Genomic DNA, 54977 nt, shown 5'->3' on the forward strand with positions numbered 1-54977 from the left:
AGCCCAGCACCGTCGGCGGCAGCACGATCGGCAGCGCGACGACGGTGGCGACGACCTCTTTCCAGAGCCCGCCGCCCTGCGCCAGCCACCAGGCCAGCGGCGTCCCCACCAGCAGCAACACGACCGTTGTGATGCCTGCCAGCTTCAGGGTCAGCAGGATCGTCTCGATCATCGCCGCGTCGAAGAGGGGGGACGCCGTCATCGCTCAGTCCTCGGTGCCGTAGCCGTATTTCCCAATGATCGCGAGCGCCTCGGGGCTTTTGAGGAAGTCGAGATAGGCCCGGGCGGTCTCGCTGTCGGCGCCCCTGGTCAGCAGCACCGCATCCTGACGGATCGGGGTATAGATCTCCTGCGGGACGATCCATTGCGATCCGCCTTCCTCGGCGATGACCTGCGACAGCGCGACGAAGCCCAGCTCGGCATTGCCGGTGGCCACGAATTGATGGGTCTGGCTGATGCTCTTGCCCTGCACGATCTTCGGCTCCAGCGTCTCGTAGAGGCCGAGCGCCTTCATCGCCTCGACGGCCGCGGCGCCATAGGGGGCGGTCACCGGGTTGGCGATGGCGATATGGGTGATGCCGGGCCGGGCGAGTGCGTCCGAGCCATCGTCGAGGGCCCCGGCCTCGCTGCTGTAAAGCACGAGCTTGCCGACCGCATAGGTGAAGCGGCTGCCATCCACGGCATGGCCCTCGGCCTCGGCCTTTTCGGGGCGGGCCTGATCGGCGGCGAGGAACACCTCGAAGGGGGCGTCCTGGGTGATCTGGGTGTAAAGCTGTCCGGTCGAGCCGAAGCTGTAGGTGACGCGATCGCCGGTGGCTTTCTCGAAGGCCGCGCCGATTTCGGTCGCGGCATCGGTGAAGTTCGCGGCGACGGCGACCACGGTTTCGGCGGCCCGGGCCGGAGCGCTCAGCGCCAGCGTGGCAAGGAGGGCGGCAATGCCGCTGCGCAGCGCGGTCGGACGGAATGTCATGGAGGAACCTTTCCCCTTCAGGTCGGTGAGGTGGTGAGACGATGGGACCGGGGGCGCGCGCTCAGGGCATCGCCACGATGACGTGGCTGGCCTTGAACAGCGCGGTCGCGGTGCTGCCGGTCTTCAGGCCGAGCGCCTCGGCGCTCTTGCGGGTGACGATGGCGGTGATGGTCTTGCCCTCGCCCAGATCGAGCGTCACCTCGCTGTTGACCGGGCCGTCCTCGCGGGCCGAGACGGTGCCGGTCAACCGGTTGCAGGCCGAGATCGCCACGGGCGCCTCGCCGGCGGCCAGCATCACGAAGGTCGCCTTGATCAGCGCGAAGACCTCGGCGCCCTCAGCAAGCCCCATATCCGTAGCGCTGCGTTCGGTGATGATGGCGGACAGGCGATGGCCGTCGGTCAGCGCCATGTCGATCTCGGTGCTGACCGCGCCCGGGGTGACGCGGGTCACGGTGCAACGGAACGTGTTGCGGGTACTCGTTTGCATCATGAGGCTCCAAAGCGTGTTCACCGCGCCGGCCGGCGCGGTCTTCAATCCGGTGTCGATGGCGGCAAAGGTCTTTCCCAGCGCGCTTTCCAGCATCGAGAAACACTCGATCACGGCATGCCCGGTGCGCGTCACCCGGGCGCCGCCGCCCGCCCGACCGCCCGGCGCCGCTTCGACCAGCGGATGGGCGAAGAGGTTGTTCATCGAGCCGACCGCATCCCAGGCGGCCTTGTAGGACAACCCGATCTCGCGCGCGGCGCCGGCGATCGAGCCCTGCGCCTCGATGGCCTGCAGCAGCCGGATGCGGTCTCCGCCGACCCGCGGGGCGCCCTCGCGCTGAAGGGTGAGGGCGGCTTTGAGCGATGGGGTCGACATCGGGCGGGGTCCTGTGAACATATTCAGCGCTATATATTTTTACGACATAACGAGCCGCGCCGGATTGGCGCAAGCCTGAACATTAAGAAGGCCGACTTTATAGCGGTTTTGAAGAAGCTGTCCCCGCGCTGGCGCGATCCGTCGCAGGGCGGGGATAAAGCGGGTGGCGAAACTCTGGGCAACCGGCGCGAATATGCCTTCAAACAAGGCAATTTCACAAGAAATCCAACATGCGATCACCCGACTCGACAGGTTTCAGCCCGAAGCGGGCCGTGCCCCGCGCCCCGGCCTCTGGCGGCGCAAAGACGTGCTGCATGCCCAATTCCCGGGCATGGCGTGCCTTGCGGCGGAGACGGGACGGCGCGCGGGATGGTTGAGGCAGGGATTTCGATATATAGTCTGACTTTATAATGATGGATTGGCGCATGATCGACCGACCCCGCCCGGAGGCCCCAATGATCCCGACCAGATGCCTGCTTGACGATGCCGATGGCGATGTCGCGGCCCTGACCTTTGCGGCGGGCGAGGCCCCCGGCCCGCTGATCGCGGCCTTTCTGGCGCGGCTTCGCAGGCGAGGCCGCCGGGTGCTGAGGCTGCCGCAGAGCCGTGGAGCCTGCCCGACGGCCGGGGCGGAGGTGCCGGATCTGCTGGCGATCACCCTTTGCGGCGGGGCTTCGGCCGAACGGCACTGGCGACCGGCGCTGATCCTGGCCGCTGCGGCCCGGCGGCCGGTTCTGGTGCCGGTGCCCGCGGCGCGGTTCGGGGCCTGGCTCGATCTGACCGGCGGCTGTGCCGTGCGGCTGGCCTGCCATCCGGCCGCGCTCGATGATTGGTGGCGAACGCTCTATCCCCCGCTTCCGCCTGAACGGGGCCTGACCGGCGGGGCCTGCGCGCTCTGGAAATGACCGCAGGCCTGACCGGTGGATCAGAGCCGGACGACGCAATCCCTCCCGACCGGATCGGCGGCGTTCCCCTTGGGAGGGCGCCCTCCGGGACAGGGGCCGCCCGGTCGGTCCCGGTCATGCCCGTCGCGGCCTGACGGCTGTGCGCCGAGGCCGCCTTGGCAAGTGGGCGACCGCAGCGCGACGCCCGGCCGCGATCCCTGACAAGGCGGCGCGATCATCGCCAAGTTCCCGTCGCGCGGGGGGGGGGCGCCTCCCCGGTCTCCGCCCGCTCGGGCTTTCGGCGGTGCCCGGCAGATCCTTCATCGCAAGGCCGTCACGATGGGGCGGCGGGTGTCGAGACCTGTGGGGCGGTGGTCCGTCCGGCCAGGCGCGGCCTCGTTCCGCCCTGGTCCGGGGCGCGTGGCAGGCAGAACGGAGGCCCGGTGAAATGCCGGTGGCGGCCGCGGCAAGGTGGGCTGATGCCGGGATGCGGGCCGCGGCCTTGCATCCCGGCAGGCGAGGGCCGCGATATCTTCCGCTATCGACGGAGGCGGTTTCATTTCTCATCAATTTCGGAATTTGCGCGCAAACCGGATCTTGCGGGCCTGCGCATGCGGGCTAGAACCGGAGCATGGACAGTTCCTCTTCCTCCGCTCTCTGGACCGCCCGCGCCCAACGTCTGCGCGCCGACGAGCCCGTGCCCGTTGTCATGGCCGAACCGGGTATCGCGCCGCGCGGCACCGTGCTTCTGGTTCATGGCCGGAACGGTGCGCCCGATCAGGTACAGATCGCGGTCATCGCCGAGGCCTATCTCGCGCGCGGCTGGCGCGTCGTGGCGCCGGAACTCCCCAATTCCATCGCGCTGCCCGCTTCCGGGCCGGCCGACCGGCTGACCATGGACGGGCTGCGCCGGGCCGCGGCCGAGGTCATGGTCTGGACCCGCGCGCGCTGGCCGGACGCGCCGCTGGCACTGGCGGGCCACAGTCTGGGCGGCTTTGCCATCGGCCATCTGGGGGCCGAGCTCGGCACGCCGCATCACCTGCTGGCGGCCTCGCCCGTGCTGTCGGGCGCGCGGCTTCTGGCGGCGCGCGTGGCCATGGGGCCGCCTGCCGTCGCCGCGCTGGAGCGCGAGGTGCCTCTGATGCGCGCGGGCATGGAGGCCGAGGATGCCGCGCCCGCGCTGGCCCGGGTCGCGGCGCCGCTGGGCGTGATCACCGGGGCCGAGGACGGGATCGTGCCGCTGGCCGATGCGCGCGCCTATTTCAACGCGGCGCCGAACGGGCGGTTCTTCGGGGCGCTGCCGGGGCAGAACCATTGCCCGGCAGGGCCCGACGTGGCCGCGATGCTGGGCGTCGCGCTGGCCGCGCTGGGCGCGTGAGCGCGGGGCCGGACCCGGGTTGGGTCGCGGCCCGGCGCGAGGGCGCGGCGCGGGCGCTGCGCCGCGCGGTGTCGGCCACCGGGCTGTCCCGCCACCGCGCGGGCTTCGGCTGGACGGTGGTGCCCGCGCCGGGCTCGATCCTCGCCTCGGCGCGGGTGGCCTCATGGGACCCCGAGCCCGATTATTTCCACCACTGGACCCGTGATGCGGCCATTGCGCTCGCTGCCATTCCGGAGGCTATAGCCGCCGAGCCCTCTGCGGCCGCCTTCTGGCGGCAGGCAATTGCCGACCATATCGGCTTTTCGCTGGCGATCTCTGATCCTGCCCGGCGCGGGCCTTGCGTCAATCCTCTGAAAGACAGCGCGACCGAGGCCTTCCGGCCCTATCTGCGCCCCGATGCCGAACTTGCCGCCCTGACCGGCGCCGCCTGGTTGGCCGAGCCGCGTTGTGCCGCCGATGGCGGCCCCGATCTCGAACGCTGGGGGCGGCCGCAATTCGACGGGCCTGCGCTGCGGGCCGCGGCGCTGATGCGGCTGGGCGCGGAGATGCCCGAGGCGCGTGGTCCGGAGGCCGCCCGGCTGATCGCGCGCGATCTCGACTTCACGCTGGCCATGGCCGGGGCGCCCTGCCTCGGCCCCTGGGAGGAAGAGCCCGCCCGGCGCAGCAGCTTCACGCTGATCGCGCAGTGGGATGCGCTCGATCTCGGGGCGCGGCGTCTCGGGCGGGCGGATCTGGCCGAGGCGGCCGAAAGGCTGGCCGATCTGATCGCAGGCGCCGCCGATCCGGTCTCGGGCGGCTGGCGCGAAAGCCTCGAGGCGGCGCCGGGCGCGCTCGATGCCGCGACGGTGCTGGCGCTGGTGCAGGCCGGGCGGAGCGATGGCCCCTTCGCCCTGACCGCGCTCCGGAGCCGGGCCACCATGGCGGCGCTCGAGGCGCTGTTTGCCGGGCTCTATCCCCTGAACCACGGCCGCGCCGCACCCGCGCTGGGGCGCTGGGCGGGGGATGTCTTCTTCGGCGGCAATCCGTGGTTTCCGGTCACGCTGGGCTTTGCCGAGGCCTATTACCGGATCGCAGCGGCAACCGGCGCGGCGGCCGAGTTCGAGCGGGCCGAGGCGTTGATGGCGGTGGTGGAGGACCTTGCGCCCGAGGGCGACGACCTGCCCGAACAGGCCGACCGCGAGACCGGCGCGCCTGCCTCCTGCCTTGGGCTGACCTGGTCATCTGCCGCCTTCCTAATGGCCGCGGCCGCCCGCGATCAGGCGCTGGCCGCCAGATAGGGCGCGGAAAAGCCCAGCCGCAAAAGCCCCCGCCGGATCTCGGGCCGGTTTGAGACCAGCCGCCAGATCAGCCCCGAGCGGTGGTTCTCGAGCCCCACCACGATCGGCCCCTGATCGATGGCCAGGCGGCTTTTCGCGACCCAGTCCCCATTCGGGCAGAAGGCATCGACAAAGCCCGCCTCGCCCCAGATCCGCTCGCCCAGATCGTCATGCAGATGGCGCAGCACCGGCATCGCCTCGGCGGGTGCGTAGGGAAAGGACGAGAGCGCCGCCGTGGGCGTGATGACGCCGGTATCATGGGTGGGCGAATGGGCGGCATAGCCCTTCGGGTCGTCGCTGGCCGTGAGGCCCCAGCAGTCGGGGCCGTAGCCCGCATGGCCCTTCGGGTTCGCCAGGCAATGGGCGCGGTTGACCAGCGCATGGGCGCGGGCCTGGGCGCCGTAATCGGCATAGGCATCCTTCAGCCCGCGCGGGTCGATCCCGAGGAAGGGATACTGCGACAGGAACAGCGGCCCGCCCCAGTCGGGGCCGAGCGGCAGGACCGTGCCGGCATAGCTGCGGCCGTTCACGAAGCTCGGCGTCTTGACCCAGCTTTCGTGATAGCTGGCGGGCGGGATGGGAAAGGTCTCGGACCCGGCGCCCAGGACGAAGACCGGCATCGCCTCGTTCCAGCCCCGGATCGGCAGCGCGGTCGCCCCCCAGGGCCGCTTGGGATGGCGGTGCCACATCACTGCGCCATCCGCGCGCAGATGCGCAGCCCAGTTCACCGCGTCGTAAAGCGTCTCGATCCTGGCGCCGATCCCGGGGGCCTCGGTGAAGAAGGCGGCGGCACCCAGAAGGCCCGTCATCAGGAAGGCGGTCTCGACCAGATCGCCGCCATCGTCGCCCGCCATGAAGGGCAGGACGCGCCCGGTCGCGCCATGCAGGAAATGCGGAAAGACGCCCTCGAAGCGGTCGGCGCTTTCCAGAAACCCCACCAGCCGTTCCACCCGGTCGAGGATCTCGCGCCGGGGCCGCCAGCCGCGCTCGGCCGCGACGATCTGGGCCAGAAGCCCGAAGCCGGTGCCGCCGGTGCAGACCGTGTCCTCGATGTCATAGCCGAAGGCCCCGGCGCTGCGCTCGCGCGCCATGCCGCTGACCGGATGGCTCCAGTCGAGGAAATACCCCGCCGTCGCCTGGGCGATGCGGTCGCGCAACAGGGCATCGTCAAGGCCCCGGATCACGCCAGCCATGTCAGTGTCTCCGATTGGGTGTCGCGGCTGTTCGGGCCGACATGCAGCAGGATCCGGCCCGGATCGCGGACCCATTCCGCGGCGTCCAGCGCGGGCGCCAGCGGGTATTGCGCCATCTCGGCGCCGATCTCGAAGGCGACCTCGCGTTCCTCGCCGGACGCCAGCTCGATCTGGCGGAACGCCACCAGCCGGCGCGCGGGCCGGGTGATGCGGGCCTCGGGGTCAGAGAGGTAAAGCTGCACCGTCTCGATCGCGGGCCGTGTGCCGGTATTGGTCAGTGTCACGCTCAGGCTGACGCGGTCGCCCGGCCGGGCCTCGCGGGCCGAAAGCCGGGGCGGGCCGTAACCGACCTCGGTATAGGACAGCCCGAAGCCGAACGGGTAGGGCCGGCTGTCATCCGCGAGGTCGAGCCAGCCGGTGCGGAACTTGGCGAAATGCCCGGTCCAGGGACGGCCGGTCGGGTCCTCGGCATGGCTGAGCGGGGTCTGTCCGGGCGTGGCGGGCAGGGTGACGGGCAGCCGCCCCGAGGGCTCGGCCCGGCCGAAGACCAGATCGGCCACGCCCTCGGGCCCGGCAATGCCGCCATGCCAGGCGTATAGCAGCGCGCCGCATTGCCGTTCGATGCCGCCGAGCGCCAGAGCGCGGCCCGCGAAGACCGCGACGACCAGGGGCGTGCCGGTCGCGGCCAGCGCATCCAGCAGGCGGCGCTGCGGCGCGGGCAGGTCGGGACAGAGCCGCGACGAGGATTCGCCTGCATGTTCCTTGGCCTCGCCCAGCGCGACCAGCACCACATCGGCCGCCTTTGCCGCCGCGACCGCCTCGGCCAGCATGTTGGCCTCGCTTCTGGGATCGCGGGTGACGGTCGTGCCATGGACGTTCAACCGCTCGATCAGCCAGTCTTCCTCGACCAGATTGCAGCCCGGGGCATGGTCGGGCGGATGCCCGGCCAGCGCCGTGATCGCGGCCAGAAGCGGCGTCACATCCTCGGCCCGGCCCGAGACCGACCAGGTGCCCAGCATGTTGGCGCTGTCATCGGCCAGCGGCCCGATCAGGGCCAGCCTCGTGCCCGGCGAAAGCGGCAGGAGGCCGTCATTTTTCAGCAGGACGGCGGATTGCGCGGCGGCCTTGCGGGCCAGCCTGCGGCCCTCGGCCCGGTCGGGGGCGGCGGGCGTGCCGGTCAGCCCGCGCCAGGGATCGTCGAGCAGCCCGAGCCGCGCCTTGAAGCCCAGCACCCGGGCACAGGCCCGCTCGATCAGCGCGCGCACCCGCTCTGCGGACAGGCTCAGCCCCGCCTCGGGCGCCTCGAGCCCGGTTTCGGCCAGGACGGGCAGATGGGTCAGGTAATCCTCGCCCACCATGTCCATGTCGATGCCCGCGGCCAGCGCCCGCAGCACCACGGCGGCGGGGGTGCCCAGCCCATGCGCGACCAGCTCGCGGATGCCGGTATAGTCCGAGACCACAAGCCCGTCGAAGCCCGCCTGACCGCGCAGCCAGCCCTCGATCAGCGGGCCATGGGCATGCATCGGCAGCTTGTTGACGGCGTTGAAGGCGGCCATGACCGAGGCTGCGCCCGCCGCCACACCTTCGGCGAAGGGCGGCAGGTAGATCTCCAGCAGATCCTCCCAGGCCAGCGAGGCATTGTCGTAGTCGCGCCCCGAAAGCGGCGCGCCATAGGCCACGAAATGCTTGAGGCAGGCCGCGACCCGGCCGGGGGCGGCCGGGTCCGGGCCCTGAAGGCCCCGGGTCATGGCGGCGGCGATGGCGCCCGCGAGATGCGGATCCTCGCCGGGGCTCTCGGCCATCCGGCCCCAGCGCGCATCGCGGCAGACGTCGATCATCGGCGCATAGACCTGATGCAGCCCTTCGGCCGAGGCCTCGGCGGCGGCGAAAGCGGCGGTTGCCTCGATCAGCGCCATGTCCCAGCTCGCGGCCAGCGCGATCGGCAGCGGAAAGACGGTGCGATGGCCGTGGATCACGTCCTCGGCAAAGAACAGCGGGATCCCGAGGCGCGAGCCAGCCAGCGCGCGCTCCTGCAGCGCCCGGGCCGAGGCCAGCGACTTGGTGCCGAAGATCGCGCCGACCGCGCCCGCATCGAGCCGTTTGGCCAAAGGCGTTTCGGTCGCTTCGCCGGTGGTCAGCCCTTCGCCCGCAGCCAGCAGGTTCAGCTGGCCGATCTTCTCGGCCAGCGTCATCTCGGTCATCAGCCGGGCGACGGCTTCTTCGGTGCCTGTGCTGGCCATGCGGGCCTCCCTTCGCCGCGCCTGCCGGACCGTCGCGCGCCTATTCCGCGGCGTGGCGGGCGGCGGCAAGGCTCGGCGGCATCACCGGTCGGACCCGGCCCACGCCATGCGCAATGTCGAGCATCGCGGTATAGAAGGGGCGCCCGTCGGGGTCGTAGGGCAGGGTTTCGCCATGCAGAACCGCGATCACCGCGGCCTTCGGCAATTCCTCGCATAATGCGTCATGGAAATCTACCGAGGCGTTCACGTCAAGCGCCGAGGTGGCCTCGTCCAGCAGCAGGATGTCGGGCCGCATCAGCAGGATGCGCGCCAGCACCAGGCGCTGTTTCTGACCGCCCGAGAACACCGTGCGCCAGGTCTTGCCGTGATAGAGATCGCTGTGCATCTCGGTGACGAAGTCCTGAAGTCCGGCGCGGAACAGCACCCGCGCGACCACCAGATCGGCATGCTTCTCGGCCGGGTCCGGGTAGCAGACCAGCGATTTTAGGCTCATCCGCTCGGGCAGGTCGGGCTCCTGTCCGGCAAAGAACAGCCGCGCGCCCCCGGCCAGGGCGACGCGCCCCTCGCCATAGGGCCAGAGCCCGGCCACGGCCTTGAGGATGCTGCTTTTGCCCGAGCCATTGGCGCCGCGCAGGTAGATCCGGTCGCCGCGCCCGAGCCGCAGGCGCGGCAGCTCGACGAAGGGCGTGGCATCGTGACCGCGATGGCAGAGCGCAAGCCCGGAGATCTCGACCAGCGCGCCTTTCGCGTCGCGGCTGCGCTCGAAGCGGCTGATCCCGGTCTCGGCATAGAACTCCTGCCGCGCCCGGACCCGCTCGATCGCGGCGGCAAGCTCGGTCAGCCGGCCGGCATTGGCGCGCAGCGTCGCGATCTCGGGCATCACGTTGATGAACCAGGACAGATCGCCGATCAGCCCGGCGGTCAGCTCGCTGCTGGCGGCGAAGGTCTTGAAGCTCATGTGCCCGGCCATGAAGGCGGGCAGGGCGGGCAGATAGGCCAGCATCCTGTGCGACAGGAAGTTGTAGAGATCGGTGAACAGCATCATCCCGGCGCCAAGCCCGTTCTGCCGACCCCAGGTGCGGTCGAGTGCGGCGTAAAGCCGGGTGTTGATCCGGCGCTGGGCGCGTTCCCCGCGCGAGGCGGCGATCTGGCCGACCCGGTGCAGAAGCCCGCCCAGCTCGCCCCGCCAGGCGCCGTCGCGGCGCTGGCGCTGCAGCTTGAGCCGTTCGATGATGCGCCCGAGCCGCCAGGCGACCCAGGTGATGGCCGGTACGTAAAGCAGGATCAGCCCCGCCACCAGCAGCGCCGTGCCGTATTCGCCCGGCACCAGATCGACGCGCGCGGCGAGGCCGGGGCCGAATTCGGCCTCGATCCAGGCATTGGCCGCAGCGCCCCAATGGTCGAGCTGCGGCACCGGCTGGCTGCGTTCGAGGATCGCGGCCGAGACGAACCAGACCGAGGTCACTGCGCCCCAGAGCCCCATGGTCAGCCCGATCAGCCCGCCGTAAAGCCCGATCGAGCATTCGTCGATGCGTTGATCGATGGCGTCGGGCATGCGCGCGCCGCGCGCGGTCTCGCTGCGGTCGCTCATCAGATCGAGGGCGATGCGTTCATCGGCGAGCATCGCGGCATCGAAGCGGCCGATCAGCCAGGCCCGGGCGCGGCGGTGCAGGGTCGAGGACAGGAAATGGCGTAGCGCCACGCCGCAGGCGCGGGCGGCATAGATCCCGACCAGGGCGGCGGCGGCCATCAGCAGCAGCTCGGCCGGATCGACGCCCGCTTCGGGGCGGTGGAAATTGGCCAGTGCCGCGAGGAAATCGGCGCTCGAGGTCGCGACCCAGACGCTGGCCTTGCTCAGAAGCGTCGTCAGTCCGAAGACCACGATCGTCAATGTCCAGGCCTCCGCCCAGCGGGGGGAGACCCAGTAGGCTGTCACCAGCCCCCAAAATCCCGACAATTTACGCACAACCGCTCTCGCCTCGTTCGCGCGCACCTGTCCTGTGACGTGCCAGCCGTTTCCGGCGGCCGCCCGGGCAAGGCGCCTCTTATGGTTTGTGTCGCGCCCCGCGAGCCGGAGACCCGGCTCTCTTTGTAGCGCTGCACCGATTATCGGCGAAAAATGGCCGAAAGTCCAAAAAAATCCTCCCCTGAAAACCTTCACAAAAGGCTATCGGAGCGGCTGGAGGGGGCGGAGGGGCCCGATGCTGGGCCTTTCTGCCAGAGCGGATGGAGCGGGATTTGCAGAGAAAAATATAATTTGTCAGAGATTTGCAGAGGTCTTTCCTTCCGTCGCCGGAACGATTCTGAAATCCTGTGGATGTTGCGGAATTATCGCTCTCAGGTTGTCAATACCGATCGGTGCCGCGTCTTTGTTCTTGACTGCGCTCGGTCAAGGCCCTCTCCGCCAGGACAAGATCCGCATTCGGCGGGCCGCGCGGGCGGAAATGACGGCGCCGCCGGGGGCATCCCGGCGGCGTGTCGGAAGGCAGAGGCCGCGGCCCGAGCGGCCGGGCAACTCAGATCGACTTGAGGTATTCGAGCAGGGCGCGCTTGTCCTCCGCGCTCAGCGTGGTGCCGTAATCATGGCCGCAGCGGCTGTTGCCGGAACTGAGATCGTCGCAGCCGGTGGTCTCGATCACATGGTCGAAGGCGGTCTGCTCGACCGCCATGCCGACCGCCTCGAGATCATAGGCCGGGCCCGGCGTGAAGGCGGCGATGCGTTCGGCGGGCGGGGTCAGGAGCTCGCGCAGGGTCGGGACCGAGCCGTTATGCAGATAGGGCGCCGCAGCCCAGATCCCGTCAAGCACCCGGGCCTCATAGGCACAGGGCGCGGCCGCGCTTTCCAGCATGCCGTCATCGCCGCTTTGCGGGAAGGCGCCGCGCAGATCGTCGAATTCGGCCATGAATTTCTCATCGTTCTGGAGCGCGGAGACGGCGGCGCTGGCCTCGAGCCCGCCCGAGAGGCGAAAGCCGACGGCATGCTGGATGATGGCGCCTGTCACCGAGGCGCTGAGCAGGTCGAAGGCGGGCGCCTCGGCGCCGATCGGCTTGCTCGACAGCGGGACTTTGGCGCCTTCCAGCACGCCGGTCCTGGCGGTCCGGGTCAGGATCTCGCATTCGCGTTCGTCGGTGCCTGCGGGCAGGATCGGCGTGGCCCAGGTCGAGTGGAAGATCGAGCGGAACGCGCCCTGGCGCTTGCCGTGGCACTCGACGCAGCCGCCCTGATCGGTCGGGCGGGCGAAGACCGCGCCGCCCTGTTCGACCAGACCGGCATCGAGCTCCCAGGGCCAGCGCGGTGCGCCGATATCCCAGATCCATTCCTCCAGCGCCTTCAGCCCCTCCCAGTTGGCCGAGTTGTTGGTGACATAGTCGCGGTTGAACAGAAGCCCCTGCTTCTCGATCGGATGGAATTCGCCGAAGACGCCGTAGACCTCGCCCAGATTGCGCGCGAGCCCCAGCAGGTCGTTGCCGTTCGCGGCAAAGCCCGGCCATTGCGTCATGTCCTGGCGCGCCGCGTTCCACAGGAACGGATAGCGCGTCGGCGCATCGGCCAGCATGACATTCTCGGGTATCAGATAGGCGTCTTCCGGCGCGCCGAGATCGAGCCCGGTCAGCCGGTTGAAGATCATCGAGACCGCGTCGAGCCGGACCGGCCCCCAGCCCGGATCGGGCAGCGAGCGGCTGATGAGGGTATGGAAGCGCAGGCTCCAGGTCTCGAGCTCGTCGCGCAGCCCGGCGCGGTCGTCCTGATCTTCGGCCACCTTGTCGGCGAAGGCCTCGAATGCGGCCTCATCCTCCAGCATGGCCCGCACCGCGGCGTCGAGATCTGCGAGGAAGCTCTGGAAATCGACGATGGCCGGGCCACCATCGATCCGGTAGGCGGTGCCGCTCACCTCGATCTGGCGGGTGTGGCAGGCGGCGCAGGTCATCCCGATGGCGGTGTCGCCCATGCCCTCATTGGTGGTGAAGCCGACCGGCAGGGCCGTGCCGTCGTCGCGGTCGGGCATCGGCAGATAGCCATAGCGCGCCAGCCCGTCGGCCAGAAACGGCGTCCCGTCGGGCTGCATCAGCGCCTCCATCCAGGCCAGCGGCATGATCCGCGAGCCCTGATCCTGGGTGTAGAAGGCGGCGCGGAGCGAGGGGCTCCAGCTGTCGCCCTGATCGACAAAGACGGTCTGTGCGGCGGCGGGGGCGGCAAGGCCGGACAGGAAAAGCACGTAAGAAAGCGATTTCGTAAACATTGATTCCTCCCAGAATTGAATGTTTGGAACTCTCTCATTCCTTGCGTGTATTTTCCACGATTTTCCGTAGCGTCAACCTTGACGGCCCTGGCGTGCCCCCAGACGTGCCCCTGGCCGGGCCGCCCTTTCAGCGTGCCGGCGACCCGGTCTGGCCGCTGCCCGGTTCGGCCACGATCCTCACGATCCGGCCGAAGACCGGCGAGGGTGCTGTGCCGTCGCCGATGCCCAGGACCCCGATCCGGGCCATCCGCCCCTGCAGAAGGGTCTCGATCCGGTTCCGCGCCTCGGGGTCGAGCTGGTCCAGAACGTCGTCCATCACCAGCCAGTCGGGACCGCGCAGCAGCGCTCTTGCAAAGACCAGGCATTGCTTGTCGCTCTCGCTCAGCAACTGGTCCCAGCGCCCCTCTTCGGCCAGCGCCCCGGTCAGATGCCCGAGCCCGGTCGCGCTCAGCGCCGCAGCCATCTCGTCGCGGCCGTGACGGCGGGCCGGTTCGGGATAGCAAAGCGCCAGATCGAGCCGTCCCGGCGGCACATAGGCCCTGCTCGGCATGTACATCACCCGGTCGGAGGCGGGCATCGAAAGGCGGCCCTCGGCCCGGGTCCAGAGCCCGGCCAGCGTCTCGAAGAGAAGCGTCTTGCCCGAGCCCGATCCGCCCTGCAGCAGGACCCTTTCGCCCGGGGCGAGGGATATCTCGGGCGGGTCGAGCCTGACGCCCACATGCGGGGTGACGACATGCAGCCCGGAAATCTCGATCCGCGGGGCGCCCTCGCGCCGGTCGATCCGCGGGGCGGCGTCATCGGCTTCGGCCCGGTCGACCGCCCGGACCGCGCGATGAAAGCTCGCGACCCGGAACAGCGTCGCGCGCCAGGTCGCGATCACCGCGAAATTGCTGACGAACCAGCGCAGCGAGCCCTGAACCTGGGTGAAGGCGCCGGCCACCAGCATCAGCTCGCCGATGCTCATGTCCGAGGTGAAATAGAAGGGCGCGGCCACCAGGATCGGCGCGACCAGCGTGAACCAGCCATAGCCCGCCGTCACCCAGGTCAGGTTCGCGGTGGCCAGGATCACCGCCTCGACGATGCCCACGACCCCGGCGAAGCTGGTCTCGATCCGGGCGGTCTCGGCGCGTTCGCCGCGTTCGAGCGCGATCCGTCCCGCAGCCTCGCTGACCCGGACCAGATCGAAGCGCAGCGTGGCCTCGCGCGCGGATTCCTCGGCCCTAAGCGCGACCAGCGGGCGGCCGACGCGCCAGCTGAGCCAGGAGGCGGCAGAGGCATAGAACAGCGCGCACCAGACCATGAAGCCCGGGATCTCGTGGCTCTGCCCGGCGAAGGTCAGGCTGAAGCCCTCGGATTTGTGCCACAGCACGCCGATGAAGGACCCCAGAAGCAACGTCGCCTGGAACAGCCCGATCCCCAGCGCCGCGCTCAGATCCGCGAGCTGGTCGATATCGGCCTGCAGCCGCTGGTCGGGATTCTCGCCGATCTTGCCCGCCCGCGACAGCCGGAGCGCACGCCCCGGCGCCATCCAGTCGCGCACCAGCGCCCGGAACAGCCCGCGCCTGAGCGTCAGCTTCATGGTCTGGTCGAGCCAGAGCTGGCTGACATTCAGGACCAGCAGGATGCCCGCCAGCACCGCGAAGACGCCAAGCTGGGTCACGAAGGCCGCCATGTCTTTGCGGGTGAGGGCGTCGTAGAAGGGCTCGTTCCAGGCGTTCAGCCGGATCTGCATATAGGCGGTCAGCCCGATCACCGCGACCAGGGCCGCCACCAGCAGCGCCGCCCGGCGCCCGAAGCCCGAGCTGCGGAAAAGGCCCAGCGTGTCGCGGATCTGGCTTCCGAGCCGGTTTTCCGCCGCGATGTCCCCGCTTCTAGCCAAGGCGCGCCGATCCCTGTTGCGCGGTTCCGCTCACATTCGATCTCCTCCGGCCCGGACCGTGTCCTCGCCTGTCTCCGATAGCGGGGCCGGGGACCGGTTCGCAAGCGCAGGACGGCCGGTCCGGGCAGGACCTTGCGTCCCGACCGGCGAGATCCCGCCTCAGCGCGCCAGCGTCAGCAGCGTATCGAGATCGAGATCGGCCTCGATCTCGTCGGCCAGACGGTCGAGCGCGGCCTCGACCGGGTCCTCCGCCGCCCGGCCGGGGGCGGCATGGCCGCCGATCGAGGCAAGCCAGTGATGGCGGAACGCCCCGGTCCCGAACAGCCCGTGCACATGGCTGCCCATCACCCTTCCATCCTCCGAGACCGCGCCCTCGGGCGTGCCGTCGAGATCGAGCCAGGGCCGTGCGGTCGCCGGACCCGCGACCCGGCCCATATGGATCTCATAGCCCGAGACGGGCTGGCCGCTGATCCGGTCCGTGGCCGCGATCCGGACCAGCCGCTTGTCGCCGGTCATCACCGTCTCGATATCGAGCAGCCCGAGCCCCGGCGTCTCGCCCGGGGGCCCCTCGATGCCCTTGGGGTCGCGCACGACGCGGCCCAGCATCTGATAGCCCGCGCAAAGTCCGATCACCCGGCCGCCCCGGCGCAGAAGGGCGCGCAGGTCGATATCCCAGCCCTCGGCGCGGATCGCGTCAAGCGCGGCGCGGGTGGTCTTCGAGCCCAGCAGGATCGCCGCATCGGCATCTCCCGGCACCGGCTGGCCGGGCTTCAGCCAGCGCAGATCGATGCCCGGTTCGGCCGCCAGCGGATCGAGATCGTCGAAATTGGCGATCCGGGGCAGTTCGGGCACCGCGATCACCAGCTGCCCGCCCGCGCCCTTGCGCCGCCCGAGCCCCAGCGAATCCTCCTCGGGCAGGGCGCGCGCGGCCTCGGACCAGCGCAAGAGCCCCAGCACCGGCCAGCCGGTCTCGGCCCGGATCTCGGCGGCGGCGGGGGCGAAGACGGCCGGGTCGCCACGGAACTTGGTCACGATCACGCCGCCCACGCGGGCCCGCTCGGCCCCGGTCCAGAGCCGGTGATGGCCGATGGCGGCCGCGGTCACGCCGCCGCGCGACTCGTCGCCCAGCAGGACCACCGGCAGATCGGCGGCCTCGGCCAGCCCCATGTTCGAGATGTCCTGCGGGCGCAGATAGCGCTCGGCGCCGCTGCCCGCGCCCTCGATCAGCACCAGGTCATGGTCCGCCGACAGCCGGTCGAGGCTTTCCACGACCCCGGCCCGCAGCCCGGGCTTGAGCGCCTGATAGGCCGAGGCCGAATAGCGGCCCAGCACGCGGCCCCGCAGCACGACCTGGCAGTCGATATCGGTCTCGGGCTTCAGCAGCACCGGGTTCATGTCGACCGTCAGGGCCGCGCCCGCGGCGCGCGCCTGCAGCGCCTGGGCCCGGCCGATCTCGCCGCCATCGGCGGTGACGGCGGCATTGTTCGACATGTTCTGCGCCTTGAAGGGCGCCACTTTCAGCCCCCGGCGGGCATAGGCACGCGCGAGCCCCGCGACGAGCAGGCTCTTGCCCACATCCGAGCCGGTGCCCAGCACCATCAGCCGCCGCGCGCTCATCGCGCCAGCGCCAGCAGCGCGTCGAGATCGAGATCGCGTTCCAGCTGGTCGGCCAGCGCATCCAGCGCCGCCTCGACCCGGGCGGCATGGTCGAGCCCCGAGGCCCGCCCGCCCATCGCCGTCAGCCAGTGGCGCCGGAACCCGTCGGCGCCGAACAGCCCGTGCAGATAGCCGCCCATCACCCGGCCATCGGCCGAGACCGCGCCCTCGGCCCGGCCGTCGAGCCGCAACCAGGGCCTCTCGAGCCCGGGTCCCCGGGTCACGCCCATATGCATCTCGTAGCCGGTGACGCGGGTGCCGCTGATGGCATCCTCGGCCGCGATCTCGACCAGCCGCTTCTCGCCGCCGATGGTGGTCTCGATGTCCAGAAGCCCCAGCCCCTCGGTCTCGCCCGGCGGGCCCTCGATGCCGTCGGGGTCGCGCACCTTCCGGCCCAGCATCTGGAACCCGGCGCAGATGCCGACGACCCGCCCGCCCCGGCGCAGATGGCCGAAGATGTCGATGTCCCAGCCATTGGCGCGGATCGAGTCGAGCGCGGGTCGGGTGGTCTTCGAGCCCGGCAGCAGCACCAGATCGGCCTCGGCGGGGATCGGCTCGCCCGGTCGGACCCAGCGCAGATCGACGCCCGGCTCGGCCGACAGCGGATCGAGATCGTCGAAATTGGCCATCCGGGCGATATGGGGCACCGCGATCACCAGTCCGGTACCGCCCCCCGAGGCCGGCCGCTCGAGCGCCAGCGCATCCTCGGCCGGAAGCCGCGCGGCGCCCTCGAACCAGTGGGCGACGCCCAGGAAGGGCCAGCCGGTGCGTTCGGTGATCGTCGCGCAGGCCGGTTCGTAAAGCGAGAAATAGCCGCGGAACTTGTTGACCAGATAGCCCGCGATGCGGGCGCGCTCGGCCTCCGTATGCAGGCACCACGAGCCCACCACGGCCGCCATCGCGCCGCCCCGGTCATTGTCGGTGACGAGGATCACCGGCAGATCGGCGGCCTCGGCAAAGCGCATGTTGGCGATGTCGCTCTTGCGCAGATAGGTCTCGGTGCCCGCGCCCGCGCCCTCGACCAGCACCAGATCGGCCCCGGCCGCGACGCGGTTGAAACTGTCCATGACCGCGGGCAGGAGCTTGGGCTTGAGCTTGTGGTAATGCCGCGCGGGCCAGTTGCCCAGCGGACGGCCCCGCAGCACCACCTGCGAGCCGACCATGGCCTGCGGCTTCAGCAGCACCGGGTTCATGTGGATCGAGGGGGGCAGCCCCGCGGCCTGCGCCTGCAGCGCCTGGGCGCGGCCGATCTCGCCCCTGGGGGCGGTGCCGTCGGGGCCGGGAGGCAGGTCGCTGTCGGCGGCGACGGCGGCATTGTTCGACATGTTCTGCGCCTTGAAGGGCGCGACCTTCAGGCCGCGCCGCGCATAGGCGCGGGCGAGCCCCGCGACAAGGAGGCTCTTGCCGACATCCGAACTCGTGCCCTGCAGCATCAGGGCCTTCGCGCGGCGCGGCGGCACCGGGTCGAGCATCGGTACCGAGATTTCGGGCATCGGCGGGGCCGCATCGCCGGGGGGCAGGTCGGGATAGCGGCTCCGGGTCCGGTCAAGGGTCATGGCGGCTCCTGCGACATTCGGCAGGGGGTGTCGGACGGGGCCCTGCGGATGTCAAGCGCGGCTCAGAACTCGACGCCCGGCTGGCCCTTTATGCCCGAGCGGAACGGGTGCTTGACCAGCGTCATCTCGGTCACCAGATCGGCCGCCTCGATCAGCTCTTCGGGGGCGTTCCGCCCGGTCAGGACGACATGCGACAGCGGCGGCTTCTCGGCCTGCAGGAAGGCCACCACCTCGGCCGGGTCGAGATAGCCGTAGCGCAGCGCGATGTTGATCTCGTCGAGCAGCACCATGCGGATTTCGGGGTCGCGGATCAACTCCCTGGCCTTTTCCCAGCCCTTTTCGGCCGCGGCGATGTCGCGGGCGCGGTCCTGGGTTTCCCAGGTGAAGCCCTCGCCCATGGCATGGAACTGGCAGAGATCGCCGAAATGCGAGGTCAGAAGCCGCCGCTCGCCGGTATCCCAGGCACCCTTGACGAACTGGACCACGGCACAGGGCATCTGATGGGCGATGCAGCGCAGGATCATCCCGAAGCCCGAGGAGGACTTGCCCTTGCCGGTGCCGGTATGCACCAGGATCAGCCCCTTCTCGCCGGATTTCCCGGCCATGATCTTGTCGCGCGCGGCCTTCTTCTTGGCCATCTTGCTGGCATGGCGGGCGTCGTCGGCTGCGGTATTGGTGGGGGCGGTATCGGTCGCGGCGGCGGTCTCGTCGGTCATGGGGGCTCCTTGCGCGTGTCGGGGACAGCTTAGCGGGCGGGGCGGCCGCGTCAAACCCGGGCCGCGCGGCGGTTGTGCCGATTGACAAGTCCCGAGCTGCTTGCAATGACGGATGCGTGACCGGTTCGCCCGGGCCCGAGGGTCCGGACGTGAAAAGGGAACGCGGTGCGCCCGTCCGACGGGACGGGCAATTCCGCGGCTGCCCCCGCAACTGTAAGCGGCGAGCACGGCTGAGAATGCCACTGGGGAGGCCCCCGGGAAGGCCAGCCAAGCTGAGACCCGCAAGCCAGGAGACCTGCCGGCCGCCCGTATCCCCGCAAGGGAGGCGGTTTCCACCGGACGCCGGGGTGCGCGTCTGGCCCGGTTCGGCCGCGTCCCGGCCGCTCCGAGCCTCTCATCCCGTTCGTCCTTTCTCCCGCGGCCTGTCCGGCCGCTCATGTTGAAAGGCAACGACCTTGATCTTCCACGGCAATCTCGTAACCGCCGCGCTGGCACTGACCCTCGTTCCCGGGGTCGCGGCGGCGCATTTCCAGCTGGCCTATACCGAGCAAAGCCTCATCGACGCGCCCGGCGATGTGCCGGTCAAGCTGATCTTCTGGCATCCGCAGGAAAGCGGGCCGGTCATGGATATGGGCGAGCCGCTGGAATTCTACGCCATCCATCGCGGCGAGCGGATCGACCTCAAGCCGACACTCAGCCAGACTGTCTTTCGCGGTCCGCTGAACGAGGCTGTGGCATGGGATGGCAGCCTGCCGGTCAAGCGGATGGGCGATTACGTCCTGGTGACGGTGCCCGCGCCCTATTACGAGGACTCCGAGGATATCTACATCCAGCAGATCACCAAGACCTACGTCAACCGCGGCCAGATGCCCACCGACTGGGACGGCCCGCAGGGGCTCAAGGCCGAGATCCTGCCGCTGGTCAAACCCTATAACGTGATCGCGGGCTCGACCTTCACCGGGCGGGTGCTGTCCGAGGGCGCTCCGGTCGCGGGTGCCGAGATCGAGATCGAATACATGGCGGCCGAGCCCGACATGGCGACGGGCGCGCCCAAGCCCGCGACGGCGGGGCCGTTGCCGGGCGGCGCGGTTGTCGCGGTGACGGACGAGAACGGCTATTTCACCTTCGGCGTGCCGAAGGCGGGCTATTGGGGCTTTGCCGCGCTGGGGGTCGGGCCCGATACCGAACATGAGGGCAAGGAACTCAGCCAGGATGCGGTCCTCTGGATCCGCGCCTTCGATCTGAAATAGGGGCGGGGCCATGCATATCGTGGACGGGGCGCTGGCGGCGCCCGTGGTGATCGGCGGTGCGGTGCTGGCGGCCGGAGGCGTCGCCCGCGGGTTGCGCGATCTGACGCTCGAGAAGATCCCCGCCGCCGGGATGCTCTCGGCCAGCTTCTTCGTGGCCTCGCTGATCCATGTGCCGATCGGCCCGTCCTCGGTGCACCTGATCCTGAACGGTCTGGCCGGGCTGGTGCTCGGCTGGGCCGCCTTTCCCGCGCTGTTCGTGGGGCTGCTGCTCCAGGCGGTCTTCTTCGGTTTCGGCGGACTGACGGTGCTGGGTGTCAATACCCTGAACATCGCGCTGCCCGCGGTGATCGTGCATTACCTCTGCCGGCGCGGGATCGCGTCCGGCAGTCCGCGGACCGCCGCGATCTGGGGCGGTATCGGCGGCGCGCTGGCCATCGCGCTGACCGCCGCGCTTGTCGGTGTCGCCCTCGCGCTCAGCGGTGCGGCCTTTCTTCCGGCGGCCAAGCTGGTCTTTCTCGCCCATGTTCCGGTGATGGCGATCGAGGGCCTGCTGAGTGCCGCAGCCGTCTACCTGGCCATCCAGGTCAAGCCCGATCTCTTTCTCAGCCTGCAAGGACCCGCCCGATGATCCGCCCGATTTTCCTGACCCTGGCGCTTGTTCTGGCGCCCATGCCCGCGCTCGCGCACAAGGTGATCGCCGCCGCCTATCCCAGCGGAGCCCTGATCGAGGGCGAGGTCGGCTTTTCCAATGGCGACATGGCCGTCGATGCCCCGGTCGGGGTGTTCGATCCCGAGGGCAACCGCCTCGGCGAGGCGATGACCGGTGCCGACGGGCTGTTCACCTTCCGCCCGACGCGCGCCGTGGCCCATGTCTTCCGCGCCGATCTGGGCGCGGGCCATGTCGCCGAATTCACCATGAGCGCCGAGGAGGTCGCGGCGATCCTCGACAGCCCCGCCGCTCGGGCTGCCGCCGAAGCTGCCGCTGAAACCGCCCCTGAAGCCGGGGCAGGGGACGCGGCCCCGGTTTCGGACGGGCGCAACCCCTCGACCTTCCCGCTGGAGGCAGTCCCCGCCCAGGCGCCCGCCGGGCCTTCGGCGGCCGCGCTGATCGCCGCGCCGGGGCTGAGCGAGGCCGACAAGGCCGAGATCGCGAAGATGCTGCGCGACGAGCTGCGGCCGCTGCGCCGCGAGATCGCCGCCTATCGCGAGAAGAACGACCTGCAGACGATCCTTGGCGGCATCGGCTATATCGCCGGGATTTTCGGGCTTTGCTTCTATGTCGCCGCGCGGCGCCGGATGAAGGGCTGACCCCCGGTGTCCGACATCCTCACCGCCGACCGGGCGGCGCCCGGTGCCGTCTCGCGTCTTGACGGGCTCGATCCGCGCACGCGGCTGATTGGGGCGGGGGCCTTCGCCTGCGTCACGGTCGGCGCCTCATTCCTGCCGGTGCTGCTGGCAGCGCTTCTTCTGGCGCTGGGGCTGATGGCGCTGTCGGGCCGGGCGGCGGGCCGGACGCTGCGGCGGATGGCGGCGATGGACGGCTTCATCTTCCTGCTGGTGGCGATGCTGCCCTTCACTACGCCCGGAACGCCGGTCATGGCGCTCTGGGGGGTCGAGGCCTCGCGCGAGGGGCTCCTGCATGCCGCCCGCATCCTGCTGACCGCCAATGCGGTGGTGCTGGCGCTCCTGTCGCTGGTCGGCACGCTCGAGCCGGTGACGATGGGTCAGGCGCTTCACCGTCTCGGCACGCCCGAGCGGCTGGTGCATCTGCTTCTGTTCACCATCCGCTATATCGAGGTGCTGCGCGCCGAATACCTGCGGCTGCGCCGGGCGATGAAGGTCCGGGGCTTCCGGCCCGGCACCTCCTGGCATACCTATCGCAGCCTCGGCTATCTGGTCGGCATGATGCTGGTCCGCGCGGTCGAGCGCTCGGAACGGGTGCTGGCGGCGATGAAATGCCGGGGCTTCTCGGGCCGGCTCCCGATGCTCTCCGGCTTCGCCTACGGCCCCCGCGACGCGGCCTTCGGTGCGGGGCTCGGGGCGCTGTTGCTGGCGATGATCCTGGCGGAGCTTGTCCATGGCGTTGTTTGAGATCGACGGGCTCGTCTTCGGCTATCCCGGCCGGCCGGCGATCCTGCAGGGCGCGGGGCTGAGGCTCGAGGCGGGCCAGAGGCTGTCGGTCGCGGGGGCGAACGGCTCGGGCAAGTCGACGCTGTTGCAACTGATGGTCGGGCTTCTCGTTCCGCAGGCGGGGCGGATCCGTGCCTTCGGGCAGGTGCGCCGGGCCGAGCCCGATTTCCACGAGGTGCGCCGCCGGGCGGGGCTGGTCTTTCAGGACCCCGACGATCAGCTGTTTTGCCCGACCGTGGCCGAGGATGTGGCCTTCGGGCCGCTCAATCTGGGGCTCGGCCGCGAGGCGGCGATGGCCAGGGTCGAGGCGGTGCTGACCCGGCTCGATCTCATGCATCTGAAGGATCGTGTCACCCACCGGCTGTCGGGCGGCGAGAAGCGGCTGGTCAGCCTTGCCGCGGTGCTGGCGATGGAGCCCGAGGTGCTGCTGCTCGACGAGCCGACCAATGCGCTCGACGAGGAGAATGCCGGGCGGCTGGTCGCGATCCTGCAAGGTCTGCCGCAGGCGATCCTGCTGGTGACCCATGATGCCGAGATGCGCGCGCGGATCGCGCCCGAGGGGCTGCGGCTGCAGGCCGGCCGGCTGGTGCCCGCCTGAGCCGTCAGCCCCGCTTTCAACCTCGCCGCATCAGGTAGATGTCCATCAGCCAGCCATGCCGGGTGCGGGCCGCGTCGCGGGTCTTCAGGATCTCGGGCCCGGCCTCGGCCAGCGGCCCTTCGATTGCAATCTCCTCGGCCATGCCCAGATAGGCGCCCCACCAGATCCGGATGCCCTCGGGGGCGAGGCTCTGGAAGGCGCAGCCGCCATCCAGCATCGCGACCACGGTGTCCGCCCCTTCGGGCCAGCCATGATCGCGGATCTGCCGGCCCGTGGTGACAACGACCGGCGCGCCGATCTCGTTCAGCGGGATGCGATGGGCGGCGCAGAGCGCCTGGATCGCGGTGATGCCCGGGATGACGGTGATCTTGGGCGCGGGCGACAGCCGTGCCGCGATCCGGAGCGAGCTGTCATAAAGCGAGGGATCGCCCCAGATCAGCAGTGCCACCTTCCGGGGCGCGGGGTGCGTCGCCGCGACGGTCTCGGTCCAGACCCCGGCAATGGCGTCGTGCCAGTCCAGCACGCCCGCGCGATAGTCGCCCGAGGCGTCGCGGACGGGCAGGTCGAACTCGGCGATCCGGCCGCTTGCGTCCTCGCCCAGGACGCGTGCACAGATCTGGCGGCGCAGATCGGCAAGATCGGCCTTGTCCGCCCCCTTGCGCGGGATCAGGATCAGATCGGCGTCCCGGATCGCCTCGGCGGCCTGGAAGGTGACATGGTCGGGATTGCCGGTGCCGATGCCGATCAGGACAAGCTCATGCATCGCGGGCCTCCTCGACCAGCGGCCCGAACAGGATCAGCCCCGGCGCGGCCGAGCCATGGCTTTCGGCCAGGAGCGCCGCCAGCCCCGCGACCGTGGTCCGGGTCAGCGCCTGATCCGGCGTGCCCACGCCCTCGGCCAGCAGCGCCGGCGTGGTTTCCGGCAGGCCGCGCGCGATCAGCGTCGCGGCCAGATCCGGGAAGGTGCGCTTGCCCATGTAGACGACCGTCGTCGCATGTTCGTCGGCCAGTGCGGCGATGTCGATGTCGCGCGGCAGGTGGCCGGTCACGTCATGGCCGGTCACGAACTGCACCCGTCGGGCGGTCAGCCGCCGGGTCAGCGGAATGCCCGCCGCCGCCGCCGCCGCGCAGGCCGAGGTGACGCCGGGGATGACCTCGTAACCGATGCCCGCCGCCCGCAGCGCGGTGATTTCCTCTTCGAGCCGTCCGAACAGCCCCGAATCGCCCGATTTGAGCCGCACGACGCGCTGCCCCGAGGCGGCGTAATCGACCAGCAGGCGGCTGACATGGTCCTGCTTGGGCGAGGCCCGGCCCGCGCGCTTGCCGACGCCGACCAGATCGGCGCCCGGCCGCACGTGGCCCAGGATCGGCCCCGAGGACAGATCGTCGAACAGGACCGCATCGGCCTTTGCCAGCCGGTCGACCGCCTTCAGGGTCAGAAGCTCGGGATCGCCGGGGCCGGAACTCACGAAGCTCACGAAACCGCTCATCTTGGGTCCTCCGCGATCAGGTGAAAGAAGCTGCCCGTGACCGGGCCGCGCCGCGATCCTGTCTCGGCCACATCCGCGCCACTGGCATCGGTGACGCAGGCGAGTGCTGCGTCGGGCTGGGAAAGGATCGTCGAATAATGGAATTCATGGCCCCGCAGCCTCGTGCCGGGGGCGTGGCCGGGCATCGCCGCCAGCAGCTCGGCCCGGCGATAGCCCAGATGCAGGCGGCGCGTCTCGAAGCTGGTGACAAGGCCCAGAAGCCCCGCCATTGCGTGCCGGGTGCCGTCCTTGTCGATCAGCGCCTCGCCCAGCACCATGTAGCCGCCGCATTCGCCATGGACGGGGCGGGTTCTGGCATGGGCGCGGAGGCCCTTCAGGAAACGCGCGGCCCCGGCGATACTGCCCGCATGAAGCTCGGGATAGCCGCCGGGCAGCCAGACCAGATCGGCGCCCTCGTCAGGCGCCTCGTCGGCCAGCGGCGAGAATGGCAGGATCTCGGCGCCCGAGCGGCGCCAGCCTTCCAGCAGATGCGGATAGGCGAAGGAAAACGCCGCATCCCGCGCAAGCGCGATGCGCTGGGCCGGGGGGGCGGGCCAGTTGCCCATGGCGCCCAAGACCCCGGGCCGGGCGGCGGCGCGGAGCGCGTCTAGCTCGACATGCTCGGCGACGAACTGGCCGATGGCGTCGATCCGCGCCTCCAGATCGGCCTGCTCGCCCGCCTGCACGAGGCCCAGATGGCGCTCGGGCAGGGTCAGGTCGGGGCGGCGGGGCAGGGCGCCCAGGACCGCGATGCCGAGCCGCTCCATCCCGGGGCGGATCATCGCCTCCTGCCGCGCGCCCGCGACGCGGTTCAGGATCACGCCCGCGACGGGCGGCGCGTCGGGATGGCAGGCAAAGCCATGGGCGACCGCCGCCGCCGATTGCGCCTGCCCCGAGACGTCGATCACCAGCACCACCGGCCAGCCGAAGCGCCGCGCCAGCTCGGCGCTGGTGCCATGGCCCGCGACGCCGCGCGTGAGGGTGCCGTCATAAAGCCCCATCGCGCCCTCGGCGATCACCAGATCGGCGCCCCGGGCCTCGGCCGCCAGCGTCGCCAGCAGGTCCTCGCCCATCGCCCAGGGGTCGAGATTGTAGGAGGCCCGTCCCGAGGCACGGGCATGGAAGGCCGGGTCGATGTAATCGGGGCCGTTCTTGAAGGGCTGCACGGCAATACCCGCCGCGCGGAAGGCTCGAAGGAGCCCCAGCGTGACGGTGGTCTTGCCGCTGCCCGAGGCGGGCGCCGCGATCACCAGACCCGGCGGCCTTTCAGCCATCGCTGCCCGCCCGGGCCGAGCGCGGCCGGAACCGGCGATCGTATCCGGCGTCATAGAGGCAGCTTTCATCGAAGCCCTCGGCGCCGAGGCTGCGGCCGACAAGGATCAGCGCGGTGCGCTCGATGTCCTCGGGCAGGGCCGCTTCCAGCGTGCCGAGCGTGCCGCGCAGGATCTGCTGGTCGGGCCAGCTGGCGCGGTAGACGATCGCCGCCGGGCAGTCGGTGCCGTAATGGGGCACGAGATCCGCGACCACCTTCGCGAGATTGTGGATCGAGAGATGGATGGCCAGCGTCGCGCCGGTTGCGGCGAAATTGGCAAGGCTCTCGCCCTCGGGCATCGACGAGGCGCGGCCGGGCGTCCGGGTCAGCACCACCGACTGGGCAAGGCCGGGCAGGGTCAGCTCGGTGCCGAGGGCCGCGGCCGCTGCGGCAAAGGAGGGCACGCCCGGGGTCACGCTGACCGGAATGCCCAGGGCCTTCAGCCGCCGGATCTGCTCGCCCATGGCCGACCAGACCGAAAGATCGCCCGAATGCAGCCGCGCCACGTCCTGCCCGGCCTCATGGGCGCGCTTGCACTCGGCGATGATGGCATCGAGATCCATCGGCGCGGTGTTCACGATCCGCGCGCCCTCGGGGCAATGGCCGAGGATCTCTTCGGGGACCAGCGATCCGGCATAGAGACAGACCGGGCAGGCGGCGATCAGGTCGCGGCCGCGCAGGGTCAGAAGATCGGGGGCGCCGGGCCCGGCGCCGATGAAATGGACGGTCATGGCAGGTCTTTCATTGCGATGGCGCAGGTGGACATCCGGTCGTTCGATACCCTGCGCGGGGTCAGAAGGCGAGCCCCCTCGCCACAGGCCGCAAGGGCCGCGGCCTCAGCGACCGATCCGGTGCCGCGATGGGCGAGGCTCTGCGCCGATCGGGTCGGCGTGGCGGGGCGGTGCAGCGCGTCCGCGGTGACCGGGCAGACCGGCAGGGCCAGCCGCGCGGCCAGTGCCGCAAGGCCGGGGGCGGCGGCCTTGTCGGCGGGGGCGGCCAGCGCCGTCAGCCCGTCGGGCCCGCCCGCGCGCGCGAGCGCATCGGCAAGGCTCGCCTCGGTCGCGGCGGCGCGAAAGCCGAAGCCCGCGACCCTCACCGCCGGACGCTCCATTGCACCACCGGGAAGGCGGCGCGCCAGCCGCGCCTGCGGCCCAGCGGGCGGGCCTCGGCCAGCTCGATCCTCAAAAGCTCGCCGCCATGGGCGGCCTGCCACAGGGCCAGTAGCGTTTCCGATTCGAGCGTGACCGCATTGGCGACGATCCGGGAGCCGGGGGCAACGCGCGCCCAGAGCGTTTCCAGCAGCTCTTGCGAGAGCCCTCCGCCGACAAAGACCGCATCGGGGGGGGCAAGCCCGTCCAGCGCTTCGGGGGCGCGGCCGGTGACGATGCGGAGACGCTCGACGCCAAGCGCCGCCGCATTGGCCGCGATCCGTTCGGCGCGGACGGGATCGGCCTCGATCACGCTGGCCTGCATTCCCGGATGACGTGCCAGCCATTCGATCGAGATCGAGCCCGAGCCGCCGCCGATATCCCACAGATGCTCGCCCGGCAGCGGCGCCAGGGCTGAAAGCGTCAGCGCGCGGACGGGGCGCTTGGTGATCTGCCCGTCATTCTCGAAGAGGCTGTCGGGCCAGCCCGAGGCGGCGGGGATCGCGGGGCCGTCGCCTGCGGCCTCCAGCGCCACGGCGACGGGGTGGGCGATGCCCTCCAGATCCATGGTGCGGGCGGTTGTGACGCGGATGCGCTCGCGCGGCCCGCCAAGGGCCTCGAGCACGTGCAGGCGGCTCTCGCCGAAGCCTGCCCCGGTCAGGAAGGCCGCGAAATCCGCAACCGCCGCGCCGTCCCGCAGGGTGACGAGGGCGGTGATGCCCGGCGCCAGCAGGGGGCGCAGCCGGGCGAAGGGTGCGGCATGAAGCCCCGCGCAATGGGTGGCCTCCAGCGGCCAGCCAAGCCGCGCGGCCGCCAGCGAAAAGACCGAAGGGCCGGGCAGGGCGCGCCATTCATGGGGCGCAAAGCGCCGCGCGATCACGCTGCCCGCGCCGAACCAGAACGGATCGCCAGAGGTCAGCACCGCGACCCGGCGCCCGCGCAAGCCCTGCAGGATCGGCAGCCCGTCGGCGAAGGGCACCGGCCAGTCGAGGCGCTCGGCCGCGAGACCCGGCAGAAGCGCCAGATGCCGCGCCGGGCCCATGACGATTTCGGCCCGTTCAAGGGCATCGCGGCTTGCAGGCGGCAGCCCCTCCGGGCCATCTTCGCCCAGGCCCACGATGGTCAGCCACGGAGTCTCAGCCATGCGTCCCACCCTTCTGATCCTTGGCGGCACCACCGAGGCGACCGCGCTGGCCGCCCGGCTGGCGGAAACCGGCCTCACCGCGACCCTGTCGCTGGCAGGCCGGGTCGAGACGCCGAAGGCCCAGCCCATTCCGATGCGGGTGGGCGGCTTTGGCGGCGTGCCGGGCCTGATCGCCTATCTGCGCGCCGAGGGCGTGACCCATGTGATCGACGCCACCCATCCCTTTGCCGCCCAGATGAGCCGGAACGCGGCCGAGGCCTGCACGGCCCTCGGCCTGCCGCTGGTCGCGCTGACCCGTCCGGCCTGGGCACCGCAGCCCGGCGACACCTGGCGCCATGTGCCCGATATCGCAGGCGCGGTCGCGGCGTTGTCCGGGCCGCCCCGGCGGGTGTTCCTGGCGGTGGGGCGGATGCATCTTGAGGCCTTCGCGGCCCGACCCCAGCACCGCTACCTGCTGCGTCTGGTCGATGCGCCCAGGGGACCGCTGCCCCTGCCGCAGGCCGATGTCATCGTCTCGCGCGGGCCGTTCACCGAAGCGGACGACCGCGCGCTGATGGACGGGCATGGCACCGAGCTCGTGGTGTCGAAGAACGCGGGCGGCACGGGGGCTTGCGCCAAGATCCTCGCGGCCCGGGCACTGGGGCTGCCGGTTCTGATGATCGACCGGCCCGTCCTGCCCGCGCGGCGGGAACTGGCGCATCCCGACGAGGTTCTGGACTGGCTCGCTCATTCCGGGGCGGATCTGGGGGTGTAGACCAGCGGCCGGTCGCCCGCGCGCAGCACCCGGGTCAGCGAGGAGCCGACCAGCACGACGGTGCGCATGTCTGCCATCTCGGGCCGGGCCTTTGTCAGCGGCACCACGGTCAGCTTTTCCCCGGGGGTCGAGACCGCACGGGCGAAGATCACCGGGCGGTCGTCGCCGCAGACATCGCGCAGCAGCTCGAGTGCCCTGGCAAAGCCCTCGGGGCGGGCCCTGGAACGCGGGTTGTAGAAGGCCATGGCGAAATCGGCCTCGGCCGCGAGCCTGAGGCGCTTTTCGATCAATGCCCAGGGCTTGAGATTGTCGGAAAGGTTGATCGCGCAGAAATCATGGCCCAGCGGCGCACCCGCGCGCGCGGCGGCGGCCAGCATCGCTGTGATCCCGGGCAGCACCCGGATGTCGAGATCGCGCCATTCGGGCGCGCCCGCCTCGAGCGCCTCGAAAACGGCGGCGGCCATGGCGAAGACGCCCGGATCGCCCGAGGAGACCACGACGACGCGGCGGCCCTCGGCGGCCATCTGCAATGCATGGCGGGCGCGGTCCACCTCGACCCGGTTATCCGAGGCATGCAGCGTCAGCCCCGGACGCTCCGCGACCCGGGCGACATAGGGAATGTAGCCCACGACATCGGTGGCCTCGGCGAGGCTGGCCGAGACCTCGGGCGTGACCAGAGCCTCGGCGCCCGGCCCAAGGCCTGCGATTGCAAGCCAGCCGCTCATGGCCGCCGTCCCTGGCCATGAACGAGGACGATCGAGAAATAGGGGGCGGTCCGGCCGGGATAATCGGCAAGCCGGGTCACGGTCTGGCCCGGCATCGCGGCATATTCGACGATCCAGGCCTCCTCGGCCCGGCCCGCCAGCAAGAGCGCGCGCCTGAGCTTGCCGAGATGACGGCCCATCTTCATCACCACCACCGCATCGGCGGCCTTGATGCCCCGCACCAGCGTTTCCTCGGGCAGGGTGCCGGGCAGCACCGACATCACGTCATCGCCCCAGGTGATCGGCGCGCCGGTGGCAGTCCAGGCCGCCGACATGCCGGTGATGCCGGGCACGACCTCGACCGGGACATCGTCCTTGAGGCGGGTATAGAGATGCATGAACGAGCCGTAGAAGAACGGGTCGCCCTCGCACAGCACGACCACGTCCTCGCCCGCCTCGGCCAGCGCCCTCAGCCGCGCGGTGCTGTCGGCATAGAACTCGGCGAGGATCGTGTTGTAGCGCGGATCGTCGAAGGGGATCTCGGTCGTGACTGGGTATTCCATCGCGTGCTCGGTCGCGCCCGGGGGGATCAGCTCGGCCACGATCGAGCGGGCCTTCCCTTCGCAGCCGGCCTTGCGGAAGAAGGCCACGTGGCGCGCGCCCCGTAACAGCCGGTCGGCGCGGACGGTCATCAGATCGGGGTCGCCGGGGCCGAGCCCCAGGCCGTAGACGGTGCCCATGGTCACTCCTTGCGGCTTGCGATGGCGTTGATGGCGGCGACGGTGATGGCGCTGCCGCCCAGGCGCCCCTCGACGATGCAGCAGGGCACCGGCTGTTCGGCCCAGAGCGCCGCCTTCGACTCGGCCGCGCCGACAAAGCCTACCGGGCAGCCGATGATGGCGGCGGGCCGCGGGCAGGTGGGGTCCTCGAGCATGTTCAGCAGATGGAAAAGCGCGGTCGGCGCATTGCCGATGGCCACCAGAGCGCCTGCGAGATGCGGCCGCCAGAGTTCCAGCGCGGCGGCCGAGCGGGTATTGCGCATGGCGGCGGCGCGCTCGGCGATGCCCTCGGCCTGCAGGGTGCACAGGATCTCGTTCCCGGCGGGCAGGCGCTTGCGGGTGATCCCTTCGGACACCATCCGCGCATCGCAGAGGATCGGCGCGCCGGCCTCGAGGGCCGCGCGGGCGGTGGCGACCATGCCGGGCGAGAACCGGATATGGGGCGCCAGCTCGACCATGCCCGCGGCGTGGATCATCCTGACGGCCACCTGCTCCTCATCGGCGTCGAACCCCGCCAGATCGGCCTCGGCCCGGATCGTGGCGAAGGATTGCAGGTAGATCGCCGCGCCGTCCTTTTCGTAGTCATGGGGCATTCGGGGTCTCCAGATCTGTCAGCGCGGCCGCGATCGAGTTCCGGCGGGTCTGCCAGAGCCCGTCCCGCGCCAGCGCCGCGAATTCGGCCCGCATCGCCGCGAGCGCCTGCGGGTTGGCCTCTTCGAGGAAGGCCGTCAAGCCCGGATCGGCCAGCGTGGCCTCGAAATAGAGATCGAAAAGGTGGTCGGGCACGACCCCCGCCAGACGGGCGAAGGCCGCCATGTGGTCGAGCGTCGCAGCGATCTCGGCCGCGCCGCGAAAGCCGTGACGCTGCATGCCGGCAAGCCAGGCCGGGTGGGTGGCCCGGGCGCGGACGACGCGGGCGATCTCTTCGCTCAGGGTCCGGGTGCGGGGCCGGGCGGGGTCGGTATTGTCCAGATGGTAGAGCGCGGCGCGGCCCCCGGTGACACCCTGCGCCGCGGCAAAGCCCGCCTCGTGCCGGGCGTAATCGGCCGCCAGCAGTAGGTCGGTCTCGGGCAGGTCCTGGGCATGGACGAAGGCCTCGGCCCCGGCGACCCGCACGCGGATGCCTTCGGCGTCGCGTCGCGCCTCGGCCCCGTCCAGCGCCCAGGCACTGGCGGCGAGCCAGGCGGCCCCCGCCGCCTGCCGCCCGGCCTCGGTGGGTTCTGGCGTCTCCATGCCGAGCCCGTAGATCCCCGGCGCGGGGCCGTAGACGCGCGGGGTCTCGGGGCGGCCGGCATAGGGGTTCCAGTCGGGGGCCTCGTCGCGCCGGGACAGCGCGCGGATGGCCTGCTGGTACAGGGCCGAGAGCGCGGGGAAGACATCGCGGAACAGCCCCGAGACACGCAAGGTCACGTCGAGCCGCGGCCGCTCGAGCATGGCGACGGGCAGCACCTCGATGCCCGAGACGCGCTCGGTGCCCTCGTCCCAGACCGGCTTCACGCCCAGCAGGTGCAGCGCCATGGCGAAATCCTCGCCCGCCGTGCGCATGGTGGCCGAGCCCCAGAGATCGACGACCAGCTGCCGGGGCCAGTCGCCATGATCCTGCAGGTGGCGGCGCACCAGATCCTCGGCCAGCCGCACGCCCTGGGCATGGGCCGAGCGCGTCGGCACCGCGCGCGGATCGGTGGTGAAGAGGTTGCGCCCCGTCGGCAGCACGTCGCGCCGCCCCCGCCAGGGCGAGCCCGAGGGGCCGGGGGCGACCGGGGCGCCCTGCAGCGCGCCGAGAAGGGCGGCGCTCTCGGCCGCGACAGAGGCGCCGGTGTCGAAGCCGGAGGCGGCCTCGGGCCGTGTTTCCGGCTGTATTTCCGGCGTGCGGCCGAAGACATGCAGACCGTCGCCGAACTGGCTTTCCTTGACGTCGCAGACGAAGCGGTCGATGCGGGTGATGGCCTCGGCGGGTGAGAGCCCCGGTTCCAGTCCCAGATCGGCCTCGACGCCGAGGGCCTGCGCCTCGGCGCGGATATCTGCCATCAGCCGGTCGCGGCGGCGCGGGTCGAGCCCGTCGGCATTGGAGAACTCGTCGAGCAGCGTCTCGAGCCGGGCCAGCCGTTCGGAACTGCCGGCCTGGCGCTGCGGCGGCGGCAGATGGCCCAGCGTCACCGCGCCGATCCGGCGCTTGGCCTGCGCCGCCTCGCCGGGATCGTTGACGATGAAGGGATAGATCACCGGCAGATCGCCGATCAGCGCCTCGGGCCAGCAGGCCTCGGACAGCGCGACCGCCTTGCCGGGCAGCCATTCCAGCGTGCCATGCGCGCCGATATGGATCAGCGCGTCGCAGCCCATGGCCCGGCGCAGCCAGAGATAGAAGGCGACATAGCCATGGCGGGGTACCCGCGAGAGGTCGTGATAATCGCCCTCGCGGCTCTCGGGCGTGCCGCGCTCGGGCTGGAGCGCGACCAGCGCCGCGCCGCGCCGGGTGGCCGCGAAATGAAAGGCGCCGTCGCGGCAGGCCGGATCGGCCCCGGGCGCGCCCCAGGCGTCCGACAGGGCGTCGCGCAAGGCGGCGGGCAGGGCGGCCAACGCGGTCTGGTAATCTGCAAGCGGCCAGCTCAGGGTCTCGTGGCCGAGGGCCCCCGCCAGACTTCCAGCCAGATCTTTTGCCGGATCGCCCGCAAGATCCCCGGCCGGGGCGCCCGGCAGACCGGCGCGGGTCAGATCCTCCAGCACCGCCTCGGCCGAGGCCAGCGCATCGAGCCCGACGGCATGGGCCATCTGCCAGGGCCGTCCGGGATAGGTCGAGAGAACCAGCGCCGGGCGGCGGTTCGCCAGCGATGTGCGGGCAAGGCCGGTCCAGGCCAAGACGCGGTCGGCGATGGCCGCGATCCGGCCCGGATGGGCGCGGTGGGCGATGCGGGCGAACTGCAGGCCGGGGTCGCGCGTGCCCGCCTCCTTGAAGGACGCAACGCCCGCGAAGATCCGGCCATCGACCTCGGGCAGGACCACATGCATGGCAAGATCGGCCGGAGACAGCCCGCGCTCGGCCTCGGCCCAGGCGGTTTCGGGGGCGGAAGACAGCGCCACCTGAAAGACCGGCACGCCCGGGGCATCGAGCGGCGAGGTCCCGTCCTCGCCCTTGCCGGAAAAGGCGGTGGCGTTGACGATGGCGGCGGGGCTCAGCGCGCGCAGATGGTCCGCCAGCCAGCGCGCCGCCTCGGGCGCCTTCAGGGACGGCACGAAGAGGCCGGTGACGGCGCAGCCGCGCGCCCGGAACGCGTCGAAAAGCGCCTCGACGGGGCCGAGATCGGCGGCGGTGACATAGGCGCGGTAGAAGGTCAGGACGATCCGGGGGGCATCCACCGGCGACAGGTCGGGCGCGGGCACGGCTCCGCCCTCGGGGCTCCAGGCGCCCATCTCGGGCACGGTCTTGGTGCCGATCACGGGCGCGGCGTAAAGCCCCGCGGCCAGCGCCAGTTGCGCCAGCGCCGCCTGTGCCGCGACCGCACCGCCCTCGTCGCAGAGCTCGGACAGGCGCCTGAGTGTCGAGACCGGCAGGGTCGAGGCCGCGTCGAGCCGCGGATCGGGGCGCCCGTCGGCGGGCAGCACGGCCAGCGCGATGCCATGCGCGCGGGCCAGCGCGCCGATCTGGGTCAGCCCGTACTCCCAATAGGCGCGCCCGCCGATCAGCCGGATCAGGATGCCCTTCGCCCCCGAAAGCGTGCGCTCTGCATAGGTATCGACCGAGAGCGGATGGATCAGGGCCGCGAGATTGGCCAGCCTGAGGGTGGGCATCCGGCCTTCGGGGCCGCCGCCGCGATGCCAGCCCGCCGCGAAGGCCCCGAGATCGCTGTCGGAAAAGGACAGCACCGCCAGATCGGCCGGGTCCTGACCCAGATCCGTCGGAACGGCGGTTTCCTCGAGCCCGTGGCTTTCGCGGAAGACGACATGCATGGGGGCGGCCTCAGGCGCTCAGGGCCGCGCGGATCGCGCCTTCGTCGATATCGTCATGCTCGGCGATCACGACAAGCCGGGTGGCGCGGGTCTCGTCCGGCCCCCAGGGCCGGTCGAACTGATGGCGCACCCGCGCGCCCACCGCCTGCACCAGAAGCCGCATCGGCTTGCCCGCGACCGCGACATGGCCCTTGACCCGCAGGATGTTCTGCGTGCGCGCCAGCGCCTCGATCCGGGCCGAGAGCGCCTCGGGGTCGTCCTGTTCGGGCAGATCGATCACCACGCTTTCGAATTCGTCATGGTCATGCTCGGCGCCGCTGTCGTGATGGCTGGGCCGGGCGTCGAGATCATCCTCGGCGGCCGCGCCAAGTCCCAGGATCACGCGCGGATCGACCGCGCCCTCGGTCACCTCGACCACGGGCAGCTTGCGCGGCGCCTCGGCCTCGATCACGGCGCGGGCGGCGGCCAGCCCCTCGGGGCCGGCGAGATCGGGCTTGGTCAGCAGCACGATATCGGCGCAGGCGATCTGGTCCTCGAAGACCTCGGACAGCGGCGTCTCGTGATCAAGGCTGTCATCGGCGGCGCGCTGGGCATCGACGGCGGCGACATTCGGCGCGAAGCGGCCCGCGGCCACGGCCTCGGCATCGGCCACCGCGATCACCCCGTCGACGGTGATGCGCGAGCGGATCGCGGGCCAGTCGAACGCCTTGAGCAGAGGTTTCGGCAGGGCCAGCCCCGAGGTCTCGATCAGGATATGGTCGGGGCGCGGCTCGAGCTGCAAAAGCGCCTCCATCGTCGGGATGAACTCGTCGGCGACGGTGCAGCAGATGCAGCCATTGGCAAGCTCGACCACGTTCTCGGCCGGGCAGTCGGGCAGGGCGCAGCCCTTCAGGATCTCGCCATCGACGCCGACATCGCCGAATTCATTGACGAGGACGGCCAGGCGGCGGCCGCCCGCATTCTGCATCAGGTGGCGGATCAGCGTGGTCTTGCCCGAGCCGAGAAAGCCGGTGACGACGGTGACGGGAAGCTTGGCGAGATCGGTCATTTCAGGGCCTCCATGGGCGGGATACGGGCAATGCAGTTCTTGCGGAAATGCTCGGGGCGCTCGCGCCAGGGCACGAGCCCGTCGGCGGCGTCGCGATAGGCGCGGGCGCCCTCGGCGATGATGGGCGCGCCGGTCGTCTCGTCGAAATTGCCATAGACATAGGTCCAGCGGCCCGGCCCCCGCAGCGCGACGGTGCAACCCGAGGCACAGGCCGAGAGGCATTCGACGGGCACAAGGCGCACGCCTTCGGGCAGGCCATGAGTCCGGACGGCCTCGTGAAGCAGGCTGCCCGGGCGGGGGGCGTCGGGATCGGCGGGCTGGCGGCGCTTGCAGGTGGTGCAGACCAGAAGCTCGACCGCAGGGGCCTCGGGCGCGCTCATGCCGGGCGGCTCCGGTCGCGGAAGGAGCGGCGGAAGGAAACGGAAACACTCATCGTCGGGCCCCACGGGTCGGAGGACAAGGGCGGGAGCGGGCAGAGCCGAAGCCGGACCCGACACCGGAACACCCCGTCCGGTTCACGTCGTCTGCGCTGGCAGGTCTCCCGGCTTGCGGATCTCGAAGGCAGGGGCCTTCGGCGGCGGCCCTGCCTTCCCGGCCCGTTCGGGTCAGTGGCATGCGGGCGGCCTCTCCGGTCACGGTCGCGGGGGCGGCTGCGCTTGAAGGCCCGATGCATCGAACCCGGCCTCTGGCGCATTCCCTTTTCACCCGTCCGATGACGGGCACCAGCGCGGCGGTTCATGCCCTTCCGGGCGCGCGCTTGTCAAGCGCGATGCTTGGGGACGATGCCTGGGGGACGGGTTCGGCGGCAGGGTTCGGTAACGGGTCTCGGCGACGGGTCTCAGCGACGGGGCCTTGGCCGGGCCGCGCGTTCGGCGGCGTGGCGGATCAGGGCGAGGCCGCGATAGGCCCCGTGCGAGAGCTTGCCGAAGGGCAGCGCCAGCGCGAGCCCCAGGACCGACCCGAGATGGAGCGCCAGCATCAGCCCCATCGCCGGCCCGTCGCGCAGGGCCAGCAGCGCGAGGCCCGAGCCCGCGACAATGCCCAGGGCCCGTCTCAGGTCGCGGTCGGCGGTCTCCATCCGGGCCGAGGCAGGGCGGCGGTCGGCCCGGATGCGCCGATGCGACAGTCCCGCAAGCCCGGCAAGCATGGCGAGACCGCCCAGCGTGCCCAGCCCGACCGGGGCCGAGGCCAGCGGATAGGGCGCGATCTCGCCCCGGGCGTGAAGCAGGGCCCCGGCCAGCGTCGCCAGCCCGGTCAGCACGAAGCCGCCCGCCAGCAGGTGATGGAAGATCCGCCGCGCCGGGCCGGTCGGGCCCTCTGGCCCGTCGCAGCCGCGCGCCTCGCCGAGATTGCTGAGCCGCAGCGCCGCACCCAGTCCCCGGAGCAGGGGGCGGATGCCCGGCCGCGCGGCGGGGCCTCTGGTCTGACGCCAGAACCGTCCGAGCCGGATCGCCAGCACCAGCGCCGCGCCGCCGAAAGCCAGCCCCGCGCCTCCGGCCATGAGCCAATGCGGGATCACCTCGTAAAAGGCGCCGGGCGCGGTGCCGGTGGCAAAGAGCCTCTCGGGCGGGATCGCCAGAAGGGCCAGCAGCGGCAGGCCGAGAAGGCAGAGCAGGAAGATCGCCCCGGGCAGGCGCGCGGGCAGGCCGGCGGCGTAATCGGCTGCGCGCGCCTCGGCCAGGGCCGCGGGCAGGTTCACCGCCAGCGCATGGGGCGGGGCATATTGGCAGTCGTAATGGCAGGAGCGGCAGTCATGGCAAAGATGCGCCAGGTGGCGCAGATCGCCTGCCGCGAGGGCCGGACGGAGCTGGGCCGCCGGAAAGACCGCGCAAAGCCCGGTGCAGAAACCGCAGCTATTGCAGATGTTCAGCGCGCGGGCGGCCTCCTGCCAGGGCCTGGAGGCCGCGGAGGCAGGCTGTGAGAGGGGGGGGGCGGGGTCCGCCGCCGGGAGGGACGGGACGGCGCCGGGCCCGGCCTGGCGGGCGTCGGGGCCCGCGATGCTGGCCGCGCCCGCCCCGGCGATCCGGCCGAAGACCCCGCCAATGGCCAGCGCACTGCCCGAGAGATAGCCCTGGCCCAGCAGCCCGCCCGCCATCGCGGCGCCCGCGGCAAAGACCCGATGCGCGCTGCCGCCGTCCTCGAGCCGCACCCGGGCGGTGCCGTCGACAGCGACCCCGTGGCGGGTGAAGGCAAGCCCCGGCAGCAGCGGGATCGCCGCGAGGGGCGGGCGGAGGGGCGCCGGGAAGGGCAGGCCTTCGGGGCGGCTCCGGGGTGGTTCGAGCGGGGCGCCGCGGTCGAGATGCGCGGCGAGCGCCTCCAGCGTCGCGGCAAGCCCCGCGGGGTCGATGCCGCAAAGCCTTGCCAGATCGGCCGGGTTTCCGGCGCTGAGCGGCGGGTAAGGCAGGGGCGGCAGCCTGGCCGCGCCGTCGGCATCGAGGATCAGCCAGGCGCGCGGATCGGCGCGCTCGGCAAGTGCCCGGCCCCAGACCGAATAGCGGGCCGATCCGACATCCGAGCCCTCGTCGCGGAACCGCTGTCCCCTCGCATCGACGACGAGGCCGAGATGCATGCCGTCGGCGCGGCTGACGATGCCTGCATCCTCACCGGGGGCGCGCGCATCGACAGCGACGAGATGGCCGTCGCCCGGCTGCCCGACCGTGGCCGCACCATGGTCCATCAGCCACAGAAGCGGCGCGCCCTCCTGATACGGGGTGCCGCGATTGGCGAAGGCGGCCGCGCCCGGGCCGAGATGGCGGACAAGCGCGGCCCGGTTGGCGCCATACCCGCCCGTGGCCAGGACCAGAGCCCCGGCCTCGATATGGCAGGTCCCGGTGTCTGTCTCACGGGGCCCTGTGTGCACGCTCAGCCGAAGCGGCCGGTCCTCGGCCCAGTCGGGTGGCAGCGCCTCGATCCGGCCTTCGAGGATGCGGATGCCCAGCCGCTCGGCCGCGCGCCAGAGGGCATTCGTCAGCGCCTGACCGCCGCCCAGAAAGAAGGCGGTGCGGCGCGAGAAGGGCAGGTTGCCCTCGTCCCAGGGCTCGAAGGCGACGCCGCGTGCCGACAGCCAGGGCCCGAGCTCGGCCGAGCCTCGCGCCAGAACGCCCGCAAGCCCGGTATCGGAAGGCACGAGCCTCGCGATGTCGGCCTCGAATTCGGAGGCGGTGTAGCTGCCGCGCTGCCAGCGGGTCTCGCCGTCATGGGCAAGGCGGATATTGCGGGAATGGCGGGTATTCCCGCCCAGAAGCGGCCTCGGGGCCGGATCGATCAGCGTCACCTCGGCGCCGCGAAGCCGGGCCTCGATGGCCGCTGTCAGCCCGGCAAAGCCCGCGCCCGCGACCAGCACGCCGGTCGCTTCGGAAGGTGCGGTCGGGTCCGGGTCGGGCAGGGCGGAACGGGGATCGGGCATCGCGGCTCTCCGGCGGACGGGCTCGGCCCGTTGAACCCGTCACGCAGCGCAAGTTCAACCCGGAAGATCGCAAGGCCCCCGGCGCGGAGAGGGACTGGCCAGTAGCCGGCCAGTAGCCGGCCAGTACCCGCCAATTCTCTGCCGGTATCCGGAGGGGGCGCGGAGTGGGGCCGAACCGGGACTGAACCGGGACTGGGGTGCGACCACCGGACCGCGATCCGGCCGGGACCGGTCTCGGGCCCGGCTCCGGGGGCAAAAGGCTCAGTCGGTGGCGATGCGGCCGTCGGTCCCGGGCGCATAGGGCGCGTTCCGGGCCAGGTACTCGGCCGTGACATCGGCCAGGTCGGGGCCGAAATCATAGACCTCGCGGGCGTCGAGAAACATGGTGTAGCCGTCGCCGCCGTTCCGGACATAGTTGTTCGACACGAGGCCATAGCTCTTCTTGGGGTCGAGGGGCTCCCACTCGGTGCCCTCCTTCACCTCGATCTTGCGCAGCCGGTCGCCGGGCGCCGCCCCGGGATCCCAGCTGAAGCGCAGGCCTGCGACCTGCGGGAAGCGTCCCGCGCCCTCCTCGACCTGGCTCAGTCCGTGCTCGAGCGCCGCGCGCACCGTCGCGCCGCTGACATGGAAGGTCGCAAGCGTGTTCCGGAACGGCAGGACCGTCAGCACCTCGCCCATGGTCACCGGCCCCTCGTCGATCGAGGCACGCAGGCCGCCGCCATTCTGGATCGCAATCGAGATGCCCTGGCTGCGCACCCGGTCGAGCATCGCCTCGGCCACCAGATTGCCCATCGCGCATTCGCCCGCGCGGCAGGCGCCGCGATCGCCATCGATCGGGGCCGACGTCTCGGCCACGACCTTCCGGCGGATCTCGTCGAGCGGCCGGGCGAGCTCGGCGATGCGGGCCTTGACGGCTTCGTCCTCGGCGACCGAGGCGTCGAGCAGGATCGGCTCGCCCTCGGCCGACACCAGCTTGCCAGTGTCGTCGAAGACCACGTCCAGGCGGCCGAGATACCGGCCATAGGCATAGGCCTGCACGATGGCGGTATCGCCCACCATGGTCGGGTAGGGGCCCGCAGCGGTCTCGTCGGTGTTCGACAGCAAGCTGTGGCTGTGGCCGCCGACGATGACGTCGAGGCCGGTTGTTTCGGCCGCGATCCGCTTGTCGGTCTCATGGCCGGAATGGCTGAGCAGGACGATCTTGTCTATGCCCTGGGCGGTCAGGCGGTCGATCTCGGCCTGCGCCGCCTCAACCGGATCGGTGAAGACGATATCGGGGCCGGGGCTTGCCAGCTCGGGATTGCTGCGCGGCGTCAGGCCGATCACGCCGATCCGCTCGCCCGCCGCCTCGATCACCACCGATTTCCGGATCGCATCCTTCAGCCGTGGCTCGGCAGAGAGATCGGCATTGGCCATCAAGAGCGGCATCCTCAGCCGGGCGGCGAACTCGGCCAGCCCGCCCGGGCCGTCGTCGAATTCGTGATTGCCGACGGCCATCGCATCATAGCCCAGCCGGTTGAGCATCTCTGCCGCGGCCTTGCCCTTGTAGTAGCTGTAGAACAGCGTGCCCTGGAACTGATCGCCGGCATCGAACAGCAGGGTCGGCCGGCCTTCGGCCCGCGCCGCGGCGATGGCGGTGGCCAGCCGCGCGGTGCCGCCGAAACAGGCGCCGGCCAGATTGTCCTCTTCGGAGCAACCCGAATCGTATTCCGAGATCGGCTCGAGTCGGGCATGCACATCATTGGTATGCAGCAGGGTCAGCGCGATATCGGCCTGCGCGGTGCCGGCCAGCAGCGCCAGTGCCGCGGTCGCAGGGAAGATGCGCATGATCATCGGTCCGGGTCTCCATCTGGTCGATTCGCGCAGATTGGCGCGGTTCGCGGAGCCTGTCAAAGCCCGCCGCGCTTGACCCGGGCCGCGGCAGCGGGCATGTCGGGCGCATGCTGATTTACAAGATTTTCCGACGCGCCGAATGGGACGCGCTCCGTGAACGGGGCGCCAGCCGCGGCGCGCCGGTCGATCTGGCCGATGGCTTCATCCATCTCTCGACCGCCGGGCAGGTGGCCGCCACCGCCGAGAAGCATTTCGCCGGGGAAAGCGACCTGGTTCTGGTCGCGGTCGCGGCCGAGCGTCTGGGGGCCGACCTGAAATGGGAGCCCTCGCGCTGCGGCGCGCTGTTTCCGCATCTCTACCGCGAACTCCGGCTTGCGGATCTGGTCTGGGACAAGTCGCTGCCGCTGGGTGCGACGGGGCATATCTTTCCCGAGGGCATGATATGACGCCGTTCGAACGGGTGGGGTTGGCGGTGTTTCACCGGATCGAGCCGGAACGGGCCCATGCGCTGTCGCTGATGGCGCTGCGCGGTGGCCTCGTGCCGCTGCCGGGGCAGTTGACCAGCCCGCGGCTCGCCACCGATCTGGCCGGGCTTTCGCTGCCCAACCCGGTCGGGCTCGCCGCCGGCTATGACAAGAACGCGGTGGCGCTGGGCCCGCTGATGCGCGCGGGCTTCGGCTTTCTCGAGGTGGGCGCCGCGACGCCCCGCCCGCAGCCCGGCAATCCGCGCCCGCGGCTCTTTCGTCTGATCGAGGACCGGGCCGCGATCAACCGCTTCGGCTTCAACAACGAGGGCATGGCGGCGATCGGCGCCCGGCTGGCGGCGCGGTCTGCGGGCGTGCCGGTGGGGCTGAACCTCGGGGCCAACAAGGACAGTCCCGACCGGGCGGCCGATTTCGCCACGGTGCTGAGGGCCTGCGGGCCGCATGTCGACTTCGCCACGGTCAATGTCTCCTCGCCCAATACCGAGAAGCTGCGCGATCTGCAGGGCCGCGACGCGCTGGCGGCGCTTCTGGCGGGCGTGATGGCGGCGCGGGCGGAACTTTCCCGCCCGGTCCCGGTTTTCCTCAAGATCGCGCCGGATCTGAGCGATGCCGAGATCGACGATATCGCCGCCGTGGCGCTGGAGGCCGGGGTTTCGGGCATCGTCGCCACCAATACCACGCTGGCCCGGAGCGGGCTGAAAAGCGCGGATGCGGGGCAGGCAGGCGGGGTGTCGGGAGCGCCGCTTTTCGCGCGCTCGACCCGGGTTCTGGCGCGGTTGTCGGTCGCGACCGGCGGGCGTCTGCCGCTGATCGGGGTGGGCGGTGTCGGCTCGGCCGAGGAGGCCTATGCCAAGATCCGCGCGGGCGCCTCGGCGCTGCAGCTTTACACCGCGCTCGTCTATGGCGGCATGAGCCTCGTGCGCGACATCGTCGAGGGGCTCGACGGGCTGCTGGCGCGGGACGGGTTCGCCCATGTCTCCGAGGCCGTGGGCACGGGGCGAGAGGACTGGCAATAGGAGGCAGGACATGACGGCGATCGTGATCTGGCACAACCCGCGCTGTTCGAAGTCGCGCGCGGCTCTGGCGCTTCTGCAGGAGCGGGGCGTCGAGCCTCGGGTGCGGCGCTATCTCGAGGTGCCGCCGAACGAGAAGGAGCTGCGCGAGGTTCTCGACATGCTGGGCGGTCCCGCCATCGGCATGATGCGGACCGGCGAGCCGCTCTTTGCCGAGCTGGAACTTACGAAGGACGCCCCCGACGAGGTGCTGATCGCGGCCATGGCCGCGCATCCGAAGCTGATCGAGCGGCCGCTGGCGATGACCGATGGCCGCGCCGTCCTGGGCCGCCCGCCCGAACGGGTGCTGGAGCTTCTGGAAGACTGAGCCCCGGCGCGCGGAAGGTTCAGGGGGCAGGGGGCCGGAGCCCCCGCCCGTCAGGCCTGCTTGCGGTCTGCCATCGCGGTCGCGAAGCGTTCGAACAGATAGTAGCTGTCCTGCGGGCCCGGGCTCGCCTCGGGGTGATACTGCACCGAGAAGACCGGCCGGTCGGTCATGCGGATGCCGCAATTCGACCCGTCGAACAGCGAGACATGGGTTTCCTTGACGCCCTCGGGCAGGGTCTGGCTGTCGACGGTGAAGCCGTGATTCATCGAGGTGATCTCGACCTTGCCGGTTTCGAGATCCTTCACCGGGTGGTTGGCGCCGTGATGGCCGTGATTCATCTTGACGGTCTTCGCGCCAAGGGCGAGGGCCAGCATCTGGTGGCCAAGGCAGATCCCGAACAGCGGCACGTCCTTGTCCAGGATCTTGCGGATCATCGGCACCGCGTATTCACCGGTCGCTGCCGGGTCGCCGGGGCCGTTCGACAGGAACACGCCTTCGGGCTCGAGCGCCAGCACATCCTCGGCGCTGGCGCTGGCGGGCAGCACGGTCACGTCGCAGCCGGCCGAGGCCAGGCAGCGCAGGATGTTGCGCTTGGCGCCATAGTCGATGGCCACGACCCGGTGGCCGGGCTCGGTGCGTTTCGCGTGGCCCTCGGGCCAGGCCCAGCGCATCTCGTCCCAGCGATAGCTCTGGGCGCAGGTGACGTCCTTGGCCAGGTCGAGCCCGACCAGCCCGGACCAGGCGCGCGCCTTTGCCACCAGCTTCTCGATGTCGAACCGACCCTCGGGATCATGGGCCAGCGCCACATGCGGCGCGCCCTGCTGGCGGATCGCCCGGGTCAGTCGCCGCGTGTCGATGCCGCCGATCCCGATCCGGCCGCGCCGGGCCAGCCAGTCCTTCAGCGCATCGGTGGCGCGCCAGTTCGAGGGCTCGGTGGGGTCCCATTTGACCACCATGCCTGCGGCGACCGGATCGGCGGTTTCGTCATCGTCGCCATTGACGCCGACATTGCCGACATGGGGGAAGGTGAAGGTCACCACCTGACCCGCATAGGAGGGGTCGGTCATGATCTCCTGATAGCCGGTCATGGCGGTGTTGAAACAGAGCTCGGCCACCGTCTCGCCCACGGCTCCGAAGCCCTGGCCATAGAAGACGGTTCCGTCAGCGAGGGTCAGGCAGGCGGTCGGGTGAGGCGTTGCGGCTGGCATCGGGAACTCCTGGGCGCTGGTCGGCCGGACACTAGGTCGAGGCAAAAGAAGAATCAAGGGCCAGCGGCAAAATGTAGAATCATTTAAATTCAGTATCTTAGTGTCATCTTGCCAGGGTTGTCATGCCTGGGCCCCACCCTTATCTTGCTCAACTTGACCTTGGCAAACGACAAGAGGCAGCCGATGGACCTACGCACCCGCATTTCTGCGGCGCTCAAGGCGGCGATGAAGGACAGGGAGGCGGACCGGCTCGGAACGCTGAGGCTGATCAATGCCGCGATCAAGGACCGCGACATCGCGGCCCGCACCGGGGATGGCGAGGAGGGCGTGAGCGAGGCCGAGGTGCTGGCGATCCTCGCCCGCATGGTCAAGCAGCGACAGGAAAGCGCCCGTGCCTATGAAGAGGGCGGGCGCCTCGATCTGGCCGAACGCGAACGCGCCGAGATCGCGGTGATCGAGGAATATCTGCCGCGCCAGCTGACCGCGGACGAGGTCGACGAGGCCATCGGCACGGCAATCGTCGAGACCGAGGCCAATTCGATCCGCGACATGGGAAAGGTGATGGCGCAGCTGAAGGCCAGATATGCCGGGCGGATGGATTTCGCCGCCGTCGGCCCGATGGTCCGTCAACGGCTGACCTGAGCGCAGGCGGGGCGCCCTCCAGGCGGGCTTTGTGCCCCTTGCGTCGCGGGCGCGCATGGCCATCTGCAAAGCAGCGTCGTAAGGGGTCGGGGAAGGGGGCTTCGCGCCCTTCCGCCCGGGTTTCAGGGCAGATAACGTGATGGCTTACACGGAGGCGGGGATCGGTCCATGCTGAGATATCTGAAGAATGTCAAACCCGAAGACTGGCCGGCGCTGCTTTTGCGCGCCGGTGCGCTGGCGCTGATCACGGTGCATCTGGTCACGTTTCTCTTCATCTACCAGCACCCGCTCTTCATCCTGTCGGCGATCGGGATGGGGCTGTTGCTGGCGCGCGAGATGTATGAAGATCTGTCGCAGCGCTTCTTCCGGCTGAAGGCCGAGGAATTCGAACGCGAATTGCAGGACCTGAAGGGCACTGCCGCGGCCCCGGCCGAGAGCGGCCGCCGCGCGCTCCTGATCGAGGAAACGGCGTCCCTGAAGGATATCTCGGCGCGCGCGTTCAAGTCCTGACGAGGACTGCCAGGGCCTCGCTCGCGGCCCTGACCGGCGCCTGTGTCGCGCTGTACGCGCCCCGGGGTCCGCGCGCCCCTCTGGTCCGGCCCGTTCCGCCGGGGGGCGTTTCAGGCGTCGTTCTCGGGCGGAAGAGGCCCGAAGACCCGTGAGAAGCTCTGCCGCAACGCGGTATCGACATCGCCCATCGTCACCGGCAGCCCCAGATCGACCAGGCTGGTGACGCCATGGCCGCGGATGCCGCAGGGCACGATCCCGTCGAAATGCCCGAGATCCGGTTCGACATTGATCGAGAGCCCGTGGAAGCTGACCCAGCGCCGCAGCCGCACTCCGATGGCGGCGATCTTGTCCTCGTGCGGCGCGCCCGACGGCCCGGGCGGCAGGTCGGGGCGGACCACCCAGACCCCGACCCGGCCCGGACGCCGCTCGCCCCGGACATTGAATTCGGCGAGGGTCTCGATCACCCATTGCTCCAGTTGCCAGACGAAGCGGCGCACGTCATGGCCGCGGCGTCCCACATCGAGCATGACATAGACCACCCTCTGGCCCGGCCCGTGATAGGTGAACTGGCCGCCGCGCCGGGTCTCGTAGACCGGAAACCGGTCCGGATCGGTCAGGTCTTCGGCCCGTGCCGAGGTGCCTGCGGTATAAAGCGGTGGATGTTCGACCAGCCAGATCGCCTCGCGGGCCTGTCCGGCTGCGATCTCTGTCGCTCTGGTCTCCATTGCGGCAACCGTCTCCTCGTAAGGAGAAAGGTCTTTCAGTTCAAGCCATTCCGGCTCCATGCTCAGGTCTTCCTTCTGTCGCGGCCAGCCCCGCCGGGGCAGGCGGTCCTGCCTTCGGGCGGAGGCCGGCGCGTTCGTGGCCGTCAGCACAGACATGTCGGCATGACGGAGAAAGTTGCAATGGGCTGCCTTGCGCTGATGCCCCCGCCCTCCGATCCCTTGTCTCGGGCGATGGCGGCGATGTCGCGGCCGGTCCCGGCGCAGCGGGCAAACCTTGCGCCGGATTTCGGGGGCTTGTGGCGCCCTGTCGCTGCGCCGCACCCGGCGGTGCAAAAAACGCAAAAATGCCCCTTCACATCCCCGATCCGACTCGTTATGAACCGCCGCACTAGCCGACACGTGCGGTCGTGGCGGAATTGGTAGACGCGCAGCGTTGAGGTCGCTGTGGGGTAACTCCCGTGGAAGTTCGAGTCTTCTCGACCGCACCATACTCCAAAGAAAATCAGCTGGTTGGTTGGTTTTCTTTTGTCTGGAACACAACCCGGTTCCTCGTATGTTCTCCTGATGCGTTGGCCTGTGTAGCAACGATCCCGACATGCGGATTTCATGTTTCGTGCCTTTCTGGCCGGCCTTGAATATCCCCGGATCTCGCGGCCTCACCTTCCCGCGTTTGATGGGGCGCCACTCGTCTCCGGCACGGTTGATCCATCGGTGAAACCTGGATGTGCTGACCCCGAGCAAAGCGGAGGCCTCCTTCGGGCGAAGGTCGATCGGCACTGGTCGAGATGGATGCCCGGGCATCGTTCTTTCCTCCCTTCATGGCGCGGTCGAGCAGCTCGGTGATGGCGGTGCTGAACGCCTTGTCGGCGGGGCTTTGACGAGTTCCGCTAGGGCGCTGGCCGCGTAACAGATGTCGCCGGCGCATCTGAGGGCGTCGGTTCCGAGATCGCGGCGGGCGGGGCAGATCCGGGGCTCGGCCGGTAGGGGGCTCGATCTCGAAGCGGTCGAAGCTGAGGGGATCCGCGCCATCATCGCCAAGGGGGCCGGGCCGAGCTTGTCCCGGATCTCGTGCGGCGCGAGTCGTTCAGCCTCGGGCGTTTTCGCCCTGCAAGTCCGGCATTCCCTGAGCCGATTGAGCCTGGTGCCGCATGTCCTGCAGGCAGGCCGTTCTCCGGCATGAAATGGCGAGGGCGCGGCCTGTCGCTGCCCGAAGGCACCGGCGGTTTGCCCGGTCCGCTGACGCTCCGCGCCCGCTATTCCATCGATGGCGAGGGCGCGCTCGAGATCCTGCTCGAGGTCGAAAGCGGCGCGCCCACCTTCTGCAATCCCGCCCCGCACAGCGACTGCGGAATATCATCGGGTGAAGTCATCGGGTAACGAGATGCTACGCTTCGCGCGGAGGGGAAATCTGGGCCAGCTCTTTCGGGCCGGGATGGAGCCTGCGGCCTGGGCGCAGAAAAAAGCGACGCCCCATCCGGGGGGGCGCCGCGCGTTCGTGTCGCGGGCGTCGGCCGCGAGGGGGCTCAGAAGCCCGCCTTGATCTTCTCGAAGGCGGCGGCCTGCTTCTCGCGCAGCTCGCCCGGCATCGGCAACTGGGCCAGAACCGGCACGTCGATCGGCCCGAGCCCGACCTCGGTCAGCGCCTCGTCGCCGATCGCCGCCATCGCCCTGGCATTGGCCTGGCCGTAGCCCGCGTCGAGCAGCGCCTGGGTCGAGGAGGGCGCAAGCATGGAATTGAGGAAGTCATAGGCCTTCTGCTCGGAGCCGGGGCCGTCCTTGAGATCGACATAGCCGCAGACCCAGAGCGAGGAGCCTTCCCGGGGCTCGCGCTGGAAGCCGACCGGGAAGCCCTGCTCGACCATGGTCGGCAGCGTCTCGTTCCAAGCCCAGGAGACCAGCACCTCGCCCGAGGCCAGCAACTGGGCCAGTTCGGCCGGGTCGGTCCAGTAGGTGCGCAGATTCGGATGGACCTCGCGCAGCCAGTCGACGGCGGCGTCGAACTGGGCATCGGTGACATTGGTCCAGTCGGTGGTGCTGGTCGCCAGATAGGCCAGGGCGAAGGTGTCGTCGACATTGTCGGGCAACGTCACCCGGCCCTCGTATTTGGGATCCTTGAACACGTCGAGCGAGGCCACGTCCCCGGCCGGGACGTCCTCGGTGTTGTAGGCGATGCCGGTCGAGCCGAAATCGGTCGGCACGAAATAGACCTCGGCCCCGGTATCGGCCACGTCGGTGCCCTTGAGATCGGCGTTGATATCGTCCCAGGCGGCGATCTTCGCGGTGTCCCAGGGCTCGAGAATGCCGGATTCGATCCATTTGGTGACAGAGCCCGCGCAGATATGGCTGACATCGGTCCGGAAGCCCGAGCGCAGTTTCTGGAGCGCCTCCTCCTCGTCGCCGAAGAAGGTGAAGCTGGGCTCCTGTCCGTATTTTTCGGCATAATCGACATGGAAGGCCGGGTCCTCGAAGCCGGAATAGTCGAAGACCAGCAGATCGGGGTCGGCGGCCCAGGCGGCGGACCCGGCGATCAGGGCCGCGGTGCTGACGAGAATCGGGCGGACGGTCATGGGCTTCCCTCGCTTTGGGGTTGGATCGGCTTCACGCTAGCCGTGCGCCGGGCTTCGCTCAAGGGCATTGGCGGGACTCGCCTCTGCCGCGCCGGTCTGCCACAAGGGGGCCAAGACAAGAGGACGGACAGATGGGACAGGCAATGGTCACGGCCGGGTGGTGCCGACTGATGGCGCGGTACAATCGCTGGCAGAACCGCGCGATGATGGAGGCGGTCGCCGGGCTCGACGCGGCCGAGCGCATGGCCGCGCGGGGGGCGCATTGGGGGTCGATCCAGGGCACGATGGCACATCTGCTCTGGGCCGATCACGTCTGGATGTCGCGGCTCGACGGCTGGGAGGCGCCGCATGTCCGTCTCGAGGACAGCGCGGGCTTCGTCGCCGACTGGTCGGAATACCGCTCGAAGCGCCAGATCACCGATGCCCGGATCAGCCGCTGGGCGCAGGGCCTGTCCGAGCCCGGTCTCGCGGGCGATCTGGCCTGGTATTCGGGCGCGGCGGGGCGCGAGATGGTGGTGCCGCGCGCTATCTGCATCGTTCACATGTTCAACCACCAGACTCATCACCGCGGCCAGATCCATGCGATGCTGACGGCGGCCGGGGTGCTGACGGCACCGACCGATCTGTTTCTGATGCCGGATCTCGTCGGTTAGGGAAAACCGGAAAAGAGGGGACACGCATGTTCAAGGCGCTGGTCGTCGAGAAGGACGAAGAGGGAAAGACCCATGCCGCGGTGCAGGATCTTGACGAGGACCGTCTGCCCGAGGGCGATGTCACGGTCGCGGTCGAATATTCGACGCTGAACTACAAGGACGGCCTGTGCCTGGGGTCGGGCGGCGGGCTGGTGCGGCACTGGCCGCATGTGCCGGGGATCGATTTCGCGGGCGTTGTCCAGCAAAGCGCCGATCCGCGCTACAGGCCCGGCGACCGGGTGGTGCTGACCGGCTGGCGCGTGGGCGAGGTGCATTGGGGCGGCTATGCCCAGCGGGCGCGGGTCAGGGCCGACTGGCTGGTGCCGCTGCCCGACGGGCTGTCGACGCATTCGGCGATGGCGGTCGGCACGGCCGGCATGGCCGCGATGCTGGCGGTCCTGGCGCTGGAGGATCACGGGCTGAAGCCCGGCGACGGCCCGGTTCTGGTCACCGGCGCCTCGGGGGGCGTGGGCTCGGTGGCGACGGCGGTTCTGTCGAAGCTGGGCCATGAGGTGGCGGCGGTGACCGGCCGCCCCGGGTCCGAGGATTATCTGCGCTCCCTCGGGGCCAGCCGGATCGTGCCGCGCGAGGAACTGTCCGATGTGACGCGCAAGCCGCTCGAGAGCGAGCTCTGGGCCGGCTGCGTCGATCCGGTGGCGGGCGCAATGCTGGGCCGGGTCCTGAAGCAGATGAAATACGGCGCCTCGGTCGCGGCCGTGGGGCTTGCGGGCGGCGCCGCAATCGAGGGCGCACTGATCACGCCCTTCATCCTCAGGGCGGTCAACCTTCTGGGCATCGACAGCGTGATGCAGCCCTACGAGGCCCGTCTGCGCGCCTGGAAACGGATCGCGACGGACCTGCCGCTGGACCGGCTGAGGGGCATGATCCGCAACGCGACGCTGGAGGATTTGCCCGGACTCGGCGAAGACATCCTGAAGGGGCAGGTGCAGGGGCGGGTCGTCGTCGACGTGAACGCCTGACCCTTCCGGAACGGGCCGGAAAAGAGGCGCGCCGCGAGGTTGCGCCTCTTTTCGACTCTGGCGATCTGTGGGCATGAAGACGATCTGCTTACCCAGCCTAAGTGTCTCTTGAAAATATTTATCATCTTAAATCAATTAAATAGCGCTAATCCGTTGTGGATTTGGTGGGTGGAGCAGGCCGTTCTCGGGCGAAAGCTTGGTCTTTCGAACAAAAACTTCTAATCTGTGTTCCGATACGGAGGCGGGCGGGGCAGGGCTCTGCCCTTCAGGCCGCCGGGGAAGACGGGTCCATGAAGGAGGGTCCATGTTCAAGCAGATACTGGTGCCGGTCGATCTGGCCCATGCCGAAGCGCTCAAGCGCTCCTGCGACGTCGCGGGCGATCTCGCGCGGCATTATGGCATCGGCGTCACCTATGTTGCGGTGACCGCGCCGCAACCGGGCCGGCTGGCGCGCTCGCCCGGGGAATACCGCGAGAAGCTCGATGCCTTTGCCCGGGCCGAGGCCGAAACCCATGGTCACCGCGCCACCGCGCGGGTGATCGTCTGTCCGGACCCCGCGGCCGAGCTCGACACGGCGCTGATGCGGGCGCTGGAGGAAGAGGGCGCCGATCTGGTGGTGATGGCAAGTCATCTGCCGGGCGCGGTCGAACGGATCTGGCCCTCGCATGGCGGTCGGCTGGCCGGGCATGCGCGCGTCTCGGTGCTTCTGGTGCGGCCCGATGACGGGGCCTCTGACAAGCGCCCCTGAGAAATCAAGCAGAAGGAACGAGTATGAGTGACCAGACAACGGAACAGCTCTCGGATCAGGGCATTCCCGCGCCGGAAGGCGATGCGGACCTGATCGAGACGGATTACGAGATCGGTCAGGACAATATCGAAGGCAGTGTGGGGCCCTTCGGTTTCGACATCCACAACCCGGTCTTTCTGGTGTCCGGGCTCTGCATCATGGCCTTCGTGTTCTACGCGCTCGCGCTGCCTGCGCAGGCCGGTGCGGTGTTCGGCTGGCTCAGGCCGTTCCTGACCTCGACCTTCGACTGGTTCTTCCTGAGCGCGGCCAATGTTTTCGTGCTGTTCTGTCTGGCGCTGATCGTGCTGCCGGTGGGGCGGGTCAGGCTGGGCGGCGCCGATGCGACGCCCGATTACAGCTATACGGGCTGGTTCGCGATGCTGTTCGCCGCCGGAATGGGCATCGGGCTGATGTTCTTCGGCGTGCTCGAGCCGGTCTATCACATGGCGATCTCGCAGCCGCTGGGCACGCCCTCGCCCTTTGCCGCCGATGGCAGCCTGATCCCCGGCAATGTCGATGCGGCGCGCGAGATGGGGCTGGCCGCCACGATCTATCACTGGGGCCTGCATCCCTGGGCGATCTATGCCATCGTGGCGCTGGCTTTGGCGCTTTTCACCTATAACAAGGGGCTGCCGCTGACGATCCGCTCGGCCTTCTACCCGATCTTCGGCGACAGGATCTGGGGCTGGACCGGCCATGTCATCGACATTCTCGCGGTCTTCGCCACGCTGTTCGGCCTGGCCACCTCGCTGGGCTTCGGGGCGCAGCAGGCCAATGCCGGGCTGAGCCATGTCTTCGGCGTACCCGAGGGTCTGACGGTGCAGATCCTGCTGATCACCGGCATCACCGCGATCGCCCTGATCTCGGTGCTGCGCGGGCTCGATGGCGGCGTCAAGGTGCTGTCGGAAATCAACATGGTCGTGGCGGCGCTGCTGCTGCTCTTCGTGCTGCTGGCCGGGCCGACCGGGACCATCCTGACCGATTTCGGCGAGGGCATGCTGGCCTATGTCAAGGATCTGCCGGCGCTGTCGAACCCGTTCGGTCGCGAAGATACCGATTACCTGCAGGGCTGGACCGCCTTCTACTGGGCCTGGTGGATCTCCTGGTCGCCCTTCGTCGGCATGTTCATCGCCCGTGTCAGCCGGGGCCGGACGGTGCGCGAATTCGTGGTCTGCGTTCTGCTGATCCCCAGCCTCGTCTGCGTGCTGTGGATGGCGGTCTTCGGCGGTGCGGCCATCGACCAGGTGCTGTCCGATCCAGTGAACAGCGCGGTCAAGGCGCAGGTGATCGACACCTACAACCCGCCGATGTCGCTCTTCGCGATGCTCGAGGCGCTGCCCTGGGCCTCGGTCACCTCGGTGATCGGTATCGTGCTGGTGATCGTGTTCTTCGTCACCTCGTCGGATTCGGGCTCGCTGGTCATCGACACGATCACCGCGGGCGGCAAGATCGACGCGCCTCTGCCCCAGCGGGTGTTCTGGTGCACCTTCGAGGGCGCGGTGGCCATCGTTCTGCTGGTCGGGGGCGGGCTCTCGGCGCTGCAGGCTATGGTGATCTCGACCGGGCTGCCCTTCACGCTGGTGCTGCTGGTCATGTGCTTCTCGATCTTCCGGGGGCTGCAGACCGAGAGCCGCTAGCCGCGAGTCGTCCGGGTCTTAGTGCGTAGGACCCGGATTTCAAGGCGTTGCGTGGCCGCACTTGGCCTATTAGACAGGTCGGAACGGCCAGGCAGCATCCGGGTGGGGAATGGTTGCGCTCGATACCGAATTTGTTCGTAATCAGTTCCCCGCCTTCGGGTGCAAGGATCTGCGCGACAAGGTGTTCTGCGAGAATGCGGGCGGCTCCTATGCCTGCCGCTACGTGATCTGGCGGCTGCACCGCTTCTACCAGGAACGCAAGGTCCAGCCCCATGGCGCCTTCGGCGTCTCGCGCCTTGCGGGCGAAGAGATGGACGAGGCCCGCACCCGCCTTGCCGCGCATCTGGGCATAGCCAGGGACGAGCTGCATTTCGGCCCCTCGACCAGCGCCAATACCTATGTGCTTTCCCAGGCCTTCGGCGACTGGATGGCGCCCGGCCAGGCCATTGTCGTCACCGATCAGGATCACGAGGCCAATTCCGGCGTCTGGCGGCGTCTGGCGGCGCGCGGCATCGAGGTAAGGGAATGGAAGGTCGATCCCGGGACCGGGCATCTCGACCCCGAGCGGCTCGAGCCGCTGCTGGACGAGACCGTGCGGCTGGTCTGCTTTCCGCATGCCTCCAACATTCTCGGCGAGGTCAACGATGTCGCCCGCATCACCGCCATGGTGCGCCGGGCCGGAGCCTTCACCTGCGTCGACGGGGTCAGCTTCGCGCCGCACGGGCTGCCCGATCTGCCCGCGCTCGGGGCCGATATCTACCTGTTCTCGACCTACAAGACCTTCGGGCCGCATCAGGGGGCGATGCTGGTCCGGCGCGAACTGGCCTATCAGCTTCCCAACCAGGGCCACTGGTTCAACGGCGAGGATGCGGTGCGCCGGTTCGACACGGCCGGGCCGGATCATGCGCAGGTGGCGGCCACGGCCGGGATCTCGGATTATATCGACGCGCTTTACGATCATCATGTCCGGGGCGGGCGCGATGCCCATGCCCGGGCCGGGATCGTGGCCGGCATGATCCGGGCACAGGAGACCCTGCTGCTGGCGCCGCTTCTAGACTATCTCGCGACCCGGCCGGATGTGCGGGTGCTCGGGCCGGGCAGGGCCGGGCCGACGCGTCTGCCGACGGTGTCGATCGCGCTCGACAGGCCGGCTGCCGAGCTCGCCGGGCGTCTGGCGGCGCGCGGCGTGCTGGCTGCGGGCGGGCATTTCTACGCGCGGCGGCTGCTTGATGCGATGGGGATCGACCCTAAGCTGGGCGTGCTGCGCCTGAGCCTGCTGCACTACACCCTCCCCGAAGAGGTTGACCGGCTGATCGCCGCGCTAGATTCGGAACTCTAGGACTCGCGTCAGGGCGGTCCTTCAAGGGGATATGGCACTACCCGATGTCAGACCAAGCGCCCGTGATCTGGTGGGTCCGTCGCGACCTGCGCCTCGGCGACAACGCCGCGCTTGCCGCGGCGGCGGGCTCTGGCCGGCCCGTGGTGCCGCTCTTCATCCATGACGAGACGGTCGAGACGCTGGGCGCGGCGGCGAAATGGAGGCTGGGCGAAGGCGTTGCCGCGCTTGGCCGGGCGCTGGGCGAGCGTGGCTCGCGGCTGATCCTGCGCCGTGGCGATGCGCTCGGGGTGTTGCGCAGAGTGGTGTCCGAAACGGGTGCCGCCGAGATCATCCGGAGCCGTGCCTACGACCCCGCCGGGCGCGCCCGCGACAAGGCTGTCGAGGCCGGGCTTGACGGGATTGGGATCGAGCTGCGCGCGGTTGCCGGGCATCTGCTGTTCGAGCCCTCGACGGTCGAGACCGGGCAGGGCGGGTTCTACAAGGTCTACACGCCCTACTGGAAGGCGGTGCGCGGCCGTGACGTCCCCGAGCCCGCGCCCGCGCCCGGGCTGATTCCGCGCCCCGATTTCTGGCCCGCCAGCGACGAGATCGAGAGCTGGCGGATGGGGGCCGCGCTTGGCCGGGGGGCCGAGGTGCTGGCGCGGCATGCCTCGGTCGGCGAGGCGGCGGCGCAGGGACGGCTGGGCGTCTTCGTGGCGCACAGGATCGCCGATTACGCCGAGCGGCGCGATTTTCCGGCGGCGGAGGCCACCTCGGGCCTCTCCGAGCATCTGAGCTGGGGCGAGATTTCCCCGCGCAGCTGCTGGCATGCGGGGCTGAGGGCGATGGAGGACGGCAAGGCCGGGGCCGAGACCTTTCTCAGGGAACTGGTCTGGCGCGAATTCGCCTGGCATCTCCTGTGGCACAGCCCGCATATCGTCGAACGGAACTGGCGCGAGGGCTGGGACGATTTTCCCTGGTCGACGGATGGCGACAGCCCCGAGGCCACCGCCTGGAAGCGCGGCCGCACCGGCATTCCCTTCGTCGATGCCGCGATGCGCGAGATGTATGTCACCGGCACCATGCATAACCGCGCCCGGATGGTCGCGGCCTCCTGGCTGACCAAGAACCTGATGACCCATTGGCGGGTGGGCATGGACTGGTTCGCCGATCACCTGACCGACTGGGACCCGGCCTCGAATGCGATGGGCTGGCAATGGGTGGCCGGATCGGGTCCCGATGCCGCGCCCTATTTCCGGATCTTCAATCCCGAGACGCAAGCCGCGAAATTCGATCCCGACGGCGCCTATCGCGACGCCTGGATCGCAGAGGGGCGCGACACCCCCGCCCCCGGCGCGCTGGATTATTTCGACGCGATCCCGCGCGCCTGGGCCCTGTCGCCCGAGGCTGCCTATCCGGAACCGGCGGTCACGCCCGGGGCCGGGCGCCGCCGCGCGCTGGCGGCCTATCAGGCACGGGAGGGCTAGGACGTTGCACGGCCGCGCGCGATCTGCACAATCGCAGCACGCATAATGACAAGAACCATAAGGGAACGAGGGAGCCAGGATGACTGTC

50 protein-coding genes, 1 tRNA gene and 2 riboswitches (2 of these 53 running past the window's edge) are annotated in these 54977 nt (G+C 70.1%); of the genes, 23 read left to right on the forward strand and 28 right to left on the reverse strand.

Annotation, left to right across the window (positions count from 1 at the left end; all coding sequences use genetic code 11):
• The 3 genes from modB to ACK8CO_RS17765 all read right to left on the reverse strand — a co-directional run.
• A protein-coding gene (gene modB, locus ACK8CO_RS17755; RefSeq protein ID WP_414897494.1) for a molybdate ABC transporter permease subunit crosses the window boundary here: on the reverse strand, window positions 1-202 show its 5' portion. It extends 482 nt beyond the left edge of the window; 202 of the gene's 684 nt are visible here — the first part of the coding sequence; it begins with the start codon at window positions 200-202; the stop codon falls past the left edge of the window.
• A 3-nt stretch (window positions 203-205) separates the two neighbouring features.
• On the reverse strand, window positions 206-970 hold the full coding sequence (modA, locus tag ACK8CO_RS17760; protein WP_414897495.1) for a molybdate ABC transporter substrate-binding protein: 765 nt from the start codon (window positions 968-970) through the stop codon (window positions 206-208).
• A gap of 61 nt (window positions 971-1031) precedes the next feature.
• Entirely contained in the window at window positions 1032-1832 is an 801-nt protein-coding gene (locus tag ACK8CO_RS17765; RefSeq protein ID WP_080616620.1) for a TOBE domain-containing protein, read from the reverse strand.
• Window positions 1833-2287: 455 nt separating this feature from the next.
• Between ACK8CO_RS17765 and ACK8CO_RS17770 the strand changes: the two genes are divergently transcribed.
• From ACK8CO_RS17770 to ACK8CO_RS17780, 3 genes are all read left to right on the forward strand, one after another.
• Window positions 2288-2737: a DUF2478 domain-containing protein gene (locus tag ACK8CO_RS17770; protein WP_414897496.1), complete on the forward strand. Its 450-nt coding sequence runs from the start codon at window positions 2288-2290 to the stop codon at window positions 2735-2737.
• Between the two features lie 610 nt (window positions 2738-3347).
• Complete coding sequence (locus ACK8CO_RS17775; protein ID WP_414897497.1) at window positions 3348-4094, forward strand: alpha/beta hydrolase; 747 nt, start codon at window positions 3348-3350, stop codon at window positions 4092-4094.
• On the forward strand, window positions 4091-5371 hold the full coding sequence (locus tag ACK8CO_RS17780) for a glycoside hydrolase family 15 protein (protein ID WP_414897498.1): 1281 nt from the start codon (window positions 4091-4093) through the stop codon (window positions 5369-5371). The genes ACK8CO_RS17775 and ACK8CO_RS17780 overlap by 4 nt, the downstream gene beginning before the upstream one ends.
• Here ACK8CO_RS17780 and ACK8CO_RS17785 read toward each other — a convergent pair.
• The 8 genes from ACK8CO_RS17785 to cobO form a co-directional block, all read right to left on the reverse strand.
• Complete coding sequence (locus ACK8CO_RS17785; RefSeq protein WP_414897499.1) at window positions 5350-6603, reverse strand: glucoamylase family protein; 1254 nt, start codon at window positions 6601-6603, stop codon at window positions 5350-5352. The genes ACK8CO_RS17780 and ACK8CO_RS17785 overlap by 22 nt on opposite strands.
• Entirely contained in the window at window positions 6591-8843 is a 2253-nt protein-coding gene (locus tag ACK8CO_RS17790) for a glycoside hydrolase family 3 N-terminal domain-containing protein (RefSeq protein WP_414897500.1), read from the reverse strand. Before ACK8CO_RS17790 ends, ACK8CO_RS17785 begins: the two co-directional genes overlap by 13 nt.
• Before the next feature lie 40 nt (window positions 8844-8883).
• Entirely contained in the window at window positions 8884-10725 is a 1842-nt protein-coding gene (locus ACK8CO_RS17795; protein WP_414899041.1) for an ATP-binding cassette domain-containing protein, read from the reverse strand.
• A 634-nt stretch (window positions 10726-11359) separates the two neighbouring features.
• Window positions 11360-13084 (reverse strand): di-heme-cytochrome C peroxidase, encoded by a 1725-nt coding sequence (locus ACK8CO_RS17800; protein ID WP_414897501.1) that lies wholly within the window; start codon window positions 13082-13084, stop codon window positions 11360-11362.
• 127 nt (window positions 13085-13211) lie between these two features.
• Window positions 13212-14963 carry an ABC transporter ATP-binding protein/permease gene (locus ACK8CO_RS17805; RefSeq protein WP_414897502.1) on the reverse strand — a complete coding sequence of 584 codons (1752 nt, stop codon included), beginning with the start codon at window positions 14961-14963 and terminating at the stop codon, window positions 13212-13214.
• A 159-nt stretch (window positions 14964-15122) separates the two neighbouring features.
• The gene (locus ACK8CO_RS17810; protein WP_414897503.1) at window positions 15123-16580 is read right to left on the reverse strand and encodes a cobyric acid synthase; all 1458 of its coding nucleotides are present in this window, start codon (window positions 16578-16580) and stop codon (window positions 15123-15125) included.
• Window positions 16577-18091: a cobyric acid synthase gene (locus tag ACK8CO_RS17815; RefSeq protein ID WP_414899042.1), complete on the reverse strand. Its 1515-nt coding sequence runs from the start codon at window positions 18089-18091 to the stop codon at window positions 16577-16579. The genes ACK8CO_RS17810 and ACK8CO_RS17815 overlap by 4 nt, the downstream gene beginning before the upstream one ends.
• 146 nt (window positions 18092-18237) lie before the next feature.
• Entirely contained in the window at window positions 18238-18891 is a 654-nt protein-coding gene (gene cobO / locus ACK8CO_RS17820; protein WP_414897504.1) for a cob(I)yrinic acid a,c-diamide adenosyltransferase, read from the reverse strand.
• Window positions 18892-18995: 104 nt separating this feature from the next.
• A riboswitch (cobalamin riboswitch) is annotated at window positions 18996-19209 on the forward strand.
• 137 nt (window positions 19210-19346) lie between these two features.
• Here cobO and ACK8CO_RS17825 point away from each other — a divergent pair.
• Genes ACK8CO_RS17825 through ACK8CO_RS17845 form a run of 5 tightly spaced genes read left to right on the forward strand, consistent with a single transcriptional unit; the run spans window position 19347 to window position 22869 of the window.
• The gene (locus tag ACK8CO_RS17825; RefSeq protein ID WP_231119091.1) at window positions 19347-20141 is read left to right on the forward strand and encodes a DUF4198 domain-containing protein; all 795 of its coding nucleotides are present in this window, start codon (window positions 19347-19349) and stop codon (window positions 20139-20141) included.
• Between the two features lie 10 nt (window positions 20142-20151).
• Complete coding sequence (gene cbiM, locus ACK8CO_RS17830; RefSeq protein WP_080616609.1) at window positions 20152-20769, forward strand: cobalt transporter CbiM; 618 nt, start codon at window positions 20152-20154, stop codon at window positions 20767-20769.
• Window positions 20766-21449 carry a cobalt ABC transporter permease gene (locus ACK8CO_RS17835; RefSeq protein WP_414897505.1) on the forward strand — a complete coding sequence of 228 codons (684 nt, stop codon included), beginning with the start codon at window positions 20766-20768 and terminating at the stop codon, window positions 21447-21449. The genes cbiM and ACK8CO_RS17835 overlap by 4 nt, the downstream gene beginning before the upstream one ends.
• A 6-nt stretch (window positions 21450-21455) precedes the next feature.
• A complete protein-coding gene (cbiQ, locus tag ACK8CO_RS17840; protein WP_414897506.1) occupies window positions 21456-22232 on the forward strand; it encodes a cobalt ECF transporter T component CbiQ in 777 nt (258 codons plus the stop codon).
• Window positions 22219-22869 carry an energy-coupling factor ABC transporter ATP-binding protein gene (locus ACK8CO_RS17845; protein WP_414897507.1) on the forward strand — a complete coding sequence of 217 codons (651 nt, stop codon included), beginning with the start codon at window positions 22219-22221 and terminating at the stop codon, window positions 22867-22869. Before cbiQ ends, ACK8CO_RS17845 begins: the two co-directional genes overlap by 14 nt.
• Window positions 22870-22885: 16 nt before the next feature.
• Here the strand turns inward: ACK8CO_RS17845 and cobF are convergent, their stop codons facing one another.
• From cobF to cbiE, 6 genes are read right to left on the reverse strand one after another with little or no spacing between them, the layout of a single operon-like run.
• Window positions 22886-23632 carry a precorrin-6A synthase (deacetylating) gene (cobF, locus tag ACK8CO_RS17850; protein WP_414897508.1) on the reverse strand — a complete coding sequence of 249 codons (747 nt, stop codon included), beginning with the start codon at window positions 23630-23632 and terminating at the stop codon, window positions 22886-22888.
• The gene (cobA, locus tag ACK8CO_RS17855; RefSeq protein WP_080616604.1) at window positions 23625-24359 is read right to left on the reverse strand and encodes a uroporphyrinogen-III C-methyltransferase; all 735 of its coding nucleotides are present in this window, start codon (window positions 24357-24359) and stop codon (window positions 23625-23627) included. Before cobA ends, cobF begins: the two co-directional genes overlap by 8 nt.
• Complete coding sequence (locus tag ACK8CO_RS17860; RefSeq protein WP_414897509.1) at window positions 24356-25672, reverse strand: cobyrinate a,c-diamide synthase; 1317 nt, start codon at window positions 25670-25672, stop codon at window positions 24356-24358. Before ACK8CO_RS17860 ends, cobA begins: the two co-directional genes overlap by 4 nt.
• Window positions 25665-26441: a precorrin-4 C(11)-methyltransferase gene (gene cobM, locus ACK8CO_RS17865; RefSeq protein ID WP_414897510.1), complete on the reverse strand. Its 777-nt coding sequence runs from the start codon at window positions 26439-26441 to the stop codon at window positions 25665-25667. Before cobM ends, ACK8CO_RS17860 begins: the two co-directional genes overlap by 8 nt.
• Window positions 26438-26806 (reverse strand): cobalamin biosynthesis protein, encoded by a 369-nt coding sequence (locus tag ACK8CO_RS17870; protein ID WP_414897511.1) that lies wholly within the window; start codon window positions 26804-26806, stop codon window positions 26438-26440. The genes cobM and ACK8CO_RS17870 overlap by 4 nt, the downstream gene beginning before the upstream one ends.
• Window positions 26803-28002: a precorrin-6y C5,15-methyltransferase (decarboxylating) subunit CbiE gene (cbiE, locus tag ACK8CO_RS17875; RefSeq protein WP_414897512.1), complete on the reverse strand. Its 1200-nt coding sequence runs from the start codon at window positions 28000-28002 to the stop codon at window positions 26803-26805. The genes ACK8CO_RS17870 and cbiE overlap by 4 nt, the downstream gene beginning before the upstream one ends.
• On the opposite strand from cbiE, the gene ACK8CO_RS17880 reads away from it, so the two are divergent.
• The gene (locus ACK8CO_RS17880) at window positions 28001-28756 is read left to right on the forward strand and encodes a cobalt-precorrin-6A reductase (protein ID WP_414897513.1); all 756 of its coding nucleotides are present in this window, start codon (window positions 28001-28003) and stop codon (window positions 28754-28756) included. The genes cbiE and ACK8CO_RS17880 overlap by 2 nt on opposite strands.
• Here ACK8CO_RS17880 and cobJ read toward each other — a convergent pair.
• The 8 genes from cobJ to ACK8CO_RS17920 form a co-directional block, all read right to left on the reverse strand.
• Window positions 28729-29481, reverse strand: a complete 753-nt coding sequence (gene cobJ / locus ACK8CO_RS17885; RefSeq protein ID WP_414897514.1) for a precorrin-3B C(17)-methyltransferase — start codon at window positions 29479-29481, stop codon at window positions 28729-28731. The genes ACK8CO_RS17880 and cobJ overlap by 28 nt on opposite strands.
• The gene (gene cobI, locus ACK8CO_RS17890) at window positions 29478-30200 is read right to left on the reverse strand and encodes a precorrin-2 C(20)-methyltransferase (RefSeq protein ID WP_414897515.1); all 723 of its coding nucleotides are present in this window, start codon (window positions 30198-30200) and stop codon (window positions 29478-29480) included. Before cobI ends, cobJ begins: the two co-directional genes overlap by 4 nt.
• A 2-nt stretch (window positions 30201-30202) precedes the next feature.
• Window positions 30203-30832, reverse strand: coding sequence for a precorrin-8X methylmutase (locus ACK8CO_RS17895; protein WP_414897516.1), 630 nt, complete (start codon window positions 30830-30832; stop codon window positions 30203-30205).
• Window positions 30822-34184 (reverse strand): cobaltochelatase subunit CobN, encoded by a 3363-nt coding sequence (gene cobN / locus ACK8CO_RS17900; protein ID WP_414897517.1) that lies wholly within the window; start codon window positions 34182-34184, stop codon window positions 30822-30824. Before cobN ends, ACK8CO_RS17895 begins: the two co-directional genes overlap by 11 nt.
• Before the next feature lie 10 nt (window positions 34185-34194).
• Entirely contained in the window at window positions 34195-35232 is a 1038-nt protein-coding gene (gene cobW / locus ACK8CO_RS17905; RefSeq protein ID WP_080616596.1) for a cobalamin biosynthesis protein CobW, read from the reverse strand.
• On the reverse strand, window positions 35229-35612 hold the full coding sequence (locus tag ACK8CO_RS17910; RefSeq protein WP_201151546.1) for a DUF1636 family protein: 384 nt from the start codon (window positions 35610-35612) through the stop codon (window positions 35229-35231). Before ACK8CO_RS17910 ends, cobW begins: the two co-directional genes overlap by 4 nt.
• A gap of 133 nt (window positions 35613-35745) precedes the next feature.
• A riboswitch (cobalamin riboswitch) is annotated at window positions 35746-35974 on the reverse strand.
• A 96-nt stretch (window positions 35975-36070) separates the two neighbouring features.
• A complete protein-coding gene (tcuA, locus tag ACK8CO_RS17915; RefSeq protein WP_414897518.1) occupies window positions 36071-38638 on the reverse strand; it encodes an FAD-dependent tricarballylate dehydrogenase TcuA in 2568 nt (855 codons plus the stop codon).
• A gap of 261 nt (window positions 38639-38899) precedes the next feature.
• Window positions 38900-40471, reverse strand: a complete 1572-nt coding sequence (locus ACK8CO_RS17920; RefSeq protein WP_414897519.1) for a bifunctional metallophosphatase/5'-nucleotidase — start codon at window positions 40469-40471, stop codon at window positions 38900-38902.
• 107 nt (window positions 40472-40578) lie between these two features.
• Between ACK8CO_RS17920 and ACK8CO_RS17925 the strand changes: the two genes are divergently transcribed.
• The 3 genes from ACK8CO_RS17925 to arsC are packed head-to-tail and all read left to right on the forward strand — an operon-like array spanning window position 40579 to window position 42336.
• Window positions 40579-40917, forward strand: a complete 339-nt coding sequence (locus tag ACK8CO_RS17925; protein WP_414897520.1) for a DUF952 domain-containing protein — start codon at window positions 40579-40581, stop codon at window positions 40915-40917.
• The gene (locus ACK8CO_RS17930) at window positions 40914-41972 is read left to right on the forward strand and encodes a quinone-dependent dihydroorotate dehydrogenase (RefSeq protein WP_414897521.1); all 1059 of its coding nucleotides are present in this window, start codon (window positions 40914-40916) and stop codon (window positions 41970-41972) included. Before ACK8CO_RS17925 ends, ACK8CO_RS17930 begins: the two co-directional genes overlap by 4 nt.
• A 10-nt stretch (window positions 41973-41982) precedes the next feature.
• Window positions 41983-42336 (forward strand): arsenate reductase (glutaredoxin), encoded by a 354-nt coding sequence (gene arsC, locus ACK8CO_RS17935; RefSeq protein WP_414897522.1) that lies wholly within the window; start codon window positions 41983-41985, stop codon window positions 42334-42336.
• A 50-nt stretch (window positions 42337-42386) separates the two neighbouring features.
• Here the strand turns inward: arsC and carA are convergent, their stop codons facing one another.
• Window positions 42387-43544 (reverse strand): glutamine-hydrolyzing carbamoyl-phosphate synthase small subunit, encoded by a 1158-nt coding sequence (carA, locus tag ACK8CO_RS17940; protein WP_414897523.1) that lies wholly within the window; start codon window positions 43542-43544, stop codon window positions 42387-42389.
• A 183-nt stretch (window positions 43545-43727) separates the two neighbouring features.
• Here carA and ACK8CO_RS17945 point away from each other — a divergent pair, with 183 nt between their 5' ends.
• Together ACK8CO_RS17945 and ACK8CO_RS17950 are read left to right on the forward strand one after the other, a co-directional pair.
• On the forward strand, window positions 43728-44186 hold the full coding sequence (locus ACK8CO_RS17945) for a GatB/YqeY domain-containing protein (protein ID WP_080616589.1): 459 nt from the start codon (window positions 43728-43730) through the stop codon (window positions 44184-44186).
• Between the two features lie 168 nt (window positions 44187-44354).
• Window positions 44355-44696: a hypothetical protein gene (locus ACK8CO_RS17950; protein WP_080616588.1), complete on the forward strand. Its 342-nt coding sequence runs from the start codon at window positions 44355-44357 to the stop codon at window positions 44694-44696.
• A gap of 110 nt (window positions 44697-44806) precedes the next feature.
• Here the strand turns inward: ACK8CO_RS17950 and lipB are convergent, their stop codons facing one another.
• A complete protein-coding gene (gene lipB, locus ACK8CO_RS17955; RefSeq protein ID WP_414897524.1) occupies window positions 44807-45481 on the reverse strand; it encodes a lipoyl(octanoyl) transferase LipB in 675 nt (224 codons plus the stop codon).
• 341 nt (window positions 45482-45822) lie between these two features.
• On the opposite strand from lipB, the gene ACK8CO_RS17960 reads away from it, so the two are divergent.
• Window positions 45823-45909, forward strand: a tRNA-Leu gene (locus ACK8CO_RS17960).
• A gap of 688 nt (window positions 45910-46597) precedes the next feature.
• Window positions 46598-46798, forward strand: coding sequence for a hypothetical protein (locus tag ACK8CO_RS17965; RefSeq protein ID WP_414897525.1), 201 nt, complete (start codon window positions 46598-46600; stop codon window positions 46796-46798).
• Window positions 46799-46944: 146 nt separating this feature from the next.
• Here the strand turns inward: ACK8CO_RS17965 and ACK8CO_RS17970 are convergent, their stop codons facing one another.
• Window positions 46945-47988, reverse strand: a complete 1044-nt coding sequence (locus ACK8CO_RS17970) for an extracellular solute-binding protein (protein ID WP_414897526.1) — start codon at window positions 47986-47988, stop codon at window positions 46945-46947.
• Between the two features lie 131 nt (window positions 47989-48119).
• Here ACK8CO_RS17970 and ACK8CO_RS17975 point away from each other — a divergent pair, with 131 nt between their 5' ends.
• The 7 genes from ACK8CO_RS17975 to ACK8CO_RS18005 form a co-directional block, all read left to right on the forward strand.
• A complete protein-coding gene (locus ACK8CO_RS17975; RefSeq protein ID WP_231119090.1) occupies window positions 48120-48641 on the forward strand; it encodes a DinB family protein in 522 nt (173 codons plus the stop codon).
• A 26-nt stretch (window positions 48642-48667) separates the two neighbouring features.
• Window positions 48668-49660: an MDR family oxidoreductase gene (locus tag ACK8CO_RS17980; RefSeq protein ID WP_080616584.1), complete on the forward strand. Its 993-nt coding sequence runs from the start codon at window positions 48668-48670 to the stop codon at window positions 49658-49660.
• Window positions 49661-49964: 304 nt separating this feature from the next.
• The gene (locus ACK8CO_RS17985; protein ID WP_414897527.1) at window positions 49965-50408 is read left to right on the forward strand and encodes a universal stress protein; all 444 of its coding nucleotides are present in this window, start codon (window positions 49965-49967) and stop codon (window positions 50406-50408) included.
• A gap of 23 nt (window positions 50409-50431) precedes the next feature.
• Window positions 50432-52084 carry a BCCT family transporter gene (locus ACK8CO_RS17990; protein WP_414897528.1) on the forward strand — a complete coding sequence of 551 codons (1653 nt, stop codon included), beginning with the start codon at window positions 50432-50434 and terminating at the stop codon, window positions 52082-52084.
• 109 nt (window positions 52085-52193) lie between these two features.
• A complete protein-coding gene (locus ACK8CO_RS17995; protein WP_414897529.1) occupies window positions 52194-53423 on the forward strand; it encodes an aminotransferase class V-fold PLP-dependent enzyme in 1230 nt (409 codons plus the stop codon).
• A gap of 44 nt (window positions 53424-53467) precedes the next feature.
• Window positions 53468-54889 carry a cryptochrome/photolyase family protein gene (locus ACK8CO_RS18000; protein WP_414897530.1) on the forward strand — a complete coding sequence of 474 codons (1422 nt, stop codon included), beginning with the start codon at window positions 53468-53470 and terminating at the stop codon, window positions 54887-54889.
• Window positions 54890-54968: 79 nt separating this feature from the next.
• A protein-coding gene (locus ACK8CO_RS18005) for a class I SAM-dependent methyltransferase (RefSeq protein ID WP_414897531.1) crosses the window boundary here: on the forward strand, window positions 54969-54977 show its start. The gene runs 1203 nt beyond the window's last position; only the first 9 of its 1212 coding nucleotides appear in the window; its start codon is at window positions 54969-54971; the stop codon falls past the right edge of the window.

The organism is Rhodovulum sp. HP10 (assembly GCF_047553435.1).
GTDB lineage: Bacteria > Pseudomonadota > Alphaproteobacteria > Rhodobacterales > Rhodobacteraceae > Rhodovulum.

What these genes read in the sequence shown, in the direction of transcription:
- ACK8CO_RS17925 (WP_414897520.1), top strand. Translation starts at nt 40,579, where the DNA reads ATGCTGATTTACAAGATTTTCCGACGCGCCGAATGGGACGCGCTCCGT.
- modA (WP_414897495.1), bottom strand. Translation starts at nt 970, where the DNA reads ATGACATTCCGTCCGACCGCGCTGCGCAGCGGCATTGCCGCCCTCCTT.
- ACK8CO_RS17860 (WP_414897509.1), bottom strand. Translation starts at nt 25,672, where the DNA reads ATGGCTGAAAGGCCGCCGGGTCTGGTGATCGCGGCGCCCGCCTCGGGC.
- carA (WP_414897523.1), bottom strand. Translation starts at nt 43,544, where the DNA reads ATGCCAGCCGCAACGCCTCACCCGACCGCCTGCCTGACCCTCGCTGAC.
- cobJ (WP_414897514.1), bottom strand. Translation starts at nt 29,481, where the DNA reads ATGAGCGGCTGGCTTGCAATCGCAGGCCTTGGGCCGGGCGCCGAGGCT.
- arsC (WP_414897522.1), top strand. Translation starts at nt 41,983, where the DNA reads ATGACGGCGATCGTGATCTGGCACAACCCGCGCTGTTCGAAGTCGCGC.
- tcuA (WP_414897518.1), bottom strand. Translation starts at nt 38,638, where the DNA reads ATGCCCGATCCCCGTTCCGCCCTGCCCGACCCGGACCCGACCGCACCT.
- cobM (WP_414897510.1), bottom strand. Translation starts at nt 26,441, where the DNA reads ATGACCGTCCATTTCATCGGCGCCGGGCCCGGCGCCCCCGATCTTCTG.
- cobA (WP_080616604.1), bottom strand. Translation starts at nt 24,359, where the DNA reads ATGAGCGGTTTCGTGAGCTTCGTGAGTTCCGGCCCCGGCGATCCCGAG.
- ACK8CO_RS17910 (WP_201151546.1), bottom strand. Translation starts at nt 35,612, where the DNA reads ATGAGCGCGCCCGAGGCCCCTGCGGTCGAGCTTCTGGTCTGCACCACC.
- cobN (WP_414897517.1), bottom strand. Translation starts at nt 34,184, where the DNA reads ATGCATGTCGTCTTCCGCGAAAGCCACGGGCTCGAGGAAACCGCCGTT.
- cbiM (WP_080616609.1), top strand. Translation starts at nt 20,152, where the DNA reads ATGCATATCGTGGACGGGGCGCTGGCGGCGCCCGTGGTGATCGGCGGT.
- ACK8CO_RS17815 (WP_414899042.1), bottom strand. Translation starts at nt 18,091, where the DNA reads ATGCTCGACCCGGTGCCGCCGCGCCGCGCGAAGGCCCTGATGCTGCAG.
- ACK8CO_RS17785 (WP_414897499.1), bottom strand. Translation starts at nt 6,603, where the DNA reads ATGGCTGGCGTGATCCGGGGCCTTGACGATGCCCTGTTGCGCGACCGC.
- cobW (WP_080616596.1), bottom strand. Translation starts at nt 35,232, where the DNA reads ATGACCGATCTCGCCAAGCTTCCCGTCACCGTCGTCACCGGCTTTCTC.
- cobO (WP_414897504.1), bottom strand. Translation starts at nt 18,891, where the DNA reads ATGACCGACGAGACCGCCGCCGCGACCGATACCGCCCCCACCAATACC.
- ACK8CO_RS17770 (WP_414897496.1), top strand. Translation starts at nt 2,288, where the DNA reads ATGATCCCGACCAGATGCCTGCTTGACGATGCCGATGGCGATGTCGCG.
- cobI (WP_414897515.1), bottom strand. Translation starts at nt 30,200, where the DNA reads ATGGGCACCGTCTACGGCCTGGGGCTCGGCCCCGGCGACCCCGATCTG.
- ACK8CO_RS17895 (WP_414897516.1), bottom strand. Translation starts at nt 30,832, where the DNA reads ATGCCCCATGACTACGAAAAGGACGGCGCGGCGATCTACCTGCAATCC.
- ACK8CO_RS17985 (WP_414897527.1), top strand. Translation starts at nt 49,965, where the DNA reads ATGTTCAAGCAGATACTGGTGCCGGTCGATCTGGCCCATGCCGAAGCG.
- ACK8CO_RS17880 (WP_414897513.1), top strand. Translation starts at nt 28,001, where the DNA reads ATGCGTCCCACCCTTCTGATCCTTGGCGGCACCACCGAGGCGACCGCG.
- ACK8CO_RS17970 (WP_414897526.1), bottom strand. Translation starts at nt 47,988, where the DNA reads ATGACCGTCCGCCCGATTCTCGTCAGCACCGCGGCCCTGATCGCCGGG.
- ACK8CO_RS17835 (WP_414897505.1), top strand. Translation starts at nt 20,766, where the DNA reads ATGATCCGCCCGATTTTCCTGACCCTGGCGCTTGTTCTGGCGCCCATG.
- ACK8CO_RS17845 (WP_414897507.1), top strand. Translation starts at nt 22,219, where the DNA reads ATGGCGTTGTTTGAGATCGACGGGCTCGTCTTCGGCTATCCCGGCCGG.
- ACK8CO_RS17790 (WP_414897500.1), bottom strand. Translation starts at nt 8,843, where the DNA reads ATGGCCAGCACAGGCACCGAAGAAGCCGTCGCCCGGCTGATGACCGAG.
- ACK8CO_RS17950 (WP_080616588.1), top strand. Translation starts at nt 44,355, where the DNA reads ATGCTGAGATATCTGAAGAATGTCAAACCCGAAGACTGGCCGGCGCTG.
- ACK8CO_RS17990 (WP_414897528.1), top strand. Translation starts at nt 50,432, where the DNA reads ATGAGTGACCAGACAACGGAACAGCTCTCGGATCAGGGCATTCCCGCG.
- ACK8CO_RS17980 (WP_080616584.1), top strand. Translation starts at nt 48,668, where the DNA reads ATGTTCAAGGCGCTGGTCGTCGAGAAGGACGAAGAGGGAAAGACCCAT.
- ACK8CO_RS17810 (WP_414897503.1), bottom strand. Translation starts at nt 16,580, where the DNA reads ATGAGCGCGCGGCGGCTGATGGTGCTGGGCACCGGCTCGGATGTGGGC.
- ACK8CO_RS17995 (WP_414897529.1), top strand. Translation starts at nt 52,194, where the DNA reads ATGGTTGCGCTCGATACCGAATTTGTTCGTAATCAGTTCCCCGCCTTC.
- ACK8CO_RS17765 (WP_080616620.1), bottom strand. Translation starts at nt 1,832, where the DNA reads ATGTCGACCCCATCGCTCAAAGCCGCCCTCACCCTTCAGCGCGAGGGC.
- cobF (WP_414897508.1), bottom strand. Translation starts at nt 23,632, where the DNA reads ATGCATGAGCTTGTCCTGATCGGCATCGGCACCGGCAATCCCGACCAT.
- ACK8CO_RS17965 (WP_414897525.1), top strand. Translation starts at nt 46,598, where the DNA reads ATGAAATGGCGAGGGCGCGGCCTGTCGCTGCCCGAAGGCACCGGCGGT.
- ACK8CO_RS17800 (WP_414897501.1), bottom strand. Translation starts at nt 13,084, where the DNA reads ATGTTTACGAAATCGCTTTCTTACGTGCTTTTCCTGTCCGGCCTTGCC.
- ACK8CO_RS17975 (WP_231119090.1), top strand. Translation starts at nt 48,120, where the DNA reads ATGGGACAGGCAATGGTCACGGCCGGGTGGTGCCGACTGATGGCGCGG.
- ACK8CO_RS18000 (WP_414897530.1), top strand. Translation starts at nt 53,468, where the DNA reads ATGTCAGACCAAGCGCCCGTGATCTGGTGGGTCCGTCGCGACCTGCGC.
- ACK8CO_RS17775 (WP_414897497.1), top strand. Translation starts at nt 3,348, where the DNA reads ATGGACAGTTCCTCTTCCTCCGCTCTCTGGACCGCCCGCGCCCAACGT.
- cbiE (WP_414897512.1), bottom strand. Translation starts at nt 28,002, where the DNA reads ATGGCTGAGACTCCGTGGCTGACCATCGTGGGCCTGGGCGAAGATGGC.
- ACK8CO_RS17930 (WP_414897521.1), top strand. Translation starts at nt 40,914, where the DNA reads ATGACGCCGTTCGAACGGGTGGGGTTGGCGGTGTTTCACCGGATCGAG.
- ACK8CO_RS17945 (WP_080616589.1), top strand. Translation starts at nt 43,728, where the DNA reads ATGGACCTACGCACCCGCATTTCTGCGGCGCTCAAGGCGGCGATGAAG.
- lipB (WP_414897524.1), bottom strand. Translation starts at nt 45,481, where the DNA reads ATGGAGCCGGAATGGCTTGAACTGAAAGACCTTTCTCCTTACGAGGAG.
- ACK8CO_RS17920 (WP_414897519.1), bottom strand. Translation starts at nt 40,471, where the DNA reads ATGATCATGCGCATCTTCCCTGCGACCGCGGCACTGGCGCTGCTGGCC.